Genomic DNA, 57,038 nt, shown 5'->3' on the forward strand with positions numbered 1-57,038 from the left:
GTCGGCACGCGTTTTCAGGATTTCACCACCGGCAGCTGGGGGCTTTTCGCCAATCCCGAACGCCGCATCGCCTGTCTCAACGTGGCGGCTTATGATGCGGCCAAGCACAATGCCGCGCCGCTGGTGGCTGATGCCCGTGTCGGGCTTGAGGAACTGGGCGCGGCGCTTGGCGGCCATAGGGCACCGGCAGGTGTGGACGGGCTGAAATCCGACTGGTTCGGCAAGGTCGATCCGCTGACCGATGCCCCCGCCGATAGTAACCAGCTTCCCACCGACATGCAGGTGGTGGGCGCGGTGCAGCGGCAGGCGAATGTGAACACCGTCGCCATGTGCGCGGCAGGCACCATGCCGGGCGAGTTGCACAAACTGTGGAAAGCGGGCAAGCCGGGCAGCTATCACATGGAATACGGGTTTTCCTGCATGGGCTACGAGATCCCCGGTGCCATGGGAATCAAGATGGCCGAGCCGGAGCGCGACGTCATCTGCTTCACCGGCGACGGCACCTATATGATGGCCAATTCCGAGATGGCGACGGCGGCGATGATGGGCATCGATTTTACCGTCGTGGTCACCGACAATCGCGGATTCGGCTGCATCAACCGGCTGCAAATGGGCACCGGCGGGGCCGAGTTCAACTGCCTGCTGGATCACGCAATCGGTGGCGAGAATTCGAAGATTGACTTTGCCGCCCATGCCGCTGCCATGGGGGCCACATCGGTCAAGGTCGGCTCCATCGCCGAGTTGGAGGAGGCGCTGGCGAAACGCCACGAGATCAAAGGACCTTATGTGGTCGTCATCGACACCGATCCGTACCCCTCGACCGAGCATGGCGGCACATGGTGGGAAGTGGGCGTGCCGGAGGTTTCCGGGCGAGACGAGGTCAGGGCCGCCCGGGCAAAATACGAGGCCAACAAGGCCACGCAGAGGGCCGATTGATGGGTGTCAAACTCGGCATATCGCTAATCGCCTGGCAGAATGACGACCTGCCCGAGCTGACCGCCGCCTTCACCACCGAAGGCGCCATGGAGGATGCCGCCGCCATCGGCTACGCGGGCGTCGAGCGCGGGCGGCGTATGCCCGGCGATACAGAGGGGCTGCGCGCCTATCTCGACCGCTACGGCGTGTCGCTCTGCGGCGGCTGGTGCTCGGGCAATCTCATGATCAACGATCTGGAGACCGAGAAGGCCGCGATCCGCGCGCAGGTCGACCAATTCGCGGCGTTGGGCGCGCCCTGCATCGTCTATGCGGAATGCTCCAACACCATTCAGGGCGACCAGACCACCCCGGTCTCGCGCCGCCCCAAGCTGTCGCGAGATGAGGTCATGGCCTATGCCGCCAAGCTGTCGGAACTGGCCAAATGGAGCGCGGGGCAGGGGGTGCCGATCGCCTATCACCACCATATGGGGGCGATGGTGCAGGACGCAGAAGATATCGACTGGCTCATGGAGGGGTCATCGGAGGATCTGACGCTTCTTTATGACACCGGGCACCTGCATTTCGCGGGGGCCGATCCGCTGGCGGTGCTGGACAAATGGGGCCACCGGGTGAGCCATGTGCATGTCAAGGATGTGCGCCAGCCCGTGCTTGACCGGATCCGCGCCGGGGATGGCAGTTTCCTTGACGCCGTGGCGGGCGGTGCCTTTACCGTTCCGGGCGACCCGGAAGGCTGCATCGACTTTGCCGCCGTGATCAACCGGCTCAAGGCGATGGGTTATGACGGCTGGATCGTGGTCGAGGCCGAACAGGACCCGGCGAAAGCGCCGCCCTATGAGTATTCGAAACTGGGCTACGACCATCTGGTCAAACTCTGCAGGAATTCGGGGCTTATGCCCTGATGTCACCGGCCCAAACGGGTCAACACCGCAACCATGAACATCGGAGGTTATCATGGTAGATCAGGAACTTGGATTTGTCGGCTATTTCGACCGGGAGTCCTGTGATCTGGACGAGTTTAAGGTGTTGACCTCGCAGAACCTCACAGCGGCGGATGTGCCGCATGCCGCCGAGATCGTGAAGAACGTGCCGATCTATGACATGGCGGCGCTGCGCCCGGCCTTGGACGATCCGGCCAGACGGCGTGCTCTACTGGCCGAATGGGGGCATGTGTTCCGGTCCTCGGCCGGGGTGATCGCGCTCAAACGCGCCTATGAGGACACCGCGCCCATCGACCGGGCCAGCGAGGTGTTCCGCGAAATCATCGCGGAAGAACGGGCCAGCGCGGCAGGCAAGGGGGATCACTTCGCCGCCTCTGGTGCCAATGACCGGGTGTGGAATTCGCTGCAAAAGCAGTGCCTCAAGGACCCGGAAAACTTTGCCCGCTATTTCGGCAACCCGTCGCTTGCCGCGGCCTGCGAGGCGTGGCTGGGTCCGAATTACCAGATGACCGCGCAGGTCAATCAAGTCCGCCCGGGTGGCAAGGCGCAGACCGCGCATCGCGACTATCACCTTGGCTTCATGAGCGCGGGGCAGGCGGCACGTTACCCGGCCCATGCCCATGAGGTGACGGCGACGCTCACGTTGCAAGGGGCGGTGGCGCATGTGGACATGCCCATCGAAAGCGGTCCAACCAAGCTCCTGCCGTTTTCCCAGCTCTACGCGCCGGGATACGTTGCGTTCCATGACGAGGCGTTCCGCGATCACTTCGAGGACGCCCATGTGCAGGTGCCATTGGAAAAGGGCGACGCGGTGTTCTTTAACCCGGCGCTGTTCCACGCGGCGGGCGAGAATCGCAGCACCGATATCGACCGGATGGTCAATCTGCTCCAAGTGTCATCGGCCTTTGGCCGGTCGCTGGAAAACGTGGATCGGCGCGCCATGTCCGAAGCGCTCTTGCCCGCGCTGGTCCGGCTCAAGCAAGCGGGCGCGATGAGCGCCGCCGAACTGGACGCCGCCATCGCCGCCTGTGCCGAGGGCTACCCGTTCCCGACCAATCTGGACACCGATCCGCCGATTGGCGGGCTGGCCCCGCCCAGCATGGCGGCAATGATGCGCGAGGCACTGGAGGAAGGCTGGACCGAGGCGCAGTTTGCGCAAGCGCTGGCCGACCAACGCGCACGGCAGGCCGCCTGACCCATCTCCCCCGGCGGGACATTCGCCGTGGGACCCCATTTACGGAGACCCCAATGCCCGATCTGCTGCGCAAACCCTTTGGCACCCATGGCAAGGTGCATGACATTACGCCGGAAAGCGCCGGGTGGCGCTATGTGGGCTTTGGCCTCTACCACCTGCGCGCGGGAGATACCGCAGCCGAAGCCACAGGCAACCGCGAGGTGATCCTTGTCATGGTCGAGGGCAAGGCGCGCATCACCGGGGCAGGGCAGGACTGGGGCGTTTTGGGTGACCGCATGAACGTGTTTGAGAAGACCCCGCCACATTGCCTTTATCTGCCAAACGCCACCGAGTGGGAGGCGGTGGCCGAAACCGATTGCGTGATCGCGGTCTGTTCGGCACCGGGCAAGGGCGGGCACGCGCCGCGTCGCATCGGTCCGGACGGCGTCACGCTGACCGAACGGGGCAAGGGCGTGAACACGCGCCATATCAACAATATCGCCATGGAAGGCGAGGACTACGCCGACAGCCTACTGGTCACCGAGGTCTTCACCCCGAACGGCCACTGGTCGTCCTATCCCAGCCACCGCCATGACGAAGACGATTTCCCCCGCATTACCTATCTGGAGGAAACCTATTACCATCGCCTGAACCCCGGCAGCGGCTTTGGCGTTCAGCGCGTCTATACCGATGACGGGCAGCTTGATGAGACCATGGCCGTCAAGGATGGCGATGTCGTACTCGTCCCGCGTGGCCACCATCCCTGTGGTGCACCCTACGGGTTCGAGATGTATTACCTCAACGTCATGGCCGGACCCTTGCGCAAATGGCGCTTCGTGCCCGCGCCCGAGGTCGAATGGATCATGGAACGCGACGGATGATAAGGAGCTGACCGGCGGCGCTCCCCATATTCGCCGCCGGTCTAACCTGGCCCATGCTCACGCCGCGTCGGGCAAAACGGTCTGTACGCATATTTGGCGCGGCGCGGGGAACCGGGTCTTGCAGTTCAACTCCACCTACAAGTCGCGTAATCAGTATTATGTTATTTAAAGATTTATGCAGACGACCTCAGCCTTCGCCCGCTCCATTATCTTTAACCAGTATTGCCCTGAAATCATTCACATTTGTCCCCGTCGGCCCCGGCACGAACAGATCGCCCGCGACATCAAACGCGCCCCAGGCGTCATGGGCCGACAAAACCGCGACCGGATCGGTTCCGGCGGCGCGCATGCGTGTTGCGCTCTGACCTTCGGCAAAGGCACCCGCATTGTCCTCGGAGCCGTCGATGCCATCCGTGTCTGCAGCCAGAGCCGCGACACCGCCCAAGCCGTCAATCGCCGTGGCAAAGGATAACAGGAATTCGCTGTTGCGTCCGCCGCGCCCGCCGGTATCCCGGATCGTCACCGTGGTTTCGCCGCCGGACAGGATGACCACGGGCGCTGTAAATGGCCGGTTCCGTGTGGCCACTTCGCGGGTGATCGCAGCGTGGACCAGCCCCACATCGCGCGCTTCGCCCTCGATGGCGTCCGACAGGATCACGGCGGGCACGCCGCGCCGTTCTGCCTCTTGCGCGGCGGCTTCCAGCGACAGGCGCGCCGAGGCGATGACCCGTGTTTCGGTATTCGCAAACACAGCATCCTTGGGGTTCGGTGCGCGCGCTGCTTCGGTCGCCAGATGCGCGGTGATCTGGTCCGGCAAGGCGATTTTATAGGCCTCGATCAGCGCCCGCGCGTCCTCCAGCGTGCTGTGGGATGGCACGGTCGGCCCGCTGGCCACCTCCGCCGGATCATCGCCCGGCACATCGGACACCACCAGCGACAGCACCCGTGCGGGGTACGCGGCGGCCGCCAGACGCCCGCCCTTGATCCCGCTCACATGTTTGCGGATCGCATTCATCACACCAATCGGCGCGCCCGAGCGCAACAGCGCCTCGTTCAGCGCCTGTTCATCGGCAAGGCCAAGCCCCTCTGGCGGGCTGGCCAACAGCGCCGATCCACCGCCACAGATCAGCGCCACCACCAGATCATCGGATGTCAGGCCGGACGCCGCGTCCATCAGCGCCGCGCTTGCCGCGAGACCGGCTTCATCCGGTACTGGATGAGCGGCTTCCAACACCCTGATATGTTTGCAGGAAACGGCATATCCGTAACGCGTCACGACAACGCCTTCCAGCGGTCCGTCCCAAAGCTCCTCGAACGCTGCGGCCAGTTGCGCCGCACCTTTGCCCGCGCCCACGACGATGATACGCCCCTTGGGCCGCTCGGGCAGATGCGCGCGCAGCGCCTCTTTCGGGTCCGCCGCCGCAACCGCCGCATCAAAGAGGGAAATAAGGAAATCCCGATCCTGTTCTGTCATGATTGCCCTGTGCCTCGCATCCGGAAATCAGCTTGCACGCTTGCGCGCATGGAAACGCGAGACCTGCCGATAGGTCTCACCGGGGCCAAGCGCGATGGAGGGAAACGCCGCGTGATTAGGCGCATCGGGCCAATGCTGCGGCTCGATCGCGATCCCGGCATAGGGGCCATAGCTGCGCCCGTCATGGCCGGTTTGCGGCTTCAGGCCCGAACCGTCATAGACTTGCAGCCCGGGCTGGTTCGTCTCGATCAACAATTCGGCCAAAGAGCCGCGCAAGGTGCAGACCCGGCGCAGACCATCGGCAGGCCGCAGGCAGAAATTGTGATCCAGCAACCCGTCGCCCTCTTCAACCACCTTGCGCATGGTGCGGAAGTCGAACCTCGTCCCGGCCACGGCCTCCGGCGTGCCCAGCGGGATCAGACGGTCGTCCACCGGCAGGTACGTATCCGCCTCGATCTGCAAGCCATGCTCCGCAACCGGCTCCGGCCCCAGCGTCCAGTAGCTGTGATGCGCGGGGTTGCAAAAGCTGGCCTGATCGGCGGTGCCCTCGATCTCAAGCCGCAATGCGCCATCGGCATCAAGGCTATAGGTCGCCCGCAGATGCACAGGCCCGGGCAACCCGCCTGCCCCGTCCGGATGGCTGCGCAGGAATGTGACGCTGATCTCATCGGCGCTGTCCACAGTCCAATTGCTCAGCGACGTGCCGCCAAGCCCGCCATGCAGCGCCGTGAAGCCCTTTTCATTGCGTTCCAGCTCGATCCCCCGACCATTCAACGGCGCGCGCCCGTCTGCAATCCGGTTGGCGATGGGACCGGCGATGCCGCCGAAATGGCGCATGTGATCTGGGTATGGCTCAAACGCCGGATGCCCCAGCACCAATGACTGCGCCACCCCGTCGATGCGCATATCCTGTAGCGACGCGCCCCAGCTCATCAGACGCGCGGTGGTGCACGCGCGTTCCAGCGTGACGCGCAGGACCGGCGACCCGTCCGGGGCGGTTCCAAATTGTTCCTGTGTCATAAATCGTCTCCCCGCGCGCCTCGTTTTCCCGGCATTTCTGCCTTGGGCGCCTTTGCGCACAGAGTGCCCAGAGGATGGTGGAAATGGCAAGCCTGCTGGCGCTTGCGCACCGGTGAACACGAACAAGCCACAAAACCCGCCGTTGTGACGTCCTGTTTCCCTTGCGTTTGCCGCGTTAATCCTTAGGTATTCGCAAAATTCGCCAGGGAGATCATCATGCCGCATTATCGTTCCAGAACCACCACCCATGGCCGCAACATGGCCGGTGCCCGCGGGCTTTGGCGCGCAACCGGCATGACCGATGATGATTTCGGCAAGCCGATCATCGCCATCGTGAACTCCTTTACCCAGTTCGTGCCGGGTCACGTGCACCTCAAGGATCTGGGCCAGATGGTGGCGCGCGAAGTGGAAAAGGCTGGTGGCGTCGCCAAGGAATTCAACACCATCGCGGTGGATGACGGTATCGCCATGGGCCATGACGGGATGCTCTATTCCCTGCCCTCGCGCGAGGTGATCGCCGACAGCGTGGAATACATGGTCAACGCCCATTGCGCCGATGCCATGGTCTGTATCTCGAACTGTGACAAGATCACGCCCGGCATGCTGATGGCGGCCATGCGGCTGAACATCCCGGCGATCTTTGTCTCGGGCGGCCCGATGGAAGCGGGCAAGATCGACATCGCCGATCTGGACATGAAGAAAATCGACCTTGTCGATGCCATGGTCGCCGCGGCAAGCGATACCATGACCGACGATCAGGTCCAGCATATCGAGGAAAACGCCTGTCCGACTTGTGGGTCGTGCTCGGGCATGTTCACCGCCAACTCGATGAACTGTCTGGCCGAGGCCTTGGGTCTGGCGCTTCCGGGCAACGGTTCGACCCTGGCCACCCATGCGGACCGCAAGGCGCTGTTCCTTGAAGCGGGCCGCCGCATTGTGGAGATCACCAAACGCCACTATGAGCTTGACGAGAAAGGCTTTCTCCCGCGTGAGATCGCCACGTTCGACGCCTTTGAAAACGCCATGAGCCTGGATATCGCCATGGGCGGCTCCACCAATACGGTGCTGCACCTTCTGGCCATCGCGCATGAGGGCGGCGTGGATTTCACCATGCAGGATATCGACCGGCTGTCGCGCAAGGTGCCGTGCCTCTGCAAGGTCGCGCCCAATATCGAGAATGTGCATATGGAAGACGTGCACCGTGCGGGCGGGATTTTCTCGATCCTCGGAGAACTGTACCGCGCGGACCTTTTGCACGGCCATTGCGCCACGGTGCACACCCCCTCCATGGCCGAGGCGATCAATCACTGGGATATCGCCGTGGCCAACAACCCCGAGGCCGAGGCGCTGTTCAAAGCGGCCCCCGGCGGTGTGCGCACGACGCAGGCCTTTAGCCAGGACAACCGCTACAAGGAGCTGGACAAGGACCGCAAAGGCGGCGTGATCCGCTCCAAGGAGAATGCGTTTAGCCAGGATGGTGGTCTTGCGGTGCTGTTTGGCAATATCGCCGAGGATGGCTGTATCGTGAAAACCGCCGGTGTGGACGCGTCCATTCTGAAATTCACTGGCAGCGCCTATGTCTGCGAAAGCCAGGATCAGGCGGTGAGCGATATCCTCACCGGCAAGGTCAAGGCGGGTGATGTGGTGGTGATCCGCTACGAGGGCCCACGCGGCGGCCCGGGCATGCAGGAAATGCTCTATCCCACCAGCTATCTGAAATCCAAAGGGCTGGGCAAGGAATGCGCGCTCCTGACCGACGGCCGCTTCTCCGGCGGCACTTCGGGGCTGTCCATTGGCCACGTCTCGCCCGAAGCGGCCGAAGGCGGCACCATCGGGCTGGTCGAGCAAGGTGACGTGATCGAGATCGACATTCCCAACCGCTCGATCCAGCTCAAGGTCGATGACGCAACGCTCGCCGCCCGCCGCGAGGCGCAGGAGGCCGCCGGCTGGAAACCCGCGCAGCCGCGCAAGCGCAAGGTGTCCACCGCGCTCAAGGCCTATGCCAAGCTGACCACATCGGCCGCCAAGGGCGCGGTCCGCATGCTGGACTGACCTTCTTTCTGCCGGGGCAAATCCGCGGTCCAACCGCCCTGCCCCGGCACGATGACAGAAGCACTCCCAAGCCATTCCTGCCCTTTCATTTTTCTGGACAGGGCCGCGTGATCCTGTCTAAAGATAAAGGGACCCGGAGCCACTTGCAGCCGGGTGCCCATATTTTGATGAATGCCTTTTGATCCTGTGCCGCGCCCAAGGAGAGCTTGCCTCTATGCAAACCTTTCGGAACCAGTATCTGCTGGACCTGACCAATGCTCCGAGCATCGAGGTCCTGTGGGACATGCATACCCGGAAGATGGCGGAATATGGGTTCGACCGGCTGCTCTACGGCTTTACCTACTACCGGACGGAAACTTCGCTGGGTGATCCCAATGATTTCCTGATGCTGACCAATCACGACCCGGCCTATACCGATGAATTCGTCGGCAAGGAACTCTACAAGAACGCGCCCATGACCCGTTGGGCGATGGAAAACGAAGGCGTGGCGTCGTGGCGGCTGATTGGCGAGATGGCCGAACAGGGCGCGCTGACCGATCAGGAAATGGCCGTCGTGGGCTTTAACCAGAAGATGGGTGTCACTGCCGGGTATACGATTTCTTTCAAGGCGGTGTCGGCCCGCTCCAAAGGCGCAATTGCCCTGACCGCAAAACGCGGCATGAGCCAGACAGATGTCGAAGAGATCTGGGCCGAAAAAGGCAATGAGATCGTCGCCATGAACAATGTGGCGCATCTCAAGATCCTCACCCTGCCCTTTACCGGTATCGGCAAGAAACTGACCGCGCGCCAGCGTGAGGCGCTGGAATGGGTGGGCGACGGCAAAACCACGCAGGACATCGCGCTGTTGATGGGGCTGACGCCCGCGACGGTGGAAAAACACCTGCGTCTCGCGCGCGAGGCGCTGAACGTGGAAACCACGGCGCAAGCCGTGCTCAAGGCCGCGTTCCAGAACCAGATGTTCGTGCTCGACCTCTGAGGCGCGAATCTGCCCGCTCAATCGCACCGGCGCCTAGATACCTCATGCCGCGGTCTTTCGCGAAGCCCCGAAACGTCCGGCATCGCAAGTGTGATTTCCCTCACAGCTATCGGTTTTTCTTATGCCCCAAAGCGCTTTAGCCGGGAAGCACGGCCGAGGGTACGGAAAACCGTACTTTCGTGACGTGGGGTAAATGGGGCAATCTACAGATGTTCCGTGAGTGGTGGCTTTAGCCAGGGAACGTCAGGACAGTGATCCTTGAGATTGCAAGGCAACGCCGTTCTGCCCGGGAAACCGGAGGTCGGCTGGCAGTGAATTTCTCCATTGCCGGTCGGCCAATCGGGCCATTCTGTCTCATCCCCATTGTCCGGGATGGCCCATCATAAATCGGGGCTGGTTGTCGCGACCAGCCCCGCATCTCGTGCGATCCAACGACACCTCATATACACACGATTTCTTTTGAAGAAATCGGTCCGGAAACTTTGAAAGTTTCCGGTGACCTCGGCGCAGAAACAAAAGGGCCCGCCAACCGGCGAGCCCTTCCACATCGTCTGAGACGAAAACTTAGCCCTGAGCGGCCTTGGCCACTTCTGCGGCGAAGTCTTCTTCTTTCTTCTCGATGCCTTCACCCACTTCGAGGCGGACATAGCCGAGGATTTCCACGCCAGCCGCCCTGGCCGCCGCTTCCACGGTGTTGTCGGGATCGACGACAAACGCCTGGTTCAGAAGCGTGATCTCGGCCAGGAATTTCTTCATGCGGCCTTCGATCATCTTCTCGATCACCTGCTCCGGCTTGCCGGATTCGCGGGCGATGTCGATCTGGATCTGACGTTCTTTTTCCACCACAGCCGGGTCCAGCGCCTCGACATTCAGCGCCTGGGGGCGCGGGTCGGCGGCGGCGACGTGCATCGCGACCTGCTTGCCGAACGCTTCGTTGTCACCGGACAGCGCGACCAGAACACCGATCTTGCCCATGCCGGGCGCAGCCGCGTTGTGCACATAGGACACCACGGAGGCACCTTCGACGGTTTCCATGCGACGCAGCGACATGTTCTCGCCGATGGTGGCGATCTTGTCGGTGATCACCTCGGAGACGGCTTTGCCGCCCATGTCAGCTGCGGCCAGCTCTTCCACGTTCGACACACCCAGAGCGGCGTTGGCGATGCCCGACACCATGTCCTGGAATTCAGCGTTTTTCGCCACAAAGTCGGTTTCCGAGTTCACCTCGACAACCACACCCTTGCCACCTTCCACGGCGACGGCCACAAGGCCCTCGGCGGCGGTACGGCCGGATTTCTTGGCGGCTTTCGCCAGACCCTTGGTGCGCAGCCAGTCGATGGCCGCTTCCATGTCACCGTCGGTCTCGGTCAGCGCTTTCTTGGCATCCATCATGCCCGCGCCAGTCATTTCGCGCAGTTCTTTTACCTGTGCAGCTGTGATCGCCATATCGGCTCTCCTCATGTCAAATGGTCTTGGGGGCAAAGTCTCCCCTGCCCCCTGATCAGAAATGCATGTCACGCGTGTGACAGCCGGGGCTTACCCTTGGGCGGGCGCCTCTTCGGCCACGGCTTCCTCAACGGGAGCCTCTTCCATCGCGCCAAGGTCAACGCCTGCGGCACCCAGCTGGGCCGACATGCCGTCAAGGGCTGCGCGGCTGGCCAGATCGCAATAGAGCGAGATGGCGCGCGCGGCGTCGTCGTTGCCGGGGATGATGTAATCCACACCGTCGGGCGAGCAGTTGGTGTCAACCACAGCCACAACCGGGATGCCCAGCTTGTTGGCTTCGGCCACGGCCAGCGCTTCTTTCTTCACGTCAATGACAAAGAGAAGATCCGGGGTGCCGCCCATTTCGCGGATCCCGCCGAGCGAGGCCTGCAGCTTGGCCTGGTCACGTTCCATGCCCAGACGCTCTTTCTTGGTCAGACCTTCTGCGCCACCGGCCATCTTTTCGTCGATTTCTTTGAGACGGTTGATCGACTGCGAAACGGTTTTCCAGTTGGTGAGCGTACCGCCCAACCAACGGTGGTTCATGTAATATTGCGCGCATTTCTCTGCGGCTTCGGCCACGGGGCCGGAGGCCTGACGCTTAGTGCCGACAAACAGCACGCGGCCGCCCTTGGCGACGGTCTCGCGGATCACGTTCAGAGCCGCGTCCAGCATCGGGACGGTCTGGGTCAGGTCCATGATATGGATGCCGTTACGCTGGCCATAGATGAACTCGCCCATACGGGGGTTCCAACGCTGCGTCTGGTGGCCAAAGTGAACGCCAGCTTCGAGCAGCTGACGCATGGTGAACTCGGGAAGAGCCATGCTTCTTTTCCTTTCCGGTTTGCGCCTCGGCACGGGATGAGAAGCGGATGCTTCAACCGGTGGACATCTGGGGATGTCTCCCCCAAAGGCCCGCCCATGCCTGCGGTTTAATGGTCGCGCGTATAGACGGGGTTGGGCGGGGGTGCAAGGGGCAATGTGGGGGACGTCGCAGTACCCAATGCAAGATTTGTGTTCCTAAGGTCAGGACGCATTCATTTCCCGACAAGAATTTTCTTTCGGTTGCGCGCGTTCCAATCTCTGCGCACCACCGAACACCCGTCTCCTCGCCATTCACCCGCCCTTTTACACCCGACTCTGTCACCGCCGGAGGCGCAGCAATACGGTCAAACCTGACAGGCTCTTCGACCCGCTGGCCCAGCAGCACATCCTGCCCCGGCCACATAGTCCGGGCCGCCGCCGGGACGTGACAGCCGAGGGCGGTCAGGGCAGGATGCGCTTACGCGGCAGCGGCACCTGTGGGCGCGATGCGGGCATAGCACGCGGCCATTTCCGACAGCGTGATCGGCGTGATCCGGGGCGCATGGCCTGCGCTGCCGAATTGCTCGAACCGGTCGCGGCAGACGGCGGACATGGCCTCGATCCCCGGCGCGAGGTATTTGCGCGGATCGAACTCCCCCGGGTGTTTCGCAAAAACCTTACGGATCGCGCCGGTCAGCGCCAGCCGTAGGTCGGTATCTACATTGACCTTGCGCACACCAAAGCGGATGCCCTGCTGGATTTCCTCGACCGGCACGCCCCAGGTCGGGGCAATCTCGCCGCCATGGGCGTTGATGATATCCTGCAATTCCTGCGGCACCGAGGAAGAGCCATGCATCACCAGATGCGTGTCCGGCAGGCGGGTATGGATCTCGCGCAGGCGGTCGATGGCAAGGATCTCGCCATCGGGTTTTCGGGTGAACTTGTAGGCCCCGTGCGACGTGCCGATGGCCACGGCCAGCGCATCGACGCCGGTCAGCCGCACGAATTCGGCGGCTTCTTCCGGGTCGGTCAGAAGCTGTTCACGCGACAAGGCCCCCTCGAACCCGTGCCCGTCCTCGGCCTCGCCGCGCAGGGTTTCGAGCGACCCCAGATGCCCGATCTCCCCCTCGACCGACACACCCACCAGATGCGCCATTTCGACGACCTTGGCGGTCACGGCGACGTTTTCTTCAAACGTGGTGGGCGTCTTGCCATCGGCTTTGAGCGAGCCGTCCATCATGACCGAGGAAAACCCGTTGGTGATGGCCGACAGGCAGGTCGCGGGCGCGTTGCCGTGGTCCTGATGCATGCAGACCGGGATATGCGGGTAAAGCTCGATTGCGGCGCGGATCAGGTGTGACAGCACGATGTCATTGGCAAAGGCGCGCGCGCCGCGACTGGCCTGCATGATGACCGGGCTTTGGGTGGCATCCGCCGCCGCCATGATGGCGAGCATCTGCTCCATGTTGTTCACGTTGAACGCGGGCAGCGCATAGTCATGTTCAGCCGCGTGATCGAGCAGCTGACGCAGGGAAACAAGAGCCATGTCCGAACCTTTCTTCAGGAATGGGCGGGGGTGGCGCCCGTGGTGTGATAGTCGGTCAGCCGCGTCACCTCGTCGGCGGAGCCAAGGATGACAGGCACACGCTGGTGATGACCCGTCGGCGCGATATCGAGAATGCGCGTCTGGCCGTCGGTGGCGGCACCGCCCGCCTGTTCCACCAGAAGCGCCATGGGGCTGGCCTCGTAAAGCAGTCGCAGCTTGCCGCCCGCAGTACGGTTGCCGTCGTCTGCGGGGTAGAGAAACACGCCGCCACGGGTCAGGATGCGGTGCACCTCGGCCACCATGGAGGCGGTCCAGCGCATGTTGAAATCGCGCCCGCGCGGGCCGGTCGCCCCTGCCAGGCATTCGTCCACATATTGCCGCACCGGTGCGTCCCACAAACGATAGCGCGAGGCGTTGATGGCAAATTCGGATGTCTCTGCCGGGATCGTCATGCGCGGATGGGTCAGCCGGAAATCCCCGGTGCCGTATTCACAGGAAAACCCGTAAACGCCGCTGCCCACGGTCAGAACCAGCATCATGGTCGGGCCATAGATCGCGTAGCCCGAACACATCTGCGCGCGCCCAGCCTTGAGCACGTCGCGGTCGCCATCCGCGCCCACGGTACAGATCGAAAAGATCGAGCCGACCGACAGGTTCACATCGATATTCGATGAGCCGTCCAGCGGATCGTAGAACAGGAGATAATCGCCGCCTTCCGGCTCCTTGAGCCAGACCGCATCTTCGCGCTCTTCGCTGACCAGCGCGGCAAGGCGCGGCGAGCTTTCGCAAATCCGGGCAAAGACCTCGTCGGCGATCACGTCGAGTTTCTTCTGGTCTTCGCCCTGAACATTAGTGTCCCCGGCAAGGCCGTGATTGCCCTCGAACGCTGCGTTGCGCAGCCGGTTGCCGATCACCCGGCAGGCCGAGGCGATGTCCTCGATCAGGAAAATGAGATTGGGATCGAGCCCGCCGGGTTCAGCATGGCGGGTCAGGAAGCGGCGCAGTGTGATCGGTTCGGACATGCTCAGAAACTCATCGTCGCGGTCACGGCCCGTTGCCAAGCGGCATATTTCCGGTCGCGATCCTCACCCGCCATCGACGGCTCGAAACTCCGTTCCAGCGCCCATGTCGCGGCGAACCCGTCCATATCGGGGTAAATACCTGCGCGGCTACCCGCCAGCCAGGCCGCCCCAAGCGCGGTGGTCTCCAGCACCTTGGGCCGGTCCACGCGGGCGTCGATGATGTCAGACAGGAACTGCATCGTGTAATCCGAGGCGCTCATGCCGCCGTCAACTCGAAGCACTGCGTCCCCTGCCCCGCCCATATCGGCCTGCATCGCGGCCAGAAGATCGCGGGTCTGGTAGCCCACGCTCTCCAGCGCGGCGCGGGCGAATTCTTCCGGCCCCGAGCCACGGGTCAGGCCGAACACCGCACCGCGGCATTCGGCGTTCCAATAGGGCGCGCCCAGCCCGGTGAAGGCCGGCACCAGAACCACGTTCTGCGCAGGATCGGCGGCTTCGGCCAGCGGTTGCGTCTCTTTCGCCTCACGGATGATCTTGAGCCCGTCGCGCAGCCATTGCACCACGGCACCGGCGATAAAGATCGAGCCTTCCAGCGCATAGGTCGGCTTGCCATCCAGCTGATAGGCGATGGTGGTCAGCAGCCGGTTTTGCGACCGCACCGGCGTATCGCCCGTGTTGATCAGCGCAAAACAGCCGGTGCCATAGGTGGATTTCAGCATACCGGGCTCAAAGCACGCCTGCCCCACCGTGGCAGCCTGCTGGTCGCCCGCGATGCCCAGGATCGGGATCGGGCGGCCAAAGAGATCGGCGCGCGTTTCACCGAAATCGGCGGCGCAGTCGCGGACCTCGGGCAGCATGGACATGGGAATGCCCAGCCGGTCGCAGATGGTTTTCGACCAGCGCCCCTTGCGGATGTCATAAAGCATGGTCCGCGCCGCATTGGTAGCATCGGTTACATGCGCCGCACCGCCGGTCAGGTTCCAGACCAGCCATGTATCAACGGTGCCGAAAACCAATTCGCCGGCCTCAGCCCGCGCCCGGGCACCCTCCACATTGTCGAGTATCCAGGCCAGTTTCGTGCCGCTGAAATACGGGTCCAGCAAAAGGCCCGTGCGGTCGGTCACCACCTCTTCGAACCCGTCCGCCTTGAGCGTCTGACACATGGACGAGGTGCGCCGGTCTTGCCAGACAATGGCGTTATGGACGGGTTTGCCGGTGCTGCGGTCCCAGACCAGCGTCGTTTCGCGCTGGTTGGTGATGCCGATCGCGGCAATCTCGGCCCCGCCGGATTTCTCGATGGCCGCCCGGCAGGTCGCCGCCGTGGTCGCCCAGAGATCGCCCGGGTCATGCTCGACCCAACCGCTGTCGGGGAAATGCTGGGGGAATTCTTCCTGCGCCGAGGCAATGGCGCGCATATCCCCGTCAAAGACGATGGCGCGTGTTGATGTGGTGCCCTGATCAATGGCCAAAATGTGGGTCATGCCAATCCTCTCCCTCGTTGCGGTTGCAGGCTATGTCTTTGCGGCGTGATGTAAAATGGACAAAAGAAAAGCCGAGGCCCAGAGCGGGCCCCGGCCGGGGAGGAAGGCTTATTCCCAGGACGCGATCAGCTCATCGTAGCTGACGGTCTGGGGCTCTTCATCTTCGTTCTCAAGCTTGGCGTAGGGCGCGCCGGGCTGGGCGAACCAGTATTCCGCATCACGCTCTTCGTTCAGCTTGGGACCGATGTCACCCTGGATACCGGCACGTTCCAGACGCTCAAGAACGCGTTCCTGGTCGGCGCAGAGGCTGTCCAGTGCTTCCTGTGCGGTCTTGGCGCCGGACATGGCGTCACCGATATTCTGCCACCACAGCTGGGCCAGCTTCGGGTAATCCGGAACGTTGGTGCCGGTGGGCGACCATGCGACACGGGCGGGCGAACGGTAGAATTCGACCAGACCACCCAGTTTGTCGGCACGCTCGGTGAAGCTGTCATGCTGCACGGTGGATTCGCGGATGAAGGTCAGACCCACATGGGATTTCTTCACGTCCACGGTCTTGGAGGTGACGAACTGGGCATAGAGCCACGCGGCTTGCGCACGATCCACCGGGGTGGATTGCATCAGCGTCCAGGAGCCAGCGTCCTGATAGCCGACCTTCTGGCCTTCTTTCCAGTAGGCACCATGCGGGCTGGGGGCCATGCGCCATTTCGGCGTGCCGTCCTCGTTCATCACCGGCAGGCCGGGCTTCACGGTGTCGGCGGTAAAGGCGGTGTACCAGAACATCTGCTGCGCCACGTTGCCCTGTGCCGGGATCGGGCCTGCCTCGGAGAAGGTCATGCCAGCGGCGGCGGGCGGCGAGTATTTGTTCAGCCACTCAATCGCTTTTTCCACGGCGTAGACAGCAGCAGGCGCGTTGGTTGCACCGCCACGGGCCACACAGGAACCGGTGGGCTGGGAGTTTTCGTTCACACGAATGCCCCATTCGTCCACGGGCAGACCGTTGGGCTCACCCACGTCTCCCATACCGGCCATCGACATCCATGCGTCGGTGTAGCGCCAGCCCAGCGAGGGGTCTTTCTTGCCGTAGTCCATGTTGCCAAAGACTTCGCCTTCCACACCCAGATGCGACAGGTCGCGACCGGTGAAGAATTCCGCGATGTCCTCATAGGCCGACCAGTTGACCGGAACGCCGAGATCATAGCCATAAGCCGCTTTGAAGTCGGCCTTGTTCTTCTCGTCGTTGAACCAGTCATAACGGAACCAATAGAGGTTCGCGAACTGCTGGGTCGGCATCTGGTAGACTTTGCCATCCGGGCCAGTGGTGAAGCTCAGGCCAATGAAATCTTCCAGATCCAGCGTCGGCAGGGTCACCGCCGCGCCTTCGCCCGACATCCAGTCGGTCAGGTTGCGCACCTGCTGGTAGCGCCAGTGGGTGCCGATCAGGTCGGAGTCATTGACATAGGCGTCATAGATGTTTTCGCCCGACTGCATCTGCGTTTGCAGCTTTTCGACAACATCGCCTTCGCCGATCAGGTCATGGGTGACCTGGATGCCGGTGATGGCGGTGAATGCGGGGGCCAGAACCTGGGATTCGTACTCATGCGTGGTGATGGTCTCGGAAACGACCTTGATCTCCATGCCTGCGAACGGCTTGGCCGCGTCGATGAAGAACTGCATCTCCGCTTCCTGCTCGGCGCGGCTGATCGACGATAGATCGCCGATTTCCGCATCGAGGAACGCCTTGGCGGCATCCATGTCGGCAAAGGCCGGGCCCGCAAGGACCAGCAGCGCCGCTGTTGTGGATTTGAGGTTGAGGTTCATTGGTTTTGTCCTCCCATTTTGAACCGATGAATGAGGAAGTTCGAAGCGTGGCCGGGTCTCCTCCTGTCCCGGCCACGGGGGCCTGTGGCTACACCCAGCGGAAGACCGCGGCGGCGTAGATCAGGCAGACGATGAGGGCGTAAGGTTGTTGCGCCCCAACGATCCCGAGCCAAGCCAGATTGATAAAGGCCGAGCCCAGAAGGGTGATGAAGAGCCGGTCGCCCCTCGTGGTTTCGATCCGCAGAATGCCCGTGCGGGGCGTTTCCGGGAATTTAATGGCCAACACCGTGAAGGTGATCAGCAGCGAGGCGATGACGGCGAAGAAGATCGCGGTCGGCCAGGTCCATGCCATCCAGTCCATTGGAAGTCCTCCCTTTCTTCAGGCTTACACGCGACCCAGGGCAAAGCCCTTGGCGATGTAGTTGCGGACGAAGTAGATCACGAGCGCGCCGGGCACGATGGTCAGGATACCGGCAGCCGCCAGCACGCCCCAGTCGATGCCCGATGCCCCCTGGGTCCGGGTCATGATCGCGGCAATCGGTTTGGCGTCGACGGTGGTCAGCGTGCGGCTCAAGAGCAGTTCCACCCATGAGAACATGAAGCAGAAGAACGCCGCAACCCCGATGCCACTGGCAATCAGCGGCGTGAAAATCTTCACGAAGAAGGCACCAAAGCTGTAGCCGTCGAGATAGGCGGTCTCGTCGATCTCTTTCGGCACGCCGCGCATGAAGCCTTCCAAAATCCACACCGCGAGCGGCACGTTGAACAGGGTATGCGCCAGCGCCACGGCGATATGGGTGTCAAAGAGGCCCACCGACGAATACAGCTGGAAGAAGGGCAGCGCAAAAACCGCGGGCGGTGCCATCCGGTTGGTCAAGAGCCAGAAGAACAGATGCTTGTCGCCCATGAAGTGATAGCGCGAGAAGGCATAAGCCGCCGGCAGCGCCACCGCGAGAGAGATCACCGTGTTCACCGTCACGTAGATGATCGAGTTCACATAACCCATATACCAGGCCGGATCGGTGAGGATCGTGGCGTAGTTGGCGAATGTGAGATTGCGCGGGAACAGCGTGAACTCGTTCAGGATCTCAGTGTTGGTCTTCAGGCTCATGTTCAGCAGCCAGTAGATCGGCAAGAGCAGGAACAGGAGATAGAGGGTCATCACCACGAGGCGGCTGTTGATCTTGGGCAGAGACAGCCCGCGGGATGAAGTTTTGTTTACGGTCATATCGGCCATGGATCAGCCCTCCCGCTTATCGAGGTTGGTCATCACGGTGTAGAACACCCAGGAGATGAGAAGGATCACGAGGAAATACATGATCGAGAAGGCCGCCGCGGGTCCGAGGTCGAACTGTCCCAGCGCCATTTTGACGAGGTCGATCGACAGCAGCGTGGTGGCGTTGCCGGGGCCACCGCCCGTGACGACGAACGGCTCGGTATAGATCATGAAGCTGTCCATGAAGCGCAAGAGGATCGCGATCATCAGCACGCCCATCATCTTGGGCAGTTCGATGAAGCGGAACACCTTCCAGCGCGACGCCTGGTCGATCTTGGCCGCCTGATAGTAAGCGTCGGGGATCGATTTCAGACCGGCAAAGGCCAGCAGCGCCACAAGCGAGGTCCAGTGCCATACATCCATCACGATGATCGTGACCCAGGCCGCCAGAATGTCCTGCGTGTAGTTGTAGTTGATGCCAAGCGCATCCAGCGTGTAGCCCAGCAGGCCGATATCGACGCGGCCAAAGATCTGCCAGATCGTGCCAACCACGTTCCATGGAATAAGCAACGGCAGCGACATCAGCACAAGGCAGAAGGACGACCAGAAGCCCGATTTAGGCATGTTCAGCGCCACGAAGATGCCCAGCGGGATCTCGATGGCCAGGATGATGCCCGAGAACATGAGCTGGCGTCCAAGCGCGTCCCACATGCGTTCCGAGCGCAGCATTTCTTCGAACCATTCAAGCCCGGCCCAGAAGAACTGGTTATTCCCGAACGTGTCCTGAACGGAATAGTTGACCACGGTCATCAGCGGGATCACCGCCGAAAAGGCCACCAGAAGCAGCACAGGCAGGACGAGAAACCATGCCTTTTGATTGACTGTCTTTTCCATTACTTCGCCCCCTCCCCGGACGAGTGCGCCACGGGGCGCGCGATTTGTGCGGATGCCTGATCGAGGAAACGGTCAACCATTTGGATTTGGCGTTCCATGATCTGTTGCGGTGTCAGGATCGGACGGCCATCCATCACGCGGCCTCCCCGTTTACGCGCCAGTCATTGGCATAGACATTGACGCGGGTAGGATCGAATGTGACACGGTTCATATCGGCGCTGATATGGTCGTCTTCGCCCGCGATGATGTTGATATCGCTCCCGAAAAACTCTGCGCGGATGATCTTGTGGCGGCCCACATCCTCGACGCGGCGCACCTTGACGGGCAGGCCCTCGGTCTGGCTCAGCTTGGCGAATTCCGGGCGCACGCCGATCTCGACCTTGCCATCCAGCGGTTTGTAACCCTGCGCGAGCTCTACGTAAGAGCCGTTCACATAGGCCTTGTTGCCGTCGATCCGCGCCGGGATCACGTTCATGCCCGGCGAGCCGATGAAATAACCCACGAATGTATGCTCGGGACGCTCGAACAGCTCTTCGGGCGTGCCGATCTGCACGACGCGGCCGTCATACATGACGACAACCTTGTCGGCAAAGGTCAGCGCCTCGGTCTGGTCATGGGTCACATAGATCATGGTATGCCCGAAATCATGGTGCAGCTGCTTGAGCTGTGTGCGCAGCTCCCATTTCATATGCGGGTCGATCACGGTCAGCGGCTCGTCAAACAACAGCGCGTTCACGTCCTTGCGCACCATGCCACGGCCCAGCGAAATCTTTTGCTTGGCATCGGCGGTGAGACCACGCGCCTTTTTGCGCAGCATCTCCTCCATGCCGATCATACGGGCGATTTCCTGAACGCGCTCCGCGACATAGCTCTCGTCCCGGCCACGGTTGCGCAGCGGGAACGCCAGATTGTCATGCACCGTCATGGTGTCGTAGACGACCGGGAACTGGAACACCTGGGCAATATTGCGTTCTGCGGTGGGGGCGTGCGTTACGTCCTTGCCATCAAACAGGATGCGGCCCTGGCTCGGGTGCAGAAGCCCCGAGATGATGTTGAGCAGCGTGGACTTGCCACAGCCCGACGAGCCCAGCAGCGCATAGGCCGCGCCGTCGTCCCAGTCGTGGTTCAGTTCCTTCAGCGCAAAGTCGTCTTCGCTGCCCGGATTGGGCAGGTAGGAATGCGCGAGGTTATCAAGTGTGATCTTGGCCATGGTGTCCTCCCTCAGGCCGCAAGCGCATAGGCGGCAGGTGCCACCAGCTTGCCGTCTTCGCCAAAAATGTAGACATGGCGGGGGTCCAGCCAGACATCGAGCCGCGCGCCCAGATCCAGCTCATGAACCCCATGGATCAGCCCGACCCAGCGTTCGCCGAAATGGTCCAGGTGAACAAAGGTCTCCGACCCGGTCAGCTCGGTCACCGACAGTTTCGTGGCGAATTGCATCGCGTTCGCCGAATGCTGGCTGATCTCAAGATGGTTCGGACGGAACCCGGCGGTGTAGCGGCCATCGGCCAATTCGGCGAGCTTGCCGGTTGCCGCGGTGCTCTGACCATCGCCGAACATGATGCGGTCGGCGGTTTTGGAGATCGGCAGGAAGTTCATCGGCGGATCCGAGAAGACCCGCGCCGTGGTGGCATCCACCGGCTGGCGATAGACCGACGGGGTCGGGCCGAACTGGGTGATGCGGCCCTCGGACAGGGTGGCGACATTGCCGCCCAGCAGAAGCGCTTCCTCGGGTTCCGTGGTGGCGTAGACAAAGATCGAGCCGGACGCTTCGAAAATTTTGGGAATCTCGACCCGCAGCTCTTCGCGCAGCTTGTAATCGAGGTTCGCAAGCGGCTCGTCGAGCAGCACCAGACCGGCATTCTTGACCAGCGCGCGCGCCAGTGCACAGCGCTGCTGCTGACCGCCCGACAATTCCAGCGGCTTGCGCTCCAGCATCGGGGTCAGCTTCATCAATTCGGCGGTTTCGCGCACGCGGGCGTCGATCTCTGCCTTGTTCACGCCCATCAGCTTCATCGGCGAGGCGATGTTGTCATAGACGCTCATCGACGGGTAGTTGATGAACTGCTGATACACCATCGCGACCTTGCGGTCCTGAACGCGCTGGCCGGTGACATCCTGATCGTTCCAGATCACCTGTCCCGTAGCGGGCACATCGAGCCCGGCCATCAGCCGCATGAGCGATGTCTTGCCCGACAGGGTCGGTCCAAGCAGCACATTCATCGTGCCTTTTTCCAGCGTCAGATCCGTCGGGTAGATATGTGTCTGCCCCTCGACGGTCTTTGATACGCCTCTCAGTTCGAGCGTCATCAGGTCCTCCTCCTTATTCCGCCGCCGCGGGTGTGGAATGGCGACGCTGCGCCATCCAGTCATCAAGCGCCTGGGTTTGCTCGGCCGTCAGCCGCAGCCCCAGCTTGTTGCGCCGCCAGATCACGTCCTCTGCCGTGCGCGCATATTCATGTGTCATGAGCCAGCTGATCTCGGCTTCGGTCAGCGTGGCGCCGAAATCCTGCCCCAAATCAGCAGCTTGCTCTGCATTGCCCAGAATCTTCAAGGCTTCCGTGCCGTAGGCCCGAACCAATCGCGTGGCCCAAAAATCGCTCAGGAACGGGAAGCGCGATTGCAGATCGGCCACCAGTTTGGCCACGCCATCCACCGGAAAGTTGCCACCGGGCAGAGCGACGCCAGCGGTCCATTTGCCCTTGGCCAGTTTCAGGTGGTCCCCGATCTTCTCCATCGCGCTTTCGGCGAGGCGACGATAGGTGGTGATCTTGCCGCCGAAGATATTGAGCACCGGCGCGCCTGCGCTGGTATCAACCTTGAGCGTATAGTCCCGCGTTGCCGCCGTGGCGCTGCTTGCGCCGTCATCATAAAGCGGGCGAACGCCGGAATAGGTCCAGACCACGTCGTCGCGGGTCAGTTGCTGTTTGAAATACTGGTTGGCAAAGCCCAGCAGGTAGTCTTGTTCCTCGGGGGTGCATTCCGGTTTGACCGACGGGTCGGTATGTTCGGCGTCGGTGGTGCCGATCAGGGTGAAATCCGTCTCATAGGGGATCGAAAAGATGATCCGCCCGTCGGTGCCCTGAAAGAAATAGCACTTGTCGTGATCGTAAAGTTTTCGGGTCACGATATGTGAGCCGCGCACCAGCCGCACACCTTCGCGTGAATTCAGCCGCACCTTGGTCTGGATGATGTCGCCAACCCAGGGGCCACCGGCATTTACCAGCATCCGGGCATAAAAGGTTTGCAGACGGTTGCTTTCGGTATTGCGCGTTTCGATGCGCCAGATGCCGTTTTCGCTTGTCGCGCTGACCACCTGTGTACGCGTCATGATATGCGCGCCGCGCGCTTCGGCATCGCGGGCATTGAGCACGACAAGACGCGAATCCTCGACCCAGCAATCGGAATATTCATAGGCCTTGGCAAAACGATCCTGCAGCGGCGCGCCCTCTTTCGAGCCGCTCAGCTCCACGGTCGACGTCCCTGGCAGGATCTTGCGCCCACCCAGATGGTCATACATGAACAGCCCCAGCCGGATCAGCCAAGCGGGCCTGCGCCCTTTCATCCAGGGCATGAACAGGCTGAGCAGTTTCGAGGTCGGCGTATCCGACTCGAAACGCATATCCTTATGATATGGAAGCACAAAACGCATCGGCCAGCTGATATGTGGCATCGCTTTCAAAAGCGTTTCACGCTCGATCAGTGCCTCGCGTACCAGCCGGAATTCGAAATATTCGAGATAGCGCAGCCCGCCATGAAACAGCTTGGTCGACGCCGAAGAGGTGGCGGAAGCTAGGTCGTTCATTTCGGCCAGTGCCACCGTTAGTCCACGGCCCGCCGCGTCCCGGGCGATGCCGCAGCCATTGATGCCGCCGCCAATGATGAACAGGTCTGTGATTTCCGTGTCGGTCGGGTGTCCCACGCGATTCTCCTCCAAGCGCGTTGTACCACGTTTGTGACGAAATTGCCGGAAGATCGCAATATAAATATTTTCGTTTATGTTCGTTTTTGAGCTTGTCGGGGGATATCAACAGCTTACCCGACGTCAATTTAAGCCAGATCAGACAGAACAGCACGAAACCAGGGAATTCTTGTTGCCTTTCTATTCGTTTTTCGCGAATCTCTTGCCCCAACGCCGCACAGGTCCGGCCGTGAACGCTATTGGGAGATAAGGCCGATCATGTCGCAAACATTCCGCCATCCCGAAATTCTTGAGATCGCGCGCCGTGAAGGCAAGGTGACGGTCGAAGGGCTTGCCCGGCATTTTGACGTGACGCTCCAGACCATTCGCCGGGATCTGACGGATCTTGCCGATGCGGGGCGACTGGAAAGGGTGCATGGCGGGGCGGTGTTGCCGTCGGGCACAACCAATATCGGCTATGAAGAGCGCCGTGCCCTCAAAGCCGAAGAAAAACGCGCCATGGCCCGCGCCTGTGCCGCCGAGATCCCGAATGGCATTTCGCTGTTTCTGAATATCGGCACCTCGACCGAGGCAGTCGCGCAGGAGTTGATGCATCATGAAAACCTCATGGTGGTCACCAACAACATGAACGTGGCCAATATCCTTGCCGGGAACCGCGATTGCGAAATCATCGTGACCGGCGGGCAATTGCGCCGAGCCGATGGCGGGCTGGTCGGCAATCTGGCGGCAGAAACAATCCGTCAGTTCAAATTCGATCTGGCCGTGATTGGCTGTTCCGCACTGGACCGCGAAGGAGACCTTTTGGATTTCGACATTCAGGAGGTCAGCGTCAGCCAGGCCATCCTGCGCCAGTCCCGCAAGACATTTCTGGTGGCCGACCAGTCCAAGCTGTCTCGCAGCGCCCCGGCCCGGATTGCCTCGCTTGCCGATATCGACACGTTTTTCACCGATAAACCCCTGCCCGCCGATCTGGCCGCGTCATGTGACACGTGGCGGACCAACATCGTGGTCGCGGACTGACGCGCTGAGGTGACACCGCCCGGCTTTCCGGGATGGGGGCAACGGGTGAACGCCCCCTGCCCGCCTCACACCGTTGCTGCTGCCCCCCTCGCCAATCGGAACAAGCCCTGTTACACCCTGCCCCCAACACCGTCAGAGGGGCGCGCGCCATGGTCAAACTTGACATCATCTCCGATCCGATTTGCCCGTGGTGCTATATCGGCAAATCCTATCTCGACCGGGCGCTGGAGGCGGCGGGCGATCATCCGTTCACCATTGAATGGCATCCCTTTCAGCTCAATCCCGACATGCCCGCCGGTGGCATAGACCGGCGCGCCTATCTTGAGGGCAAGTTCGGCGGTCAGGAGGGCGCGGTGCAGGCCTATCTTCCGGTGCAGGAACATGCGGAGAAGGCCGGGCTTGAGATCAACCTGTCGGGCATCCAGCGCACCCCCAACACGATCGACGCGCATCGCATGATCCACTGGGCCGGGATCGAGGGCAAGCAGACCGCGATGGTCTCGGCGCTGTTCAGGGCGTATTTCGTGGACAGCCGCGACATTGGCGATCATGAGACGCTGGCCGATATCGCCGACGGGCTGGGCATGGATGCCTCGGTGATCCTGCGGCTTCTGGCCAGCGATGCCGATGTTTCTGACATCCGCGACCGCGACGCCAAGGCGCGCGAGATGGGGGTGAATTCGGTGCCGACCTTTATCGTGGCGGGCCAGCACGCGGTGCCGGGCGCCCAGCCGACCGAGCTTTGGTCCAGGGTCATCGCAGAACTGGGCGCGCAGCAGACCGCGTAAGGCCCATGCATCCTCTTCGTCTTCTTGCCCTGTTCCTGACCATCGTGATCATCGTGACCTCCGGCACGGTGTTTTTCCGCTATGTCGAGGGCTGGTCCTGGCTCGATGCCTATTTCTTTACGGTCGTGACCCTATCCACGGTCGGTTATGGCAGCCTTGTCCCCGCCACCGCCATGGGCAAGATCGGCACTACGGTGTTCATTTTCCTCGGCCTCGGGGTCTTTGCCGTTACCATCCAGCAATTTGGCGTCTTTGCCATGCGCAAGCGCGAGGAACATACCGAATGGCTCATCGGGCGACTGGGCCACAAGGAAGAGCCCCCGGCAAACACGGACGATCCCCCGACGCGGTGAGCTCTGAGGCGCAAAAATGCGCACTGCCCTGTGCGTTGACGGCGTCCAGCAAGTGACCTAGGCCAATCCCTGAATATGACGCGGGACAGGCCCCGTCAGGGGAGCTTCATGTTAACGTCACGCATTTCCCAGACCGAATTCGTCGCATTGATGGCCATGCTGATGGCCACCATCGCCTTTTCCATCGACGCGATGCTGCCCGCCCTGACCACAATGGGTACGGCGCTGTCGCCCGTGGCACCTGATCGCGCCGCGCTTGTCGTTACCGCCTTTGTCGGCGGCATGGGGCTGGGCACCCTGTTCACCGGTCCCCTGTCCGACGCCCATGGACGACGTCCGGTGATGTTCTGGAGTTGCGGACTGTTTGCGCTGGCCGCCGCGATCGCCGGGATGGCACAAAGCCTTGAGGCGCTGCTCATTGCCCGGTTCGTGCAGGGAGTGGGTGCCGCCGGTCCGCGCGTGGTCGCCATGGCGATGATCCGCGACCGCTACAAGGGCCGGGAAATGGCGCGGCTCGTCTCCTTTGTCATGGTGGTCTTTTCACTGGTGCCGGTGCTCGCGCCGACGCTGGGGGCCGGGATCATCGCCCTGACCGGCTGGCGCGGGATCTTTGCCGCTTTCGTTCTGTTTGCCGCGCTGGCCGCGCTCTGGCTCTACCTGCGCCAACCCGAAACGTTGCAGCCCGGCTCCGAGCGCCCGTTTCGCCCGCGGCTGATCTGGGAGGGCTTGCGCGAGATGTGGGCCATTCCCATGGTGCGCCTGTCGGTCCTGACCCAGACGCTGGCCTTTGGCATGCTGTTTGGCATGCTATCCTCGGTCCAACTGGTGTTCGACCAGACATTTGGGCGCGGCGATACCTTCCATCTCTGGTTCGGGTTCGTGGCGCTGATTTCAGCCAGTTCCGGCTTTCTCAATGCGGCTGTCGTGCGCCGCTTTGGCATGCGGGCCATCATCATGGTGATGTTTGCCGTGTCCGCGTCGCTCAGCCTGTGCTTTGCGCTGATCTGGCCCACCCTGCCCCCGTCATGGCAATTCGCCAGTTTCGTGGGCCTGCAAGTGGTGATCTTCTTTCAGGCCGGCATGACGCTGGGTAATCTCAACGCGCTGGGGCTGGAACCGCTGGGCCATATCGCGGGGCTTGCGGCCTCGGTCATCAGCGGGTTGTCGACCATTGGTGCCGCGATGATTGCCGCGCCATTGGGTCTGGCCTTTGACGGGACGCCCCTGCCGCTGGCTTGGGGGCTTTGCGTGCTGGCGCTGCTCTGCTTTGCGCTCACGCTCAGGATGCGGCGGCTTGAACGGGTGGCGCGGCACGTCTGAAATTCCCCGTATACATTTGTATACAATTGATTGACGCGGGCGCTGCATCCTTTAGGACTAAGGTCGAGTGCGAATCTCTCCTGACCCAACCCGCAAAGGTGCCGCCCATGTCCCGGATCAAAGTAGACAACCCCGTCGTGGAGCTTGATGGCGATGAAATGACCCGCATCATGTGGGACTTCATCAAGAAGAAACTGATCGAGCCTTATCTGGATATCGACCTGCTCTATTACGATCTGGGTATCGAGGAACGCGACCGCACCGAGGATCAGGTGACCATCGACGCCGCGATGAAGATCAAAGAGGTCGGCGTTGGCGTGAAATGCGCCACCATCACCCCGGACGAGGCGCGGGTTGAAGAGTTCGGCCTCAAGAAGATGTGGAAAAGCCCCAATGGCACGATCCGCAATATCCTGGGCGGCGTGGTGTTCCGTCAGCCGATCATCTGCCGCAACGTACCCCGGCTTGTCCCCGGCTGGACCCAGCCCATCGTGGTGGGGCGTCATGCGTTCGGCGACCAGTACAAGGCCACCGATTTCCATTTCCCCGGCAAGGGGCAGCTGACGATGAAATTCGTGGGCGAGGACGGCACCGAGATCGAAAAGGTCGTCTATGACGCGCCCTCGGCGGGCGTTTATATGGGCATGTATAACCTTGATGACTCCATCCGCGACTTTGCCCGTGCCTCGTTGAATTACGGGCTCAACCTTGGCTGGCCGGTCTATCTCTCGACCAAGAACACCATTCTCAAGGCCTATGACGGGCGTTTCCTTGAGATCTTCCAGGAGGTGTTCGAGGCCGAGTTCGAAGAGGCGTTCAAGGAAAAGGGCATCTGGTACGAACACCGGCTGATCGACGACATGGTGGCCTGTGCGCTGAAATGGAATGGCGGCTTTGTCTGGGCCTGTAAGAACTATGACGGCGATGTGCAGTCCGACACCGTGGCGCAAGGGTTTGGCTCGCTTGGCATGATGGCCTCGCAGCTCATGACGCCGGATGGCAAGATCGTCGAGGCCGAGGCGGCGCACGGCACCGTCACCCGCCACTACCGCCAGCATCAGGCGGGTGAGGCCACCTCGACCAATTCCATCGCCTCGATCTATGCCTGGACCGGCGCGCTCAAGCATCGAGCCAAGCTGGATGACAACGGCGCGCTCAAGACCTTTGCCGAGACGCTGGAAAAGGTGATCGTGGACACGGTTGAATCCGGTTTCATGACCAAGGATCTGGCGCTTCTGGTGGGACCCGATCAGAAATGGCTGACCACCATGGGGTTCCTTGAAAAGATCGACGAGAACCTGAACCGCGCGCTGGCGGGTTAAAACGGGATGGCGCGGTTCGGGGCGCAGCCCCGGGCCGCGACCCGTCCGTCCCATTGTCTCCGCATGGACCTTAACCACGAATCATTTTCTGCCCCAATTTGGACATGTTGGCACCGGCGACGTTTCCGGATTGGCGTCAATTTTTTCTAGCGCCCGCCATCATTTCCACCAGCGCGACGACCAAATCGAAAATTCCCCAAAATAAGGCGAAATCGGCACATTTCCTTGCCCAGATTCCGCCTTTATGCCATTTTTGGATCACGGAAAATTTTGGAGCACCCAATGATTATTCTGCTTGCTATGGTTGGCCTCGCTGCGCTGGATTGTTTTGTCCGCAGCTGCATTCTGGTTCCCGCGAAAGCCTGAGTTACGAGTTACATCTCCGTTCTCTCACACGCAAAAAAGGCGTTCCGGACGACCCCGGAACGCCTTTTTCTTGTCCTGCAAAATGCCATGATCCCCTGCTGTCTTGGCCCGCATGGACCACGGAGCAGACAGCACATCGCGCTATGACCGGCTTTTCGCACTGATCCATCAGGCCGCGAGACAGGAACATCTGCACGCGCGCCGCAAAGACGAACTGCCCCCGCCACATGCCATCATGCAACTGCGTGACGCGGCCGAGCGATCATTGGGCCGTGCGCCTGCCGATGAATCCCTGCGCCGGGCGCTCAGACCTTGACGTGATTGTCGGGAATGTTGGGCTGATCGTAATCCTTGTCCGTTCCGCGCCGCTCAAAAACCGAATTGTGAATCTGCGCCCCATCGGGGATCACCCGCCTGCGTGAGCGGCCAAGGTAGAACCCGCCCAGCCCGGCCACCTTGTGACCGTTTTCATCACGTTTGCGTCTTGGCCAGTATTCCAGCAGCTTCCAGCCCGCATTCATCGACTCGTTCCTGTCCGCCGTAGCCTTGGGTTTGACATAGCCATCCCCTTCGGTCAGCCCCTTCACGATCCGGTTGATGGTCCGGGTCTTGTAGCGCAGGCCCAACGGTTCGGTTTCTTCCAGCATCCATTCCAGCACCACCTTGCCAAGCGCGCTGTCCTCTTCCGGGTATCCGCCGCCGATGTCGCCATGCACGCCGGAAAACCAGACCTCGTTCACATCCTGCGGCTCGGGCTCTTGTGGGCGGACCGGGCTACGCCCCCAGAACTCGCCGCCCGTGGGCCAGAGCTGTGGGGTGAACATGGCGCGCCGTTCATCAATCGCCACCGCATGCCGCACCGCCTTGACCGACGGGTTGCGCTCGGTAAAGGCATAGCGGCGTACATCCGGCCCGCGTTTCCATTCGATCACCGATCCAACCGTGTCAAAGAGCATCATGATATCAATAGCCACGCGCGGCGCGCGCAGCATCCGGTCGAACAGGCGCACCGCCGCAAAGGGGTTGTGATCCGGGTCCTTGCCGCCTGAGTCGCTGTCATCATCCGACACCTGCCGATAGGCGCGATAGGCATAATCGACGAGGTTGTCATTCTCCGGCGAAATCAGCCCCAGCGCATGCAGGAACCCCGCCAGCACCCGCGCGGTATAGGCCCCACGCGAAAACCCGCCCAGCACGATGCGGTCGGGGTCTGTCCCGGCCTCCTTGTCGCCATGGGAATAGTGCCTGATCAGGAACCGGTAGGCTTCCTTGACGTTCTGATCCACGCCCCAGCCGGTGGCGAGCCCCCAGACCTCATGCCCCTTGCGATATGTCGAAGACCAGGCGTTTTCGGCCCCAAATGTGCCAACCCCGGGATCGTAATAGACAAGCTGTCCCTCATCTTTCTTGAGACAGCCATAAAGCCGCAGAATATGCGTCCGGTTGCGCGCCACCTCGTTCGAGGTTCCGTCGAGCAGAATAACAATGGTTTTTGGCATGAATACCCCCTGCAATCCTCTGAAATACCTTCAGAGTACCGCAGAACGGGCAATGCGCCTAAGAATTTCCCCCGCGAAATCCGGTCGCCACGACAAATTTCTCGGAACTGTCCGATCGCGAGGCAGGCGGTTTCACATTGGCCACCTTGGTGAAATTCTGCTTGAGCAGCTTTTGCAGGTCGCCTTCCGCGCCCCCGGCCAGCACCTTGGCCACAAAGGTCCCGCCTTCTTCGAGCACGTCAAAGGCAAAATAGGCCGCCGTCTCGCACAGGTTCATGATGCGCAGATGGTCGGTCTGTTTATGTCCCGAGGACGCGGCCGCCATATCCGACATCACCACATCGGCCTTGCCGCCCAACCAGTCCTTGACCTGATCGTCCGCGCCGTCATCCAGAAAATCCAGCTGGTGCAGCTCAGCCCCCGCAATCGGTTCCACCTCCTGCAGGTCGATGCCCAGCACGGTGCCCACGGCCTTGCCGGATTTCTCACCCAGCGCATTGACCCGCTTGACCGCCACCTGGCACCAGCCGCCCGGCGCACAGCCCAAGTCCACCACCCGCGCACCCGGCACGAGAAAGCGGAACTTGTCGTCGAGTTCCAGTATCTTATAGGCCGCGCGCCCGCGATACCCCTCGGCCTGGGCACGCTTGACATAGGGATCGTTCAACTGCCGCTGCAACCAGCGCGTGGACGACAGCTTGCGCCCGCGTGCGGACTTCACCTTGACCTTGAGATCGCGCTGCCCGCGCCCAGATGTGTTTTTCGCCACGGTTCCAGCCCTTTCCTGAGACACGCCAGATAGCCCTTCATACCGCGCGAAACAAGGGCAAGACAAACCCCGCCGGGATCGCCGACGGGGTCTTGCAAGGGCGGAACATGTGGGATTAGGCGGCGAAGACCCCCATCAGCGTCATGGCGATCCCCGCGACCACGAGCATGCCGATCACGGGTGAACCCGACACGGTCCACTTGCGGCGCGGTCCCCGGCCCATGCAGGCGCGGGCGTCGCGTTCAATGTCGTCAAGGTGGAACTTGTGGGTCATCGTGTTGTCATACATGGCTCTGTCTCCGGGTTGGCTGGTGTGTGTTGACTTTCGATACATCCAACCTAGCCGCGTGCCGTTGCCCGCCCATGTGCCGCAGCGTGATAGAAGCGTGAAAACGCCCGTGATTTCCGTGAAATTGCAGTTTTTCAGGCAATTACCTCAGGACAGCCCCGCCATTTCCAACCGTTTGCGCAGCCCGTCTGTTTGCGACAGATCCTTGTAAAGCGTCACCATCTCCAGTTGGGGAAAGCTGTAATCCGGATCGAGCCGGTAGATCTGGGCCACGCTGTCGCGCGCGCCTTCGATGTCATCCTGCGCCACCTGCGCCGCCGCCATGAAGCTAAGCGCGCGCGGGGTGGGAAAGGACAAGCGCTTGAGCGAGTCGACCGCGCCCGCATAGTCGCCGCGCGAATAAAGCAGCACGCCCTGATCCTCGACCGCCCAGACCGGCAGAAAGGGATCAAGCGCCAGTGCGCGGTCCATCACCTCCTGCGCCTTGTCATGCTGGCCGCTCCAGCACCAGTAGACCGCCGATGTGCCCGTCAGATAGGCATCGCTCGGGTTGAGCTCCACGGCGCGTTGCACGTGATGCAGCCCCTTGTCGAAATCGCGGTTCATCATGGCAATCGCCCCGGCAATGCGCTGCACCTCGGGGTCATGTTCGTGAATGGCCAACGCCTGCGACAGATCGCGCAGCCCGTCCCCCAGCGCATAATCTCCATCAAACCAGGATGTGGAACAGACCCGCCACGCATAAGAACGTGCGAAATCCCGGTCGATGTCGATCGCCTCGGTGAAAAAGCGCGATGCGCGCTTGGCATTGTCCAGCGACAGCCCCGCCCGGCGGTGATTGTAAAGCCCGCGCAGATACCAGTCGAACGCGCCCATGGAATTGGTCAACGCCCGTTCGGCCCGTTCGCTGGCGGCGATCTCGGCCTTGTGCACCACCAGCGTCGCGATCCGGTCCACCATCAGACTTTGTTGCGCGAACAGCTCGTCAAAACGGCCATCGAACCGGTCGCTGTGAATGGTGGACATGTCGTTGAGATCGGTGATGCTCATCGCGATGCGCAGATGGTCCCCCATGCGCAGCACGCTGCCATCGACAAGGTAGTTCACCCCGAGACTGTCCTTGAGGTCCGCCACGTCCAGGCCCAGCTTGCGACAAGTTTGCGCGGCGGTGGGCGAGGCGACGGTCAACCCGCCAAAGCGGGACACGCGGGCGGTGATCTCTTCGGCCAGCACCAGCCCCAGCGGGATGCTGCCCGGCTCGGAATGCAGGTCCTGAAACGGCAGGATGAGCAGCGAGAGGTCGCTGCCCAGCTTCTGCTCGGGCCGTTCGGTCACGGTACCCACCTGCAACCTGTGGCGCGGGACCTGGGCGACCTCATAACCCTCACTACCGGCACAGGGGGCGAAGCCAAAGGCCGAACCATGGTCGGTGTCCGCCATGATCGCGGGGCTGGCCACGCATCCGGCTTCGGTGTTGCTCAGCAACTGGCGCGCCGCGCCCTGCGGATCACTGTCGGCTTCGGCGGCGCTCAGCACCACGGCACGCCCCTTGCCATCCCGGTTGTGATTGAACGCCGCGCTCAGCGCCTCTTCGGTCGATGCGGCCTCGGCAACGTGATCAAACGCGCCCGACGGGGTCAGGAACACGGTTACCACACCACTGCGTCCCGCATCGGCGGAAGCGGGTGCCAGGCGCGCGGCGCGGATCTGGCTCGCCAGTTGCCTTGTCTCACTTTCGGGCGTGACACCCAACTGCGTCTCAAGCGCCTTGCGACAGGTCTCATACTGCGCCAGCGCGACGTCGGTCTTGCCCATTGCCGCCAGCATCCGCATCAGCTTGCGGTGCAGCGCCTCGTTAAGCGGATCGCGGCGCAGCGCCTCGGCCAGTGCGGCGCTGGCGCGGGCGTGGTCGCGCATCTCGGCCGCCTGCTCCGCAACGCCGGTGAGTGCGGAGACCATGCGCGCGTCAATCTCGCGGGCGCGGGCATTGGCCCAATCCTCGAACGGTGCGGCCACCGATGCGAACCCTTCGAGAAAGGCCGGCTGCCCGGCCAGAGCCATCGCGTCCTCCAGTTCACCCGCAAGAAGCGCACGGGCCGGGGCCGCAATCCCATCTGGGCGCAGCACCACCTGATCCCCGCTGGCCTCGAGCGGATCATGCCCCGCCGTGGCAAAGAGCTTGCGCAGCTGGCTGAGCGCTTGCCGCAGGTTGGTGCGCGCCTGTTCCTCGGGGCTGTCGGGCCAAAGCAACCCGGACAGGTGCCCCCGCGTCACCGGCTCGTTCATCCGCATCGTAAGATAGGCCAGAAGCGCCATCGCCTTGCGCGCGCTCAGCGCATGGCGTTCGCCGTCAACTTCAATGCCTGGAGGTCCGAATAGATTGATATGAAATCGCATTTTGCGGCTCCTGCACGCCCGGGATAAAGCGCAGGATAGCAAAATTAACCTTTTGCGTCATCCGTTGCTAAAACGGCCCGTCTTCCAACACCCCGTCCGCCGACATCTGCGAATAGAGCAATCCCTCGCGCAGCCCGCGATCCGCCACAGACAGCCGGTCTGTCGGCCAGCAGCGCAGCAGCGCCTGCAGGATCGCCGCGCCCGACATGATCAGCGCCTGCCGGTCCTGACCGATGCGCGGGTCCGCCCGCCGGCCTTCGGGGCCCAGTTCAAGATAACCGTTGATCACCTTGTCGATCTGGTCCGAGGTCATGCGCAGCCCGTCCACCTTGTTGCGGTCATAGCGCTTAAGCCCCAGATGCGACGCCGCCACCGTGGTGACCGTTCCGCTGGTGCCGACAATCTGGAACCCCTCGCGCGCCTGTTCGTCCTTGTAAGGGGCGAAATCCGCGAGGTTCTCCTCAAAGAACCACGACATCAGCGCATAGCGCGCCGCGTCATCCTGCACATCGTTGAACTGGTCGCGCAGCGTGGCCACCCCAAGCGGCACCGAGATCCAGTCCACCACGCGGGCCACGGGAAAAGGGCTGTCAGCGTTGTGAAACCCCGAATGCAGCCGCATGATCGCACGCGGGCGGTCATGGTTGGGCACGGTGGAGAGATCAATCCAGACAAGTTCGGTCGAACCGCCGCCGATATCCACCACCAGCAATTGCTCGGTCTTGGTCGAGACCAGCGGCGCACAGGAAATCACCGCCAAGCGGGCCTCTTCCTCCGGTTCGATGATCTCCAGCTTCAGCCCCGTTTCGCGCCGCACGAACTTGATCAGGTCCTGGCCATTCTTGGCCCGGCGGCACGCCTCGGTCGCCACCAGACGCATGCGCAGGACTTTGTGACGGCGCAGTTTCTGGCCACAGATGCGCATTGCCTGCACGGTCCGCCCCATGGAGGACCGGCTCAGACGACCAGAACGCTCCAGCCCGGAACCGAGCTGGACGGATTTCGAGAAACTGTCGACCACATGAAACTGGCTGCCCTTGGGTTGGGCAATCAGCATGCGACAACTATTCGTGCCCAGATCCAGCGCAGCGTAAAGCTCACTGGGATCGGGCGGTTTCGGCGCGGGGCTCTCAACCGGTTTCGGGAATGCGCCCGCACCATTGGGACGCTTGGGCGCCATTGTCACGCCCTCCGATGTATCGTGTTGGGATCAAAGATAGACGCGGCCCCTGCCCCGCGCAAGACCAAGCTTTGGGCGATTTTTCCGTGAAACCCCCGCAACTTATGCCGCAGCGCAGCATGAACATACCAAACCGGAGTGAACACGCTTCATCATTTGCATGAGAATTATGAGCGCCGCTCAGGGGATTGCAGGGTTTTGCCGTTGCCGATCTGCCCGTATGCAAGGGTCATCCATCGCACAGGTCGCACATGCGTCGCTTTCTGTCGAAAACGGGACGTGGCACCACGTGGCTGTGACTTATGCAGGGCTGAGAGCTGAAGGAGAGGAATCAATGGTTGATGTGACCGTGGTCTATTGGCGGGACATTCCCGCGCAGGTCATCGTCGGCAAGGGCCGCCGGGGCGCGAAAATGCCGCTTCCCGAACGGTTCGAACAGGCCATTGACCGCGCCGCCATGAAGGTTGGCGCAGCCGATACCGATGCCTATCTGGCAGAGTGGCGCAAGGCGCCGCCCTACCCGGTCGAAGGTGAGGCCAGCGAAGTGGCCGCATCCGAGGCCGCCCGGATCGACGCCGAATATGATCAGGAGCGCATCAAGGCCCTGATCGCCAATGATGGATGGGCCAAGGGCTGAGACGCTGATGGGTCCGAGACAGCTATGGGAGGCCGCAATGGCTTTGCTGAACTTCAAAAAGCGCGACGCCGCGCCCGCCACCACCTCGCCCGAGGTTGAAGCCTTCCTGCAGGGCTATTCCATCGAGGTGATGCCGCGCACCGCCGAAAAGGTCGAGAATTTCCGCGACCTGCTGCCCGAGGGCACGCGCGTCTACATCGCCCATATCGAAGGTACGCCGATCGAGGACATGGTCGCCACCGCCAAACGCCTGGCGAATGAAGGCTATCCGGTGATGCCACATTTCCCGGCGCGCATCATCCGCGACGCCGCCACGCTGGAGAACTGGATCGCCATGTATCAGGGCGAAGCCGGTGTCGAGCAGGCGCTCTTGCTCGCCGGTGGCGTGGACAAGCCGCATGGCGATTTCCATTCCTCCATGCAGCTGCTGGAAACCGGGCTGTTCGACAAGGCGGGGTTCAAGCGCCTGCATGTCGCCGGCCATCCCGAAGGCAACAAGGACATCGACCCGGACGGCTCGCGCAAGAACGTGGACGAGGCGCTGCGCTGGAAGACCAAGTTCAACGAAACCACCGATGCCGAGATGGCGCTGGCCACGCAGTTTGCCTTTGACGCCAAGCCGATCATCGCCTGGGCCGACGCGCTGAAAGAGGCGGGCATCACCCTGCCCATCCATATCGGCATCGCCGGTCCGGCCAAGCTTCAGACGCTGATCAAATTCGCCATCGCCTGTGGTGTCGGCCCGTCGCTCAAGGTGCTGCAGAAACGCGCCATGGATGTGTCCAAGCTGCTGCTTCCCTACGAGCCGACCGATGTGATCCGTGAACTCGCCATGCACAAGGCAGCCAACCCCGATTTCAACATCGACAAGGTGCATTTCTTCCCGCTTGGCGGGATCAAGACCAATGCGACCTGGGCAATTGAAAACGGCGGCGAGGCCACCAAACCGGCCAGCGCGTCCTGATCCGATGCCAGCGCTTCTCTTCGATCTGGACGGGACCATGCTGCATTCCGATGCCATCCATGAACAGGTGTTCACGGAGCTTTGGACCGCACGTGGCCTGCCTGTCGAAGAGGGGTTCTACATGGAACAGGTGCATGGGCGGCTGAACGTGGACATCTTTGCAGACTTCCTCCCCGACGAGCCGGACCCTGAGGGACTCTCGGAGTGGAAAGAGGCACAGTTCCGCGACCGGCTGCCCCGCCCTTTCCCGGCCATGCCCGGCGTCGCCGATCTGGTGGCCCGCGCAGGCGAGATGGGCTGGGGCAAAGCCATCGTGACCAACGCCATGCGTCTCAATGCCGAGGCCATGCTGGAGGCGATTGAGCTGCGTCCCGCGTTCGAGACCATCGTGATCGGCGAGGAATGCCCGCGCGCCAAACCCGATCCCTATCCCTATGCGGAAGCCATGCGCCAGCTGAATGAGACGCCCGACGCCTGCATCGCCTTCGAGGACAGCCCCTCGGGCCTGCGTGCTGCGCGCGCTTCGGGGGCCTATACGGTTGGCATCCGCTCCAGCCTTGACGACACCGCGTTGCGCGCCGCTGGCGCCCACATCACCATCCAAGATTTCACCGATCCCGCGCTTCCCTCAATCCTGGAGCGCCTCAAAGGAGTACCCGCATGACCCGTACCATCGTCGAGTCGCAAACCAAAACCGCCGTTCTGGGCTTTGACGAGCCCTTCTGCGTCATCGGCGAACGGATCAACCCCACCGGCCGCAAGAAGCTGGCGGCGGAACTGGAAGCGGGCGATTTCTCGACCGTCGAGAAAGATGCAATCGAGCAGGTCGCCTGTGGCGCGCAGATCCTCGATATCAACGCGGGCGTGGTCTATAACTCCAACCCCAACCCGAACGAGACCGAACCGCCGCTGATGCGCAAGATCGTCGAGCTGGTACAGGGTCTCGTGGATGTGCCGCTCTGCATCGACTCGTCGGTCCCCGGCGCGCTGGAGGTTGGTCTTGAGACCGCCAAAGGCCGCCCGCTTCTGAACTCGGTCACCGGCGAGGAAGAGCGGCTTGAGGAAATCCTGCCGCTGGTCAAGAAATACAACGTGCCGGTTGTGGCCATTTCCAACGACGACACCGGCATTTCCGAAGACCCGGACGTGCGTTTCGCCGTGGCGAAAAAGATCGTCGAACGCGCCGCCGATTTCGGCATCCCGGCGCATGACATCGTGGTGGACCCGCTGGTCATGCCCGTGGGTGCCATGGGCACTGCCGGGGTGCAGGTCTTTACCCTTGTGCGCAGGTTGCGCGAAGAGCTGGGCGTAAACACCACCTGCGGCGCGTCCAACATCTCCTTCGGCCTGCCCAACCGTCACGGCATCAACAACGCCTTCCTCGCCATGGCCTCTGCCGCTGGTATGACCAGCGCCATCATGAACCCGGTCGCCATGCCCAAGACCAAGAAGAATGTCAGCGACCGTCTGGACGAGCTCAAGGCACTGGGCTTTGCCGCGGGCGACGACGTGGATATGGACGCGATTGCCCCGCTGCTGGGCATGGCCCCGGCAGAGGACCTCGTGCGCGAGCGCCTCGCCCGTCTGGCCGATCTGGGCGTCGAGGTCCCCGACGAGATCGAGATTGCCAAGCTCGCCCCGCTGCTGGGCCTGTCGCCCAAAATCGGCGTTGCCTCGGACGAGGTGGTGTCGATCCGCGCCGCTGACTTCCTGCTCGATCACGACCCCTCGGGCGGCAACTGGATCAAGCTGAACAAAACCGCGGCCCCCGCAGGGTCGGGCCGTGGTGGCCGCTCTGGCGGGCGTCGCCGCCGCCGCGCGTAACCCCTGAACGGTGCGCCGTAACAGCGCACCGCATATCTCAAACATAAGGGCGCACCCCCAGGGGCTGCGCCCTTTTTCATATCTGACTGGCTGATTCCCGCCTTGCGGGTTTTCAACAATCCGGGAGCCGCATGACCATTGTTGTTTTTGCCTCTACAATCCCCCGGCAAAAATCGCGCATTTTAACCAAATTACAGCAAAAATGCGGCGAAATTAGGATCGAAACCGGGCAAATCGGTAATCTTTTCCGTGGGGGTCATCGCATTTTTTATGGAGCCATTCATGACCACGGAATCGACAGACCAGACCAATCCGCAGACCTCGTTCTATCTTGGCTGCGATCCCAATCTCAAAGTCACCGTCACCGAAGATGACGGCACTCTGTCCATCGTGATCACCAGTGCCGAAGGTATCGTCGACCCTGTCGATATCGACGGATTGTTTTTCAACCTGACCGACGACAGCCAGGCTGGCGATCTGGTCATCGCACCCAAAACGGGTGACGCAAATATCTCGGGTTTTGAGGCCACGGCGGACAGCGTCGACAGCCTGTCAAACGGGGCCACGCTCGCCGAGGAGTATGATGTCGGCGTGCAGTTCGGCACAACCGAAGGCTCGACCGAGGGCGAGATTACCGAGATCGGCTTTGCGCTCTACAGCGCCGACGGGAAGCCGCTGACGCTTGATGATCTCGACATGTCGAGCTTTGCCGCCGCCGTCGACACGGACACCGCCGACGGCAAGGTGATGACCGTCAACCCCGACGGCCATCCCGGTGAAAACGATCTGGGCGATCCCGGCGGTGAACCCGAGGACCCCCACGAATGCAGTTTCATCATCGAGGGCGAGGTGAATATCGAGGTTGTCCTGACCGAGCTGGAAAACGGCGATATCGAGGTGGAACTGAATGTGCTTTCGGGTGACGATCCCGACGCCACCGGCTCGATCGGCGATCTGAACGGGTTCTTCTTTGACATCGCCGATGAGACGCTGCTCGACGGGCTGAGCGCCAGCGGGGAACATGTCACCGGATCACAATTCGACGCCAATAACGTCACCAATCTGGGCAACGGTAACAATATGAACGGTGACATCGTCAACGACAACGGCGCTTTCGACGGCGGCGTGTCCATCGGCACCCAGGGCGCCAGCGGCGACGACATCCAGTCCACGACCTTTACCCTCAGCCATCCAGACGGGCTCAGTCTCGACGATTTCGAAGGGCAGGATATCGGCCTGCGGCTGACCTCGGTCGGAGACGAGGATGCCGAAGACCGCGAGGGCAGCCTCAAGCTTGTGGGCCAATGCGTCGAAACCCCGCCCGAGGACGACTGCGAATACGAGTATGACATCGACACGGTGATGGCGCTGATGGGGCTTGATCCCGAAGAGGCAGAGACGCCCCCCGAAGAACCCGCGGACGATGGGTTCGAAGAGCTTGTGATCGCGTAAACCGACCGAGACCACCAATGCCAAGCGCGCCCCGAAAAGGGCGCGCTTTGTGCTAGGATTGGCGCAGTTCCATGCAAAGGCGATCCGAATGAGACAAAGTCTCACCAAAATAGTAGCAGTGGCATGCCTCTGAATCTCCGAGACGGCCCTTGCCGACCGCGAGATCCACGTGGTTGCGGTCAAACGTGGCTGGGTCGCAGACGGGGATTTCCAAAACGAACCGATGGCGCGGGTGATCGTCGACAGACCGGGACAAGAGGTCATCCTGGTCCTGCTTGACGATGACAAGGTTGAATGGCGCGTCGAGACAACTGCCAACAGCTTTGTTGAGACGATATTGCTGGGCGGCAACCCGACATCGCGCAGCCGGGTCGAGCTGAACGGCATTCCGGTCTCCGGTGCCGGTGATGACAGGCTGTTATATGTAAACAAACCGCGGGGGCGGGACTTCCGCAGGCTCCTGGCCGTGCTTGGCGAACGCACGGCGCTGGACCGGATTGCCAGTTTCCAAGCGACCTATACCGCCCCGGCGCTGGGCCATCGCATTTCGAGAGTGGACAGCACCACTGAAACGCTCGCGCTGGACTATCTCGAAACCTTGCGGCGCCCGAATGACGACCTGCCCGACGCGCTCAGACGCTGGATTGACGGAGAGCGGCCCGAAGCCGTCGTTGATGTGTATTTTGATGAACGCGGCATGGCCCTGACCGACGCCCAGGGCACCCGGAGGTTCCCGGTTCCCGCCAGTATCGCGCAACCACGTCTGCCGTCCGCTGCAACTTACGACCCCGTCGGACAGGCCCTTTGTGGCGTGACCTATGGCGGCGAAGGGTTTCTGTATCGCGTCGACACGGAAACCGGGCAATGGACCGTCGTGAGCAGCCTCCAAGGCTATGACGCAGCCGGGGTTCTCTATGACCAGCACAAAGATCACTTCATCCTGACCGGTGCCTTTACCCGCCCCGGCGATATTCTGGTCATTGACCCGCAAGGCCGCCCCAGGATGACCCGGATCAACTTTCTCCGGTTTCCCGGCCTGACCGATCTCTACGATTATGAAAACGAAGACTCGCCCCCGCTTGTGCCCCGGGTGTTTCAGGACAATTGGGTGCTGCTGGACGTGACCGAAGCCAACCCGACAGGCGTGGGCCGGCACCGGGTCTACGCGGTGAATCTCGCAACCGAAACGGTGCGCCTCATCGACTACACCAACCCGTGACGCGGGATCAGCGGCCCTCGTATTGCGCCGGGCGTTTTTCCATGAAAGCCAACACGCCTTCCTTGAAATCGCGGGTCTGGCCGCATTTGCCCTGCAGCTTCGCCTCGACCAGCAATTGCTCTTCCAGATCATTGTCAAAGGACGACCGGATGGCGGTTTTCACATGCCGGTAGGCCTCGGTCGGCCCCTTGGCCAGATGCGCCGCGCGGGCGCGCCAATGGGTGTCAAACACGTCATCGCCCACCGCTTCCCAGATCATGCCAAAGTCATCGGCCTGACGCGCGGTGATCTTGTCGGCGAAGAGCGCCGCCCCCATCGCCTTGGCCGCCCCCATCTGGCGCGGCAGCCAGTATGTGCCGCCCGCATCCGGGATCAGCCCGATCCGCGTGAAGGCCTGCAGGAAAAACGCGCTCTCGGTGGCAATCACCACGTCGGCGGCCAGCGCAAGATTCGCCCCCGCCCCCGCCGCGGCACCATTGACCGCGCAGATCGTCGGGATCGGGCAGTCAAAGATGGCGCGCAACATTGGAACGTATTCGTCGCGCAAGACCCGCTCAAGATCGAGGCTGGCCGCCGATTTCGCATCGCCCAGATCCTGCCCCGAACAAAACGACGCCCCCGCGCCGGTCATCACCAGAACGCGCGCCTTGTCGCCGCTGTCACGCACCGCATGGGTGATCTCGGCGCGCATCTGCGTGTTGAGCGCGTTCATCACATCGGGCCGGTTCAGTGTCAGAACCGCGATATCGTTGCTGATCTCAAAACTGATGGTCTCGTAATTCATGGCCCGTGTCTCCCGGTGATCTTTGCCGGGAGACTGGCCTAATGCAGCCCGTGACGCCAGACCAAACGCCGCGTCACGCCGCCTTGCGTTTCCACCGCGCCAGCGCGGGGTTCTCTGCGCTTTCCGGCGCCTCGGGCGCGTCGATCTCATCCAGCGTGCGCAGATTGTCTACCACCTCGGGCACCCGGGTCACGGTCTGCGCCAGTTCGCGCTGGAATTCCTGCCCCTTGGCCTGATGGCGCGCGCCGAAATAGAAGCTGACAATCGCGCCCAACAGCCACCAGAGCGGTTCCGGCACCAGCGCGATCCCCTGCATCCGCGCCGCAAACCATACCGGATCGACCATCGCCGCCACGAAAAGCCCCAGCGTCCCTAACGCCATGGCCGGGCGCGGCACCCGGTTGATGGCATCCATCACCCGGTCGAACCAGCCCCGCCGCACCACGCGGAACTCGCGCGCGAATTGCTCCAAAGTGGCCGATCTCAGGTCCAGCTCCCGCGCCGCGCCCTTTTCGGCGTTTTCGCGAAACACCTCGATCGTCTCGGCCACCGCATTGCGCCCGCCGCCAAAGACCACGCCGAATATCCGCTCGATCAGCCCCATGCCGCCACCCGGTCCTGAAATTCGCGCGCGCTCATGTGATAGCGCGGCGAAATGAACTCTTCGGCGCGTTTGATCCAGCCACCCTTACCACCGGCCCGCGTGCGGGCATATTTGCGCGACGCCGGGCGACGGTCGGCAATCCGGAAATAGTAATTGCGCCGCGCAATCCCGTAGGCATCGGCAAAGGCCGCAGCATCCACCTGCGCCGCATGGGCCGCCGCCCCCGCCGTTTGAGGGCCAATCGCGCCGTCCACAGTGATCTCGTATTCCATGTCACGCAGCAGCCGCTGCAGGATCTTCACCGCATTGCCACCCGCATTGACATACATGTCAAAGACACTGGCCTGAATGCAGTCGGGCAGTTGTGCGATACCGGGCCTGACAAAGTAGTGCTGCACGAAAATTTCGACCGCCTGATCGCGCGACAGCCGTTTGACATCCTCGGCGCTCACCGCGCCATCGCCATCCAGATCAAGACCCAGACGCCGCATCGTATGGATCGTCACACCATATTTCGTGGCACCCCCCGGATCATCGGGATCATTCACATAACCACCCTCGCGGGCGACAATCTCTTCGGCGATCTGCCGGACGGAATGTTGGGGCATGTTTGCCTCGCTTGCCTCGTGAAACCTCGTGAGACAAGTCTGGCCAATAGCGCGTTAATCCCCGTTCAGCACTGCGCGCCGCCCGGTTCATGCATGTGGAAGACAAAGGTAAGTCAAAGGCTTACCCCAACCCGATGCGGGAAGGATTTCCGCCCGGTTAACCCTCCGACCCATCTTCAAGCAGCACCTGCGACACCGGCACAAAGGTCACCCGGCTCGCCCGGTCCTGCAATCCCCAGATCAACAATGCCGAGATCGTCTCGGCCCGGAGACGCCCCAGCATGATCACCGATCCCTCCTGCCCGGCCTTGAACGCGGCCTGATCAAGGAAGCGGCGGATCACCTTGGCATCCTGCCCCTGCCCGTCGAAATCCCGGAACAGCGACTGCACCGGCACCCCGGCACGACGCGCCAGAGACTGTGCCGAATTCAGCCCCTTGGAATACAAAACCAACCCGTGACCCGTCTGTGCGAGGATCTTGCCCACCTGGTCCGAAGCCCCGCGATTCTCCTGCAACCCGCCCGCGTCGCCCTCCAGAACACCCACAGCCTCGGGCACTTTGGACAGGATGGTCGACAATGTGACCTCTGCATCCTGCGGCTGTGCGCCGGGTGGCAGATCGGCAACCACCATCACCTCGAACCCGGCGGCGCGATAGGCCGCGGCGGCCTCGGTCGCACCGGACCACGCGCCATCCACCGCAAAGGTGATCGGATAGGGAAAGCTCTCCAGCGCCTCAAGACCCAGAGGCACGCTGCCGTCATCCACCAGCACGATGGACATCAATGGTTTGTCCCCCTCGATCACGACCGGCTCGGAAAAGGCTTCGATCGGTCGCTTGGGGGCCTCGCCTGCCTGATCATCGACAAGGCTGGGCAGTCGCCCGGTCCGCACATCCGGCGCAAGATTGCCAAAGGTCCCCGCAGGCGTACCGACACCCGGCCCGCTGTTCTCGTCCTCAGCCCGGTCCAGCAAAGCCGTTACTCGCGGTTTGGTGGCAGGTTGCGTGCTGCCATCCTCTTCAACGATCATCGGCACAACCGCTGGCTCCGGCACGGGTTCCACCGCCTCGGCAATGGGCTCTGGTGCCTGCCCATCCTCGACCGGGGTTTCCGCTTCGGGCGCAGGCGCGGCCTCGCCCGTCTCGGGCGCACCGGCCAATTGCGGCAAGGAGTCGTCCAGCGCCGGGCGCGGCGCTGGGGGTTGCTGGGGATTGGTTGAAATCGACAGCTCCTCCGCTGCGGGCGCGGGCGGCGCATCCGCCTGATCCTGCCCGGCGACGGGGTCGGTCATGGCCCTCTGCACCTCGGCGCTTTCGCCTTCATTGGGCGCGGCGCGCAATTCCTCTGCCCCGCCCGCCTGCGGCAAGCCGGTGCTTTCGGTGTCGGCCACGTTCTCTGCCAGATCCACGCCTGCGCTCTGGTCCGGCACTCCGGGCGAGGCCGTCTCGCGTGGCACAGCTTCGCGCAGCGCGCCTTCGGGCGCGGCCTCGGTCGCGGCTTCCTGCGGCGCTTCGGGCGGCACACGCGTCTCGTCACTCACCTCGGGCCTGGGCGCAAAGACCGGCCCCGTCACAACCGACGCCGTCCCGGCACCAAGACCAGCCACAACAACGCCCCAGAGCGCTCCTGACAAAAACCCGCGTGCCATAGCCTGCCTATCCTTTGTCTCTTGCCCGTTTTCTGCCCTGCCTGCCCAGTGCGACATGCGCCTCCGCCCCTTGACGATGGCGGCCAAGCCTGAACATGTATAGCCCGATCTTGATACACCGGTGAAGGCCCCGGCCTCCAGCCCCCAAACGCGCCCTGACGGGAAAGTTCATCCCATGCTTCTGCTGATAGATAACTACGACAGTTTTACCTACAACCTTGTCCATTACGTGGGCGAGTTGGGCGTCGAGGCGCGGGTGGTGCGCAATGACGCGATCAACGTGCAGGAAGCCATGGCGATGAACCCGGCGGGCATTCTGCTGTCCCCTGGCCCCTGCGACCCCGATCAGGCCGGCATCTGTCTTGCCATGGTGGCCGCCGCCGCCGAGACCGGGACCCCGCTGATGGGCGTCTGTCTGGGCCACCAGACCATCGGTCAGGCCTTTGGCGGCAAGGTGGTGCGCTGCCACGAGATCGTGCATGGCAAGATGGGCACCATGCATCACACCGGAAAAGGGCTCTTTGCCGGGCTGCCCTCGCCTTTTGAGGCGACCCGCTACCATTCGCTCGTGGTCGAACGTGACAGCCTGCCGGACTGCCTTGAAATCACCGCCGAGCTGAAAGACGGCACGATCATGGGCCTGCAGCACAAGACGCTGCCCATCCACGGCGTCCAGTTCCACCCCGAAAGCATCCGGTCCGAGCATGGTCATGCCCTGCTGAGGAATTTCACAGACATGATGAAGGTGCCCGCATGAGCGACGCAATGAAACCGCTGATCTATTCCGCCTCCGAGGGTCCGCTGTCGCGTGCGCAGGCAACGGAAGCCTTTGAGCACCTGTTCGACGGCACCGCCACCCCGGCCCAGATGGGCGGGCTCCTGATGGCGATGCGCGCACGTGGCGAATCCGTGGCCGAATACGCCGCCGCCGCCGCCGTCATGCGCGCCAAATGCAACGCGGTTCAGGCGCCTGAGGGCGCGATGGACATCGTCGGCACCGGCGGCGACGGCAAGGGCACGCTCAACATCTCCACCGCCACCGCCTTTGTCGTGGCGGGCGCTGGCGTGCCGGTGGCCAAACATGGCAACCGCAATCTCAGCTCCAAATCCGGCGCGGCGGACGCGCTGGGCCAGTTGGGCGTGAATGTCATGGTCCCGGCCGAAGTGGCCGAAGCCGCCCTGCGCGATACCGGTATCTGTTTCATGATGGCGCCCATGCATCACCCGGCAATCAAACATGTCATGCCGGTGCGCACCGAGTTGGGCTGCAAGACGATCTTCAACATCCTTGGCCCCCTCACCAACCCCGCAGGCGTCAAACGCCAACTTACCGGGGCCTTTGCCATCGACCTGATCTTTCCCATGGCCGAAACCCTGCAGGAACTGGGCTCCGAGGCCGCATGGCTGGTGCATGGCTCTGACGGCACCGACGAGATCGCGATTTCCGGTCCCACCGCCGTGGCCGAGTTGAAGGACGGCAAGATCACCTCGCGCGAGGTGCATCCCGAAGACGCGGGCCTGCCGGTGCATCCGTTCCGGGACATCCTTGGCGGCACGCCCGAAGAGAACGGCAAGGCTTTCGCCGGGCTTCTGGCCGGCGAGCCCTCTGCCTATCGCGATGCGGTGCTGCTGAACTCCGCCGCTGCGCTGCTTGTGGCGGGCAAGGCGGATGACCTGAAATCCGGCGTAGAGCTAGCCGCCGAAAGCATCGATTCCGGTGCCGCCAAGGCCAAGATCGACGCGCTGGCCAAGGCGACACAGGGCGCGTGAGCACAGGATTGCACACGGTTGGCGACGCAACGGCGCTAGACGGACGCGCGCCGCCCGAAGCATGGGCGCATCTGCCATTTTTCCAAAGCCAATGGCCAGCCCTCGCGGCCCGGCTGGCAGGTGACCCGCGCGAGATCCTGCCCCCCGCGCCGCAGACCTTCGCCGCGCTGGAGGCCTGCGCGCCCAATGACACCCGCGTCCTGATCCTTGGTCAGGACCCCTATCCCACCCCCGGCCACGCCCATGGGCTGGCCTTTTCGGTGGAACCTGATGTGCGACCACTGCCCAGGTCCCTGAACAATATCTTCAAGGAAATGACCGACGATCTCGGCACTGCGCCATCGACCGGTGACCTGCGCGGCTGGTCATCGCAGGGCGTTTTGCTGCTCAATACCGCGCTGAGTGTGCCCGCAGGCGCGGCCGGCGGCCACCTGAAACTCGGCTGGGACGCGTTGATCACCGACATCCTCGCTGAGCTTGACCAATCACCCCGCGCACTTCTGCTCTGGGGGACCAAGGCGCAAAAGCTCGGCACAATGCTGAAACACCCCGATCACCTGCGGATCGAGACCGCCCATCCTTCACCACTCTCCGCAAGACGCGGATTTTTCGGCTCACGCCCCTTTAGCCGCGTCAATGACTGGCTTAAAACCCGGGGCGAGCCCCCGATTGACTGGACGTTGCAATGACCCAAACCATCCTCGACAAGATCAAGGCCTACAAGCTCGAAGAGGTCGCCGCCGACAAAGCAGCCAAACCCCTGTCCGAGGTCGAGGCCGAAGCCCGCGCCGCGGACCCGGTGCGCGGCTTTGCCAAGGCGCTGCAAACGGCCGCGCAAACCGGTTACGGCCTGATCGCCGAGGTCAAGAAAACCTCGCCTTCCAAGGGCCTGATCCGCGCCGATTTTCATCCCGCATCGCTGGCCCAGGCCTATGAGCGCGGCGGCGCAACATGTCTGTCTGTTCTGACCGATACACCTTCCTTTCAGGGCGCGAAATCGTTTCTGACCGAAGCACGTGCGGCCACCAGCCTGCCCGCCCTTCGTAAAGATTTCATGTACGATCCCTATCAGGTGGCCGAAGCCCGCGCGCTGGGGGCCGATTGCATCCTGATCATCCTTGCCTCGGTCTCTGACGCGCAGGCAGCGGAACTCGAAGACGCCGCATTCGGCTGGGGCATGGACGTACTCCTGGAGGTTCATGACGCCGAAGAACTCGACCGCGCGCTCAAGCTGAAATCCCCGCTTCTTGGTGTAAACAACCGTAATCTCAAGACCTTCGAGACCACTCTTGATACAACACGTGAACTGTCAAAGCGCGCGCCCGCCGACCGGATGCTGATCTCCGAATCCGGTCTCAACACCCCCGCAGACCTGGCCGATATGGCCGCCCATGGCGCGCGCACCTTCCTGATCGGCGAAAGCCTCATGCGACAGGACGATATAGAGGCCGCGACGCGCACCCTTCTCGCCAACCCCGTGATGGAGGGCGCGTGATGGCCGATCTCACCCATTTCGACGCCAAGGGCGACGCGCATATGGTCGATGTCTCCGACAAGGCCGTGACATCGCGCATCGCCACCGCCGAAGGCTACATCAAGATGGCACGCGAAACTTTTGATATCATTACAGAAGGTCGCGCCAAGAAGGGCGATGTGATCTCGGTCGCCCGTCTCGCCGGGATCATGGGCGCGAAACAGACCTCGACGCTGATCCCGCTCTGCCACCCGCTGCCCATCACCAAGGTGGCGGTGGACCTGACCCCGGATGAAACCCTGCCGGGTCTGCGCCTGTCTGCCACGGTCAAGACCACGGGCCAGACCGGGGTCGAGATGGAGGCGCTGACCTCGGTCTCGATTACCGCGCTCACCGTCTATGACATGGCCAAGGCCGTGGACAAGGCAATGGAGATCGGCGGCATCCGCGTGACGCTGAAAGATGGCGGAAAATCAGGGCGGTACGAGGCGACATGATTTCTGTCAACGAAGCACTCGACCAGCTGTTTGCGCTGGCCCATCCCATGCCGACAGAAACCGTTCCGTTGCTCGACGCGGCGGATCGGGTCATGGCCGAGGACGCGATCTCGCATCGCGATCAGCCGCCTTTTGCTGCGTCTTCCATGGACGGTTACGCCCTGCAGCGGGTCGAAGCCCATCCCGGCGCGCGTTTCACCGTGATCGGCGAAGCCGCCGCCGGGCATCGCTTTGACGGTACGGTTGGTCCCGGTCAGGCCGCGCGCATCTTTACCGGCGCGCCGGTGCCCGACGGCGCGGATCACGTGGTCATCCAGGAGGACGTGACCCGCGACGGCGACAGTATCGTGCTGAGCGATGCGGTTGGCACGGGCAGCAATATACGCCCCGCCGGGGCCGATTTCCGCACCGGAGACAGGATTTCCGCTCCAAAGGTTCTGAAACCCGAAGATATTGCCCTTCTGGCATCGATGAACGTGGCGCAGGTCTCGGTGGCCCGTCAACCGGTGGTGGCCATCATCGCCACAGGCGACGAGCTGGTCATGCCGGGCGAAGCGCCGGGCCCCGACCAGATCATCGCCTCCAACAGCTTCGGCCTGCACGCGCTAATGCGCCGGTTGGGTGCCGCACCGCGCATGTTGCCCATCGCCCGCGACAGCCGCGCCTCGCTTGAGACGGTGCTGGACCTAGCCCGTGATGCGGACCTGATCCTCACCATTGGCGGCGCAAGCGTGGGCGATCACGACCTTGTCGCGGGCGTGACCGCCGATCTTGGCATGGACCGCGCCTTTTACAAGGTCGCCATGCGCCCCGGCAAACCGCTCATGGCCGGGCGTCTGGGCAACGCGATGATGATCGGCCTGCCGGGCAATCCCGTTTCAGCCATGGTCTGCGGCCATGTCTTTGTCGCGCCTGTGATCCGCGCCATGCTGGGCCTTGGTCAGGGACCGTCCCCCCAACAAACCGCGCCACTGAGCACCGACATCGCCGCCAACGGGCCGCGCGAACACTATATGCGTGCACGGCTCGACGAGACCGGCATCGCGCCTTTCGACCGGCAGGACAGCTCGCTGCTCACCGTCCTGTCCGATGCCAATGCCCTGCTGGTCCGCCCGCCCAACGATCCGCCGCGCAAAGCCGGTGAACACCTGCCCTATATAGCGCTCGACAGTTAAGAACGCCTTAAGCTCTTGCAGCCAGAATAGATGCGGGCCTGCACGAGTTATCCACAGGCCCATTGACACAAAACGGGAACATGCGTAGAACAAACAGGCAAATGTGACCGCGAGGGGCCGGATAATGCTGACGAAAAAGCAACTTGATCTGCTACAATTCATCAATAAACGCATACAGCGCGATGGCGTCCCCCCTTCGTTTGACGAGATGAAGGATGCGTTGGACCTTCGGTCCAAGTCCGGCATTCACCGCCTGATCACGGCGCTTGAGGAACGCGGGTTCATCCGCCGCCTCGCGCACAAGGCCCGGGCATTGGAAATCGTCAAACTGCCCGAATCCCTTGGCGGCGTACCTGCCGCGTCCATGGCCGGGTTTGAACCGCGCGTGATCGACGGCGGGGCCAATGCACCGCGCGGCACCGATGGCGCGCCGATATATGTGACGGAGCTGCCCGTCATGGGCCAGATCGCCGCCGGTGTCCCGATCGAGGCGATCAGCCATGCCTCGCATAACGTGGCCGTTCCGGGCCAGATGCTGCGCCAGGGGGCCGATCACTACGCGCTTGAGGTCAAGGGCGATTCGATGATCGAGGCCGGGATCAATGATGGCGATGTGGTGGTGATCCGCGAAACCAATGTGGCCGAAAACGGCGATATCGTCGTGGCGCTGATCGAGGATCAGGAAGCGACGCTGAAACGCTATCGCCGCTCCGGTGGTGCCATTGCGCTGGAACCGGCCAACCCGGCCTATGAAACCCGCGTTGTGCCCGAGGATAAGGTCAAGGTGCAGGGACGGCTTGTGGGACTGATCCGCACCTACTAAGCCCCTACCTGGCTATGGCACCGCTCCAGAGCCTGTTGCCGGTGCGGGTCTGCACGGTGGCCAGCGTGCCTTTGGCATCAAACGCCAGTGCACCGGTGCCGCGCAGAAGCCGGGGATCAAAGACGTTGCAATCCAGCCCCTTGGGCGCTTCGGTGTTGAACACCGCAATGTCCCCTTTGCGACAACCGCCAAACCGGTCCCGCGCGCGCTTGCCCGATACATGCCAGAGCGTCCCGCCCCAGGGCAGATCGGTCGCGGCAATGCGGTCCGCGCGCCTGTTCCAGCGCGCGGCGGCCTTGTCCTGAGCGACCAGATCGCCGTCATTCTCAAGCCAGACCTGCGCCACGAATCCATCGCCGCGCGCCCGGCTCAGCGCCCGCCCCTCTGCCTCGCGCACCCCAACCAGACCGCCGCTCTCGGAAATCAGCACCGCGGGGCGCTCGGTCCCGGCCCAGAGCAGGAGGCCCAGCACGAAAGGCACCCCCCCGATGAACCGGGCCTTGCCTTGCCACAGCGCAAGGGTCAGCCCGCCCAACGCCAGGAGCGGCAACACGAAGGGTCCGGGCGCAGGCACACCGCGCACCACGCCGTCCCAGCCTGAAACCTCATGCGCGACGCCAAGGATCCAGCCCAGCCCCTGCCCCATGACCCAAAGCGCAGGTGCCTCCAGCCCGAACGGCGCAAGGCAGGCCGCCACCACCGCGGCCGGCATGATCACCGCCCCCATGAGCGGCACGCTGAGCAGGTTGGCGATGAGGCCGAACTGCGCGTAGCGGTTGAAATGCACCGCCGCCACCGGTGCCGTGGCCAGCCCGGCCACCGCCGAGGAAATCACCACCGCCAGCACCGGGCGCGCCCATCGGGGCAGTGTCGGCAACCGGTCGTGACGCAGGGCCGCAAACACCGCGACCAACGCCGTGGTGGCCGCAAAGGACATCTGGAACCCCGGCCCCAACAACGCCTCGGGGCGCAGGCTCAGCAGGATCAGCGCCGCCAACCCCACCGCGCGCAACGATATGGCGCGGCGGTGAAACAGCACCGCCACCAGCGCCACGGCCACCATGACATAGGCGCGTTCCGTGGCCACATTGCCCCCCGACAGCGCCAGATATCCCGCCCCAGTGATCAGCGCCGCGATGGCCGCGATCCGGCGCACCGGCGCGCGCAAGCCCACCCATGGGACCCCGTTCAGAATCAGGCGCACCGCGGCAAAGACAAACCCCGCCAACAGCCCCATATGAAGCCCCGAGATGGCCAGAAGATGCGCCAGATTGGTGCGGCGCAGTTCTTCCACGGTCTCAAGGCTCATCCCCGCCCGGTCGCCGGTGGTGATGGCGGCGGCAAAGCCGCCCACCTCGCCGCCCAGCCGGGCCTGCACCGCGCGGGACAGCGCCATGCGCGTGGCAAAGACCGATGGTCCGCGCTCGGATGGCGCGGCCATGAGCAACGGCACGCGCGTATAGCCCACCGCGCCCAGCCCCATGAACCATGCGTGACGGCGGAAATCGAAGCCGCCGGGCTCCACGGGGCCTTGCGGCGGGCCCAGATGCCCGGTGGTCATCACCCGCATCCCCGGCCCCGGCACCACTCCGCCCTGCCCATGCAGCGAGATTCGCACCCGCTCCGGCACCTGGCGCACATCGCTGAGCCGCACACGATCCAGCGTCAGGCGCAACGCGCCACTGGCCGAGCGGTCCATGCCCACAACGCGCCCCTCGATCGGGCCGTAATAGCGAAACTCAAGCACCGGCGCGGCCACCCGATGCGCACGCGCACCCGCCAGCGCCACCCCGGCCAGCACCAGTGCCACCGCCAGCACCAGCGGCCCATTGCCCGGCCCCAGCCAGACGGCCAGCGCCGCCAGCGCCAAAGCCCCCGCCAGGCAGACCCAAAGCATCGCAACCGGCGGCTCCCACGGCATCGCAAAATAGATCCCGATCCCCGTTCCCAGGAATACCGGGCACCACGGCATCAACGCGCCGCGCTGTGCCAGAATGACAGATGTGACCCGGGACCAGAGCGCCATGGTTGTCCTTGTTCCTGCGCTGCGCGACAGGTATCAGGCGCTCAAACTACGCCCCTCATGGTTATCGAAAGGTAAACGCGCCTCATGTCCGCAAACGCTCAAGTCGTGACCCGCTTCGCCCCGTCCCCCACCGGCTACCTGCATATCGGCGGCGCGCGCACCGCGCTGTTCAACTGGCTCTATGCGCGTGGACGCGGCGGGAAATTCCTGCTCAGGATCGAGGATACCGACCGCGAACGCTCGACCCCCGAGGCGACGGCGGCAATCCTCAAGGGCATGGACTGGCTGGGCCTTGACCACGATGGCGAGGTGGTGAGCCAGGCCGCAGGCGCCGAGCGTCACGCCGAGGTTGCGCATCAGCTTCTGGCCGAGGGCAAGGCCTATAAGTGCTTTGCCACGCAGGACGAGATCACCGCCTTCCGCGATGCCGCCCGCGCCGAGGGGCGTTCGACGCTGTATCGCTCACCCTGGCGCGATGCCGATCCGGCGACCCAACCCGACGCACCTTACGTTGTGCGGATCAAGGCCCCGCAAGAGGGCGAAACGGTCATTCGCGATCAGGTGCAGGGCGATGTGACGATCCGCAATGATCAACTGGACGACATGATCCTGCTGCGCTCGGACGGCACGCCGGTCTATATGCTGGCCGTGGTGGTGGATGACCATGACATGGGCGTGACCCATGTGATCCGGGGCGACGATCACCTCAACAACGCGGCGCGGCAGATGATGATCTATGACGCCATGGACTGGGACGTGCCGGTCTGGGCGCATATCCCGCTGATCCACGGCCCGGACGGCAAGAAACTGTCGAAACGCCACGGCGCGCTTGGGGTCGAGGAGTATCAGGCCATGGGCTATCCGGCGGCGGGCATGCGCAACTATCTCGCGCGGCTGGGCTGGAGCCACGGCGATGACGAATTCTTTACCGATGATCAGGCAAAAGAGTGGTTCGACCTGTCGGGCATCGGCAAATCACCGGCCCGGTTCGACTTCAAGAAGCTGGAAAACCTCTGTGGTCAGCATATCGCTGCCGCGGACGATGCTGCACTGCTGCATGAACTGGAGCAATTCCTCGACGTGACCGGTGCTAGCGCTCTCAATGACGAAAAGCGGGCCGGAATGGGGGCTGCGATGTATTGCCTCAAAGAGCGGGCCAAGACCTTCCCGGAACTCATTGAAAAGGCTCATTTTGTACTGGCCGACACGCCGCTGGAACCGGACGAAAAAGCGGCCAAACAGCTCGATCCGGTATCCCGTGGTATACTGGCCTCGTTGACGCCGCATCTGCAAAATGCTAGCTGGACGCGACACGAATTGGAGGCGGTCACATCCCGGGTTGCAGAGGAACACGGGATCAAATTCGGCAAGATGGCAGGACCGCTTCGTGCGGCGCTCGCAGGCCGGGCTGTGACCCCAAGCGTATTCGACATGATGCTGGTTCTGGGCCAGCAAGAGACGCTCACGCGTCTGGCCCAGGCCTCCGTGGCACCGGAACAGGACTAAGACTAGGACTGACCATGTCACGGCACTGTTAGACCGCAGGGGCAGGATGGCCCCGCTTTAGAACGAAGGGACCACCCATGGCTGACACCCAGAAAACCGCACAGTTGACCATTGGCGATCAGAGCTATGATCTGCCGATTCACAGCCCCACCGAGGGCCCGGATGTCATCGACATCCGCAAACTCTATGGCCAGGCAGGTGTGTTCACCTATGACCCCGGCTTTACCTCGACCGCGGCCTGCGACTCGACCATCACCTATATCGATGGCGACGCGGGCGTGCTGCTGCATCGCGGCTACCCGATCGACCAGCTGGCCGGCAAATCGCATTATCTCGAAGTGTGCTTCCTGCTGCTCTACGGCTACCTGCCCACGGCGGCGGAGCTCGAGACCTTCGAGAACACGATCACCCGCCACACCATGATCCATGAACAGATGCACAACTTCTTCCGTGGCTTCCGCCGCGATGCGCATCCGATGGCCACCATGGTGGGTGTGGTTGGCGCCATGTCGGCCTTCTATCACGACTCGACCGACATCTCGGACGAGCGTCAGCGCGAGATCGCCTCGCACCGCCTGATCGCAAAAATGCCGACCATTGCGGCGATGGCCTATAAATATTCCATTGGCCAGCCTTTCGTGTATCCGCGCAACGATCTGGATTACGCGGCGAATTTCCTGCACATGTGCTTTGCCGTCCCGGCCGAGGAATATGTGGTTGACCCGATCCTGGCCCGCGCCATGGACCGGATCTTTACCCTGCATGCCGACCATGAACAGAACGCCTCGACCTCGACCGTGCGTCTGGCGTCCTCCTCGGGGGCCAACCCGTTCGCCTGTATCGCGGCTGGCATCGCCTGTCTCTGGGGCCCGGCCCATGGTGGCGCGAACCAGGCCTGCCTTGAAATGCTCAAGGAAATCGGCTCGGTCGACCGTATCCCGGAATATATCGCCCGCGCCAAGGACAAGAACGATCCGTTCCGTCTGATGGGCTTTGGTCACCGCGTCTACAAGAACTTCGACCCGCGTGCGACGGTGATGAAGCAATCCGCGGACGAGGTGCTGGACCTTCTGGGCGTGGAAAACAACCCGGTCCTCGCCGTGGCCAAGGAACTGGAGCGCGCCGCGCTGGAAGATCCCTATTTCGCCGAGAAGAAGCTGTTCCCGAATGTGGACTTCTATTCCGGCATCATTCTTGAGGCGATGGGCTTCCCGACCTCGATGTTCACGCCGATCTTTGCGCTGTCGCGCACCGTTGGCTGGATTTCGCAGTGGAAAGAACAGCTCGCCGACCCACAGATGAAAATCGGTCGCCCGCGTCAGCTCTACATGGGCGAGACCGCGCGCGACTATGTCGATATCGAAAACCGCTGATCTCGTTTAGAGATTGGTGTGACGCGGGTCCCTCGGGGCCCGCGTTTTACGTTTGGCCTCAGGCCAGCGCCTTGGCCAGCCTTGGCAGGCGGGCTTTCTTCAACAGCGCGCGCATCTGCCAGTCTTCACCGGACAGGTCCCGCGCCTTGGCCAAAACACGGTCCGCCACATTTGCCACCAGATCCGGCTGCGCCTGCCAGACCCCATGCAGGAACCCGTCCGGGTCCTGCCGCATCAGCCCCTCCTCGGCGAGGATATTGCGCGGAAAATCCCTGGCATTCACGGTGCAGATCATATCCGCCGACCCGGCAATCGCCGCCGCCAGAACGTGCACATCCCCCGCATCCGGCAGCCACAGCCGCGCCTCCAGCGAGGGTGGCCACGTCACCTCGGCCCCCGGCCATTTGGCTTGCACCAGCGCAATCTCGCCCCGCGCGATGGTTTCCCCCTCCGGACCGATCTTGCGCGCGGCGCGCGCCCATTCCTCAAGGATGCGGGCCGACCAGAGCGGCGTGAAAACGCCGCGGGCCGCGACGCCCAGAAGCATTTCGCGCATGACGGTGGGATAAATGACGCAGGTGTCGAGCAGGATTTTCACGGCGCGCTCCTTGCTTGCGGGGTCAGGGGGCTTTGCCCCCTCGGCCTTCGGCCTCACCCCCAGGATATTTTCGAGCCAAAGAAGGACCGGGTTGGCTCAAAGACGATAGAACAGCGCCTTGAGATAGCCGCTCTCGGCCAATTGCGGCATCAGCGGATGATCCGGCCCGGCAAAGCCGGTATGGATCAGCGCGCCCTGACGCCCGGCGCGACCGATGCCACGGGTGCAAGCGGTGCGAAAAGCCGCGAGATCGGCGGCATGCGAACAGGAGCAGAGGCCCAGAAAGCCGCCCTCTTTCACCAGCGGTGCCGCCAGGCGGGCAACGCGCTCATAGGCACGCAGCCCCGCATCAAGCGCCTGTTTGGACGGCGCAAAGGCGGGCGGATCGCAGATCACCACGTCGAACAGCGCGCCCTCTTCCATCAGGTCTTCCAGTTGTGCAAAGGCATCGCCCTGCCGAATCCTCAGGCGCTCCGCCGCGCCCATTGCGTCCGCACCCGCCCGCGCCAACTCAAGCGCGGGGGCCGATCCATCGACACAGGTGGCGCGGCCCGCACCCCCCGCCAACATCGCAAGGCCGAACCCGCCAACATGGGAAAACACATCCAGCACCTCGGCCCCCGGCGCGACAAGCCGCTGCGCAAAGGCGTGATTCATCCGCTGGTCATAGAACAGCCCGGTTTTCTGCCCGCCGGTGAGATCCGCCATATAGGGGGCCCCGTTCATAAGCACGGGCAGCGGCGCATCGGGCGCGGTCCCTGCCAGCACGGCAGATACATCGTCCAGCCCCTCCAGCGAACGGGTGCGCCCGGACGCGTTCTTGAGCACATGGGACACGCCCGTTACCTCCTGCAACGCGGCACTCAGCACGTCCAGCCGGACCTCCAACCAAGCGGCGTTGGGCTGCACCACCGCCGTGTCGCCGAACCGGTCGATGACCAACCCCGGCAACCCGTCGGCCTCGGCATGAACCAGCCGGTAGAATGGCGCGTCATAGAGCTGCGCACGCAGGTCGAGCGCGCGTTGCAGCCGGGCCGCGAACCATGCCTGATCGACGACCTCGCCCGGATTTCGCGACAGCACGCGGCCAATGATCTTGGAGTTCGGG

At 62.7% G+C, this 57,038-nt stretch carries 53 protein-coding genes (2 of these 53 running past the window's edge); 27 read left to right on the forward strand and 26 right to left on the reverse strand.

The window, feature by feature from the left end; genetic code table 11:
- The 4 genes in view from iolD to iolB are tightly spaced (at most 53 nt apart) and all read left to right on the forward strand, a layout consistent with a single transcriptional unit that may run on beyond the window.
- Window positions 1-936 carry the 3' portion of a 3D-(3,5/4)-trihydroxycyclohexane-1,2-dione acylhydrolase (decyclizing) gene (gene iolD, locus PGB28_RS11070; protein ID WP_271421580.1) on the forward strand. The gene continues 897 nt to the left of window position 1, outside the view, so the window shows 936 of its 1,833 coding nt (coding positions 898-1,833); the start codon falls outside the window, past its left edge; the stop codon is at window positions 934-936.
- The gene (gene iolE, locus PGB28_RS11075) at window positions 936-1,835 is read left to right on the forward strand and encodes a myo-inosose-2 dehydratase (protein WP_271421581.1); all 900 of its coding nucleotides are present in this window, start codon (window positions 936-938) and stop codon (window positions 1,833-1,835) included. Before iolD ends, iolE begins: the two co-directional genes overlap by 1 nt.
- A 52-nt stretch (window positions 1,836-1,887) precedes the next feature.
- Window positions 1,888-3,069, forward strand: a complete 1,182-nt coding sequence (locus PGB28_RS11080; protein ID WP_271421582.1) for a phytanoyl-CoA dioxygenase family protein — start codon at window positions 1,888-1,890, stop codon at window positions 3,067-3,069.
- A gap of 53 nt (window positions 3,070-3,122) precedes the next feature.
- Window positions 3,123-3,929 (forward strand): 5-deoxy-glucuronate isomerase, encoded by an 807-nt coding sequence (gene iolB / locus PGB28_RS11085; RefSeq protein WP_271421583.1) that lies wholly within the window; start codon window positions 3,123-3,125, stop codon window positions 3,927-3,929.
- Window positions 3,930-4,116: 187 nt separating this feature from the next.
- Here the strand turns inward: iolB and PGB28_RS11090 are convergent, their stop codons facing one another.
- Both PGB28_RS11090 and PGB28_RS11095 read right to left on the reverse strand, forming a co-directional pair.
- Window positions 4,117-5,403: a glycerate kinase type-2 family protein gene (locus PGB28_RS11090; RefSeq protein ID WP_271421584.1), complete on the reverse strand. Its 1,287-nt coding sequence runs from the start codon at window positions 5,401-5,403 to the stop codon at window positions 4,117-4,119.
- Between the two features lie 27 nt (window positions 5,404-5,430).
- The gene (locus PGB28_RS11095) at window positions 5,431-6,423 is read right to left on the reverse strand and encodes an aldose epimerase family protein (protein ID WP_271421585.1); all 993 of its coding nucleotides are present in this window, start codon (window positions 6,421-6,423) and stop codon (window positions 5,431-5,433) included.
- 216 nt (window positions 6,424-6,639) lie between these two features.
- On the opposite strand from PGB28_RS11095, the gene ilvD reads away from it, so the two are divergent.
- Entirely contained in the window at window positions 6,640-8,475 is a 1,836-nt protein-coding gene (gene ilvD, locus PGB28_RS11100) for a dihydroxy-acid dehydratase (protein ID WP_271421586.1), read from the forward strand.
- A 214-nt stretch (window positions 8,476-8,689) separates the two neighbouring features.
- The gene (locus tag PGB28_RS11105; RefSeq protein ID WP_271421587.1) at window positions 8,690-9,451 is read left to right on the forward strand and encodes a LuxR family transcriptional regulator; all 762 of its coding nucleotides are present in this window, start codon (window positions 8,690-8,692) and stop codon (window positions 9,449-9,451) included.
- A gap of 564 nt (window positions 9,452-10,015) precedes the next feature.
- On the opposite strand, the gene tsf is transcribed toward PGB28_RS11105, so the two are convergent.
- The 12 genes from tsf to glpD all read right to left on the reverse strand — a co-directional run bounded on the left by tsf (window position 10,016) and on the right by glpD (window position 23,642).
- Window positions 10,016-10,897 (reverse strand): translation elongation factor Ts, encoded by an 882-nt coding sequence (gene tsf, locus PGB28_RS11110; RefSeq protein WP_271421588.1) that lies wholly within the window; start codon window positions 10,895-10,897, stop codon window positions 10,016-10,018.
- 90 nt (window positions 10,898-10,987) lie between these two features.
- On the reverse strand, window positions 10,988-11,761 hold the full coding sequence (rpsB, locus tag PGB28_RS11115) for a 30S ribosomal protein S2 (RefSeq protein WP_271421589.1): 774 nt from the start codon (window positions 11,759-11,761) through the stop codon (window positions 10,988-10,990).
- Window positions 11,762-12,218: 457 nt separating this feature from the next.
- Entirely contained in the window at window positions 12,219-13,286 is a 1,068-nt protein-coding gene (gene fba, locus PGB28_RS11120; RefSeq protein WP_271421590.1) for a class II fructose-bisphosphate aldolase, read from the reverse strand.
- Between the two features lie 14 nt (window positions 13,287-13,300).
- Complete coding sequence (locus PGB28_RS11125; RefSeq protein ID WP_271421591.1) at window positions 13,301-14,308, reverse strand: class 1 fructose-bisphosphatase; 1,008 nt, start codon at window positions 14,306-14,308, stop codon at window positions 13,301-13,303.
- A gap of 2 nt (window positions 14,309-14,310) precedes the next feature.
- Window positions 14,311-15,789 carry a glycerol kinase GlpK gene (gene glpK, locus PGB28_RS11130; RefSeq protein WP_271421592.1) on the reverse strand — a complete coding sequence of 493 codons (1,479 nt, stop codon included), beginning with the start codon at window positions 15,787-15,789 and terminating at the stop codon, window positions 14,311-14,313.
- Between the two features lie 108 nt (window positions 15,790-15,897).
- Window positions 15,898-17,610, reverse strand: coding sequence for an ABC transporter substrate-binding protein (locus PGB28_RS11135; protein WP_271421593.1), 1,713 nt, complete (start codon window positions 17,608-17,610; stop codon window positions 15,898-15,900).
- Window positions 17,611-17,698: 88 nt separating this feature from the next.
- A complete protein-coding gene (locus PGB28_RS11140; RefSeq protein ID WP_095587541.1) occupies window positions 17,699-17,971 on the reverse strand; it encodes a DUF2160 domain-containing protein in 273 nt (90 codons plus the stop codon).
- A gap of 24 nt (window positions 17,972-17,995) precedes the next feature.
- Window positions 17,996-18,847 carry a carbohydrate ABC transporter permease gene (locus PGB28_RS11145; protein WP_271421594.1) on the reverse strand — a complete coding sequence of 284 codons (852 nt, stop codon included), beginning with the start codon at window positions 18,845-18,847 and terminating at the stop codon, window positions 17,996-17,998.
- Window positions 18,848-18,850: 3 nt separating this feature from the next.
- On the reverse strand, window positions 18,851-19,720 hold the full coding sequence (locus tag PGB28_RS11150) for a carbohydrate ABC transporter permease (protein ID WP_093034230.1): 870 nt from the start codon (window positions 19,718-19,720) through the stop codon (window positions 18,851-18,853).
- Window positions 19,721-19,853: 133 nt separating this feature from the next.
- Complete coding sequence (locus PGB28_RS11155) at window positions 19,854-20,930, reverse strand: ABC transporter ATP-binding protein (protein WP_271421595.1); 1,077 nt, start codon at window positions 20,928-20,930, stop codon at window positions 19,854-19,856.
- A gap of 11 nt (window positions 20,931-20,941) precedes the next feature.
- Window positions 20,942-22,030, reverse strand: coding sequence for an ABC transporter ATP-binding protein (locus PGB28_RS11160; RefSeq protein ID WP_271421596.1), 1,089 nt, complete (start codon window positions 22,028-22,030; stop codon window positions 20,942-20,944).
- A 13-nt stretch (window positions 22,031-22,043) separates the two neighbouring features.
- Window positions 22,044-23,642, reverse strand: coding sequence for a glycerol-3-phosphate dehydrogenase (glpD, locus tag PGB28_RS11165; protein ID WP_271421597.1), 1,599 nt, complete (start codon window positions 23,640-23,642; stop codon window positions 22,044-22,046).
- Between the two features lie 258 nt (window positions 23,643-23,900).
- Between glpD and PGB28_RS11170 the strand changes: the two genes are divergently transcribed.
- From PGB28_RS11170 to PGB28_RS11195, 6 genes are all read left to right on the forward strand, one after another.
- Window positions 23,901-24,662, forward strand: coding sequence for a DeoR/GlpR family DNA-binding transcription regulator (locus PGB28_RS11170; protein WP_271421598.1), 762 nt, complete (start codon window positions 23,901-23,903; stop codon window positions 24,660-24,662).
- 149 nt (window positions 24,663-24,811) lie between these two features.
- A complete protein-coding gene (locus PGB28_RS11175) occupies window positions 24,812-25,450 on the forward strand; it encodes a DsbA family oxidoreductase (RefSeq protein ID WP_271421599.1) in 639 nt (212 codons plus the stop codon).
- 5 nt (window positions 25,451-25,455) lie between these two features.
- Window positions 25,456-25,803 carry a potassium channel family protein gene (locus PGB28_RS11180; RefSeq protein ID WP_271421600.1) on the forward strand — a complete coding sequence of 116 codons (348 nt, stop codon included), beginning with the start codon at window positions 25,456-25,458 and terminating at the stop codon, window positions 25,801-25,803.
- Window positions 25,804-25,911: 108 nt separating this feature from the next.
- Window positions 25,912-27,123 (forward strand): MFS transporter, encoded by a 1,212-nt coding sequence (locus PGB28_RS11185; protein WP_271421601.1) that lies wholly within the window; start codon window positions 25,912-25,914, stop codon window positions 27,121-27,123.
- 107 nt (window positions 27,124-27,230) lie between these two features.
- Complete coding sequence (locus tag PGB28_RS11190; protein ID WP_271421602.1) at window positions 27,231-28,445, forward strand: NADP-dependent isocitrate dehydrogenase; 1,215 nt, start codon at window positions 27,231-27,233, stop codon at window positions 28,443-28,445.
- Between the two features lie 478 nt (window positions 28,446-28,923).
- Window positions 28,924-29,127 carry a hypothetical protein gene (locus PGB28_RS11195; RefSeq protein WP_271421603.1) on the forward strand — a complete coding sequence of 68 codons (204 nt, stop codon included), beginning with the start codon at window positions 28,924-28,926 and terminating at the stop codon, window positions 29,125-29,127.
- Here the strand turns inward: PGB28_RS11195 and PGB28_RS11200 are convergent.
- From PGB28_RS11200 to PGB28_RS11220, 5 genes are all read right to left on the reverse strand, one after another.
- Entirely contained in the window at window positions 29,117-30,310 is a 1,194-nt protein-coding gene (locus PGB28_RS11200) for a DUF2235 domain-containing protein (protein ID WP_271421604.1), read from the reverse strand. The two genes, PGB28_RS11195 and PGB28_RS11200, sit on opposite strands and share 11 nt — an antisense overlap.
- 58 nt (window positions 30,311-30,368) lie before the next feature.
- A complete protein-coding gene (locus PGB28_RS11205) occupies window positions 30,369-31,079 on the reverse strand; it encodes an RlmE family RNA methyltransferase (RefSeq protein WP_271421605.1) in 711 nt (236 codons plus the stop codon).
- Window positions 31,080-31,194: 115 nt separating this feature from the next.
- Window positions 31,195-31,368: a hypothetical protein gene (locus PGB28_RS11210; RefSeq protein ID WP_271421606.1), complete on the reverse strand. Its 174-nt coding sequence runs from the start codon at window positions 31,366-31,368 to the stop codon at window positions 31,195-31,197.
- Window positions 31,369-31,515: 147 nt separating this feature from the next.
- Window positions 31,516-33,765, reverse strand: a complete 2,250-nt coding sequence (locus PGB28_RS11215; protein ID WP_271421607.1) for a BTAD domain-containing putative transcriptional regulator — start codon at window positions 33,763-33,765, stop codon at window positions 31,516-31,518.
- Window positions 33,766-33,832: 67 nt separating this feature from the next.
- Entirely contained in the window at window positions 33,833-34,945 is a 1,113-nt protein-coding gene (locus PGB28_RS11220; RefSeq protein WP_271421608.1) for a Ppx/GppA phosphatase family protein, read from the reverse strand.
- 334 nt (window positions 34,946-35,279) lie between these two features.
- Between PGB28_RS11220 and PGB28_RS11225 the strand changes: the two genes are divergently transcribed.
- The 6 genes from PGB28_RS11225 (at window position 35,280) to PGB28_RS11250 (ending at window position 41,041) form a co-directional block, all read left to right on the forward strand.
- The gene (locus tag PGB28_RS11225) at window positions 35,280-35,582 is read left to right on the forward strand and encodes a virulence factor (RefSeq protein WP_271421609.1); all 303 of its coding nucleotides are present in this window, start codon (window positions 35,280-35,282) and stop codon (window positions 35,580-35,582) included.
- A gap of 37 nt (window positions 35,583-35,619) precedes the next feature.
- Window positions 35,620-36,546 carry a methylenetetrahydrofolate reductase gene (locus tag PGB28_RS11230; protein WP_271421610.1) on the forward strand — a complete coding sequence of 309 codons (927 nt, stop codon included), beginning with the start codon at window positions 35,620-35,622 and terminating at the stop codon, window positions 36,544-36,546.
- Between the two features lie 4 nt (window positions 36,547-36,550).
- Window positions 36,551-37,210, forward strand: a complete 660-nt coding sequence (locus PGB28_RS11235; protein WP_271421611.1) for an HAD family hydrolase — start codon at window positions 36,551-36,553, stop codon at window positions 37,208-37,210.
- The gene (locus PGB28_RS11240) at window positions 37,207-38,370 is read left to right on the forward strand and encodes a methyltetrahydrofolate cobalamin methyltransferase (RefSeq protein ID WP_271421612.1); all 1,164 of its coding nucleotides are present in this window, start codon (window positions 37,207-37,209) and stop codon (window positions 38,368-38,370) included. The genes PGB28_RS11235 and PGB28_RS11240 overlap by 4 nt, the downstream gene beginning before the upstream one ends.
- Window positions 38,371-38,652: 282 nt before the next feature.
- On the forward strand, window positions 38,653-39,822 hold the full coding sequence (locus PGB28_RS11245) for a hypothetical protein (protein ID WP_271421613.1): 1,170 nt from the start codon (window positions 38,653-38,655) through the stop codon (window positions 39,820-39,822).
- 169 nt (window positions 39,823-39,991) lie between these two features.
- The gene (locus PGB28_RS11250) at window positions 39,992-41,041 is read left to right on the forward strand and encodes a hypothetical protein (RefSeq protein WP_271421614.1); all 1,050 of its coding nucleotides are present in this window, start codon (window positions 39,992-39,994) and stop codon (window positions 41,039-41,041) included.
- Window positions 41,042-41,048: 7 nt separating this feature from the next.
- Here PGB28_RS11250 and PGB28_RS11255 read toward each other — a convergent pair whose 3' ends face one another.
- From PGB28_RS11255 to PGB28_RS11270, 4 genes are all read right to left on the reverse strand, one after another.
- Entirely contained in the window at window positions 41,049-41,825 is a 777-nt protein-coding gene (locus tag PGB28_RS11255; RefSeq protein ID WP_271421615.1) for an enoyl-CoA hydratase-related protein, read from the reverse strand.
- Between the two features lie 73 nt (window positions 41,826-41,898).
- Window positions 41,899-42,429 (reverse strand): holin family protein, encoded by a 531-nt coding sequence (locus tag PGB28_RS11260; RefSeq protein WP_271421616.1) that lies wholly within the window; start codon window positions 42,427-42,429, stop codon window positions 41,899-41,901.
- Window positions 42,420-43,037: a holin-associated N-acetylmuramidase gene (locus PGB28_RS11265; protein WP_271421617.1), complete on the reverse strand. Its 618-nt coding sequence runs from the start codon at window positions 43,035-43,037 to the stop codon at window positions 42,420-42,422. Before PGB28_RS11265 ends, PGB28_RS11260 begins: the two co-directional genes overlap by 10 nt.
- A 157-nt stretch (window positions 43,038-43,194) precedes the next feature.
- A complete protein-coding gene (locus PGB28_RS11270) occupies window positions 43,195-44,688 on the reverse strand; it encodes a polysaccharide deacteylase family 2 protein (protein ID WP_271421618.1) in 1,494 nt (497 codons plus the stop codon).
- 175 nt (window positions 44,689-44,863) lie between these two features.
- On the opposite strand from PGB28_RS11270, the gene PGB28_RS11275 reads away from it, so the two are divergent.
- From PGB28_RS11275 to lexA, 7 genes are all read left to right on the forward strand, one after another.
- Window positions 44,864-45,445 (forward strand): anthranilate synthase component II, encoded by a 582-nt coding sequence (locus tag PGB28_RS11275; RefSeq protein WP_271421619.1) that lies wholly within the window; start codon window positions 44,864-44,866, stop codon window positions 45,443-45,445.
- Window positions 45,442-46,458 (forward strand): anthranilate phosphoribosyltransferase, encoded by a 1,017-nt coding sequence (trpD, locus tag PGB28_RS11280; RefSeq protein WP_271421620.1) that lies wholly within the window; start codon window positions 45,442-45,444, stop codon window positions 46,456-46,458. The genes PGB28_RS11275 and trpD overlap by 4 nt, the downstream gene beginning before the upstream one ends.
- 8 nt (window positions 46,459-46,466) lie before the next feature.
- On the forward strand, window positions 46,467-47,147 hold the full coding sequence (locus tag PGB28_RS11285; RefSeq protein WP_271421646.1) for a uracil-DNA glycosylase: 681 nt from the start codon (window positions 46,467-46,469) through the stop codon (window positions 47,145-47,147).
- A complete protein-coding gene (gene trpC / locus PGB28_RS11290) occupies window positions 47,144-47,953 on the forward strand; it encodes an indole-3-glycerol phosphate synthase TrpC (protein ID WP_271421621.1) in 810 nt (269 codons plus the stop codon). The genes PGB28_RS11285 and trpC overlap by 4 nt, the downstream gene beginning before the upstream one ends.
- On the forward strand, window positions 47,953-48,429 hold the full coding sequence (moaC, locus tag PGB28_RS11295; protein WP_271421622.1) for a cyclic pyranopterin monophosphate synthase MoaC: 477 nt from the start codon (window positions 47,953-47,955) through the stop codon (window positions 48,427-48,429). Before trpC ends, moaC begins: the two co-directional genes overlap by 1 nt.
- Window positions 48,426-49,604, forward strand: coding sequence for a molybdopterin molybdotransferase MoeA (locus PGB28_RS11300; protein ID WP_271421623.1), 1,179 nt, complete (start codon window positions 48,426-48,428; stop codon window positions 49,602-49,604). Before moaC ends, PGB28_RS11300 begins: the two co-directional genes overlap by 4 nt.
- 124 nt (window positions 49,605-49,728) lie before the next feature.
- Window positions 49,729-50,427 (forward strand): transcriptional repressor LexA, encoded by a 699-nt coding sequence (gene lexA / locus PGB28_RS11305; protein ID WP_271421624.1) that lies wholly within the window; start codon window positions 49,729-49,731, stop codon window positions 50,425-50,427.
- Between the two features lie 4 nt (window positions 50,428-50,431).
- Here the strand turns inward: lexA and PGB28_RS11310 are convergent, their stop codons facing one another.
- Entirely contained in the window at window positions 50,432-52,453 is a 2,022-nt protein-coding gene (locus PGB28_RS11310; protein ID WP_271421625.1) for a ComEC/Rec2 family competence protein, read from the reverse strand.
- A gap of 84 nt (window positions 52,454-52,537) precedes the next feature.
- Here PGB28_RS11310 and gltX point away from each other — a divergent pair, with 84 nt between their 5' ends.
- Complete coding sequence (gene gltX, locus PGB28_RS11315) at window positions 52,538-53,959, forward strand: glutamate--tRNA ligase (protein WP_271421626.1); 1,422 nt, start codon at window positions 52,538-52,540, stop codon at window positions 53,957-53,959.
- 77 nt (window positions 53,960-54,036) lie between these two features.
- The gene (gltA, locus tag PGB28_RS11320; RefSeq protein ID WP_271421627.1) at window positions 54,037-55,332 is read left to right on the forward strand and encodes a citrate synthase; all 1,296 of its coding nucleotides are present in this window, start codon (window positions 54,037-54,039) and stop codon (window positions 55,330-55,332) included.
- Between the two features lie 58 nt (window positions 55,333-55,390).
- Here the strand turns inward: gltA and PGB28_RS11325 are convergent, their stop codons facing one another.
- On the reverse strand, window positions 55,391-55,930 hold the full coding sequence (locus tag PGB28_RS11325) for an RSP_2648 family PIN domain-containing protein (protein ID WP_271421628.1): 540 nt from the start codon (window positions 55,928-55,930) through the stop codon (window positions 55,391-55,393).
- A 96-nt stretch (window positions 55,931-56,026) separates the two neighbouring features.
- On the reverse strand, window positions 56,027-57,038 hold the 3' portion of the coding sequence (locus PGB28_RS11330) for an RSP_2647 family RNA methyltransferase (RefSeq protein WP_271421629.1). 182 nt of this gene lie beyond the right edge of the window; the window shows 1,012 of its 1,194 coding nt (coding positions 183-1,194); the start codon falls outside the window, past its right edge — the gene reads right to left on this strand; its stop codon occupies window positions 56,027-56,029.

Source organism: Primorskyibacter aestuariivivens (genome assembly GCF_028023675.1).
Lineage (GTDB): Bacteria > Pseudomonadota > Alphaproteobacteria > Rhodobacterales > Rhodobacteraceae > Marinovum > Marinovum aestuariivivens.

What these genes read in the sequence shown, in the direction of transcription:
- PGB28_RS11270 (WP_271421618.1), bottom strand. Translation starts at nt 44,688, where the DNA reads ATGGCACGCGGGTTTTTGTCAGGAGCGCTCTGGGGCGTTGTTGTGGCT.
- lexA (WP_271421624.1), top strand. Translation starts at nt 49,729, where the DNA reads ATGCTGACGAAAAAGCAACTTGATCTGCTACAATTCATCAATAAACGC.
- iolB (WP_271421583.1), top strand. Translation starts at nt 3,123, where the DNA reads ATGCCCGATCTGCTGCGCAAACCCTTTGGCACCCATGGCAAGGTGCAT.
- PGB28_RS11215 (WP_271421607.1), bottom strand. Translation starts at nt 33,765, where the DNA reads ATGCGATTTCATATCAATCTATTCGGACCTCCAGGCATTGAAGTTGAC.
- PGB28_RS11095 (WP_271421585.1), bottom strand. Translation starts at nt 6,423, where the DNA reads ATGACACAGGAACAATTTGGAACCGCCCCGGACGGGTCGCCGGTCCTG.
- PGB28_RS11090 (WP_271421584.1), bottom strand. Translation starts at nt 5,403, where the DNA reads ATGACAGAACAGGATCGGGATTTCCTTATTTCCCTCTTTGATGCGGCG.
- PGB28_RS11220 (WP_271421608.1), bottom strand. Translation starts at nt 34,945, where the DNA reads ATGGCGCCCAAGCGTCCCAATGGTGCGGGCGCATTCCCGAAACCGGTT.
- PGB28_RS11190 (WP_271421602.1), top strand. Translation starts at nt 27,231, where the DNA reads ATGTCCCGGATCAAAGTAGACAACCCCGTCGTGGAGCTTGATGGCGAT.
- PGB28_RS11175 (WP_271421599.1), top strand. Translation starts at nt 24,812, where the DNA reads ATGGTCAAACTTGACATCATCTCCGATCCGATTTGCCCGTGGTGCTAT.
- PGB28_RS11225 (WP_271421609.1), top strand. Translation starts at nt 35,280, where the DNA reads ATGGTTGATGTGACCGTGGTCTATTGGCGGGACATTCCCGCGCAGGTC.
- PGB28_RS11170 (WP_271421598.1), top strand. Translation starts at nt 23,901, where the DNA reads ATGTCGCAAACATTCCGCCATCCCGAAATTCTTGAGATCGCGCGCCGT.
- tsf (WP_271421588.1), bottom strand. Translation starts at nt 10,897, where the DNA reads ATGGCGATCACAGCTGCACAGGTAAAAGAACTGCGCGAAATGACTGGC.
- PGB28_RS11210 (WP_271421606.1), bottom strand. Translation starts at nt 31,368, where the DNA reads ATGTATGACAACACGATGACCCACAAGTTCCACCTTGACGACATTGAA.
- PGB28_RS11155 (WP_271421595.1), bottom strand. Translation starts at nt 20,930, where the DNA reads ATGGCCAAGATCACACTTGATAACCTCGCGCATTCCTACCTGCCCAAT.
- trpD (WP_271421620.1), top strand. Translation starts at nt 45,442, where the DNA reads ATGAGCGACGCAATGAAACCGCTGATCTATTCCGCCTCCGAGGGTCCG.
- moaC (WP_271421622.1), top strand. Translation starts at nt 47,953, where the DNA reads ATGGCCGATCTCACCCATTTCGACGCCAAGGGCGACGCGCATATGGTC.
- PGB28_RS11145 (WP_271421594.1), bottom strand. Translation starts at nt 18,847, where the DNA reads ATGGCCGATATGACCGTAAACAAAACTTCATCCCGCGGGCTGTCTCTG.
- PGB28_RS11160 (WP_271421596.1), bottom strand. Translation starts at nt 22,030, where the DNA reads ATGACGCTCGAACTGAGAGGCGTATCAAAGACCGTCGAGGGGCAGACA.
- PGB28_RS11200 (WP_271421604.1), bottom strand. Translation starts at nt 30,310, where the DNA reads ATGCCAAAAACCATTGTTATTCTGCTCGACGGAACCTCGAACGAGGTG.
- PGB28_RS11230 (WP_271421610.1), top strand. Translation starts at nt 35,620, where the DNA reads ATGGCTTTGCTGAACTTCAAAAAGCGCGACGCCGCGCCCGCCACCACC.
- trpC (WP_271421621.1), top strand. Translation starts at nt 47,144, where the DNA reads ATGACCCAAACCATCCTCGACAAGATCAAGGCCTACAAGCTCGAAGAG.
- PGB28_RS11235 (WP_271421611.1), top strand. Translation starts at nt 36,551, where the DNA reads ATGCCAGCGCTTCTCTTCGATCTGGACGGGACCATGCTGCATTCCGAT.
- PGB28_RS11105 (WP_271421587.1), top strand. Translation starts at nt 8,690, where the DNA reads ATGCAAACCTTTCGGAACCAGTATCTGCTGGACCTGACCAATGCTCCG.
- rpsB (WP_271421589.1), bottom strand. Translation starts at nt 11,761, where the DNA reads ATGGCTCTTCCCGAGTTCACCATGCGTCAGCTGCTCGAAGCTGGCGTT.
- PGB28_RS11140 (WP_095587541.1), bottom strand. Translation starts at nt 17,971, where the DNA reads ATGGACTGGATGGCATGGACCTGGCCGACCGCGATCTTCTTCGCCGTC.
- PGB28_RS11265 (WP_271421617.1), bottom strand. Translation starts at nt 43,037, where the DNA reads ATGCCCCAACATTCCGTCCGGCAGATCGCCGAAGAGATTGTCGCCCGC.
- PGB28_RS11240 (WP_271421612.1), top strand. Translation starts at nt 37,207, where the DNA reads ATGACCCGTACCATCGTCGAGTCGCAAACCAAAACCGCCGTTCTGGGC.
- ilvD (WP_271421586.1), top strand. Translation starts at nt 6,640, where the DNA reads ATGCCGCATTATCGTTCCAGAACCACCACCCATGGCCGCAACATGGCC.
- iolE (WP_271421581.1), top strand. Translation starts at nt 936, where the DNA reads ATGGGTGTCAAACTCGGCATATCGCTAATCGCCTGGCAGAATGACGAC.
- PGB28_RS11260 (WP_271421616.1), bottom strand. Translation starts at nt 42,429, where the DNA reads ATGGGGCTGATCGAGCGGATATTCGGCGTGGTCTTTGGCGGCGGGCGC.
- fba (WP_271421590.1), bottom strand. Translation starts at nt 13,286, where the DNA reads ATGGCTCTTGTTTCCCTGCGTCAGCTGCTCGATCACGCGGCTGAACAT.
- PGB28_RS11255 (WP_271421615.1), bottom strand. Translation starts at nt 41,825, where the DNA reads ATGAATTACGAGACCATCAGTTTTGAGATCAGCAACGATATCGCGGTT.
- PGB28_RS11185 (WP_271421601.1), top strand. Translation starts at nt 25,912, where the DNA reads ATGTTAACGTCACGCATTTCCCAGACCGAATTCGTCGCATTGATGGCC.
- PGB28_RS11180 (WP_271421600.1), top strand. Translation starts at nt 25,456, where the DNA reads ATGCATCCTCTTCGTCTTCTTGCCCTGTTCCTGACCATCGTGATCATC.
- gltX (WP_271421626.1), top strand. Translation starts at nt 52,538, where the DNA reads ATGTCCGCAAACGCTCAAGTCGTGACCCGCTTCGCCCCGTCCCCCACC.
- PGB28_RS11310 (WP_271421625.1), bottom strand. Translation starts at nt 52,453, where the DNA reads ATGGCGCTCTGGTCCCGGGTCACATCTGTCATTCTGGCACAGCGCGGC.
- PGB28_RS11275 (WP_271421619.1), top strand. Translation starts at nt 44,864, where the DNA reads ATGCTTCTGCTGATAGATAACTACGACAGTTTTACCTACAACCTTGTC.
- PGB28_RS11125 (WP_271421591.1), bottom strand. Translation starts at nt 14,308, where the DNA reads ATGTCCGAACCGATCACACTGCGCCGCTTCCTGACCCGCCATGCTGAA.
- PGB28_RS11135 (WP_271421593.1), bottom strand. Translation starts at nt 17,610, where the DNA reads ATGAACCTCAACCTCAAATCCACAACAGCGGCGCTGCTGGTCCTTGCG.
- PGB28_RS11195 (WP_271421603.1), top strand. Translation starts at nt 28,924, where the DNA reads ATGGACCACGGAGCAGACAGCACATCGCGCTATGACCGGCTTTTCGCA.
- PGB28_RS11150 (WP_093034230.1), bottom strand. Translation starts at nt 19,720, where the DNA reads ATGGAAAAGACAGTCAATCAAAAGGCATGGTTTCTCGTCCTGCCTGTG.
- PGB28_RS11300 (WP_271421623.1), top strand. Translation starts at nt 48,426, where the DNA reads ATGATTTCTGTCAACGAAGCACTCGACCAGCTGTTTGCGCTGGCCCAT.
- PGB28_RS11080 (WP_271421582.1), top strand. Translation starts at nt 1,888, where the DNA reads ATGGTAGATCAGGAACTTGGATTTGTCGGCTATTTCGACCGGGAGTCC.
- PGB28_RS11245 (WP_271421613.1), top strand. Translation starts at nt 38,653, where the DNA reads ATGACCACGGAATCGACAGACCAGACCAATCCGCAGACCTCGTTCTAT.
- glpK (WP_271421592.1), bottom strand. Translation starts at nt 15,789, where the DNA reads ATGACCCACATTTTGGCCATTGATCAGGGCACCACATCAACACGCGCC.
- gltA (WP_271421627.1), top strand. Translation starts at nt 54,037, where the DNA reads ATGGCTGACACCCAGAAAACCGCACAGTTGACCATTGGCGATCAGAGC.